62 protein-coding genes, 6 tRNA genes, 1 pseudogene and 1 riboswitch (1 of these 70 cut by a window edge) are annotated in these 54,298 nt (G+C 65.6%); of the genes and pseudogenes, 32 read left to right on the top strand and 37 right to left on the bottom strand.

What is annotated here, in order from left to right; genetic code table 11:
• From J7I92_RS17200 to hisI, 4 genes are all read right to left on the bottom strand, one after another.
• On the bottom strand, window positions 1-93 hold the 5' portion of the coding sequence (locus J7I92_RS17200) for an HGxxPAAW family protein (protein WP_214842482.1). It extends 195 nt beyond the left edge of the window; 93 of the gene's 288 nt are visible here — the first part of the coding sequence; the start codon lies at window positions 91-93; the stop codon falls past the left edge of the window.
• Between the two features lie 75 nt (window positions 94-168).
• Entirely contained in the window at window positions 169-807 is a 639-nt protein-coding gene (locus J7I92_RS17195; protein WP_214842481.1) for a Trp biosynthesis-associated membrane protein, read from the bottom strand.
• Window positions 807-2,393: an anthranilate synthase component I gene (locus tag J7I92_RS17190; RefSeq protein ID WP_214842480.1), complete on the bottom strand. Its 1,587-nt coding sequence runs from the start codon at window positions 2,391-2,393 to the stop codon at window positions 807-809. Before J7I92_RS17190 ends, J7I92_RS17195 begins: the two co-directional genes overlap by 1 nt.
• Window positions 2,394-2,476: 83 nt before the next feature.
• The gene (gene hisI / locus J7I92_RS17185) at window positions 2,477-2,968 is read right to left on the bottom strand and encodes a phosphoribosyl-AMP cyclohydrolase (RefSeq protein ID WP_214842479.1); all 492 of its coding nucleotides are present in this window, start codon (window positions 2,966-2,968) and stop codon (window positions 2,477-2,479) included.
• 101 nt (window positions 2,969-3,069) lie between these two features.
• On the opposite strand from hisI, the gene J7I92_RS17180 reads away from it, so the two are divergent.
• Window positions 3,070-3,714: a TIGR03085 family metal-binding protein gene (locus tag J7I92_RS17180; RefSeq protein WP_214842478.1), complete on the top strand. Its 645-nt coding sequence runs from the start codon at window positions 3,070-3,072 to the stop codon at window positions 3,712-3,714.
• Window positions 3,715-3,766: 52 nt separating this feature from the next.
• On the opposite strand, the gene hisF is transcribed toward J7I92_RS17180, so the two are convergent.
• The 14 genes from hisF to J7I92_RS17110 all read right to left on the bottom strand — a co-directional run bounded on the left by hisF (window position 3,767) and on the right by J7I92_RS17110 (window position 14,981).
• A complete protein-coding gene (hisF, locus tag J7I92_RS17175) occupies window positions 3,767-4,543 on the bottom strand; it encodes an imidazole glycerol phosphate synthase subunit HisF (protein ID WP_214842477.1) in 777 nt (258 codons plus the stop codon).
• Between the two features lie 59 nt (window positions 4,544-4,602).
• Window positions 4,603-5,463, bottom strand: coding sequence for an ATP phosphoribosyltransferase (gene hisG / locus J7I92_RS17170; protein WP_214842476.1), 861 nt, complete (start codon window positions 5,461-5,463; stop codon window positions 4,603-4,605).
• Window positions 5,464-5,522: 59 nt separating this feature from the next.
• Window positions 5,523-5,786: a phosphoribosyl-ATP diphosphatase gene (locus J7I92_RS17165; RefSeq protein WP_028270786.1), complete on the bottom strand. Its 264-nt coding sequence runs from the start codon at window positions 5,784-5,786 to the stop codon at window positions 5,523-5,525.
• 127 nt (window positions 5,787-5,913) lie between these two features.
• Window positions 5,914-6,399, bottom strand: a complete 486-nt coding sequence (ribH, locus tag J7I92_RS17160) for a 6,7-dimethyl-8-ribityllumazine synthase (protein WP_214842474.1) — start codon at window positions 6,397-6,399, stop codon at window positions 5,914-5,916.
• Window positions 6,400-6,466: 67 nt separating this feature from the next.
• Window positions 6,467-7,183, bottom strand: a complete 717-nt coding sequence (gene ribA, locus J7I92_RS17155) for a GTP cyclohydrolase II (RefSeq protein WP_214842472.1) — start codon at window positions 7,181-7,183, stop codon at window positions 6,467-6,469.
• A complete protein-coding gene (ribB, locus tag J7I92_RS17150) occupies window positions 7,180-7,896 on the bottom strand; it encodes a 3,4-dihydroxy-2-butanone-4-phosphate synthase (RefSeq protein ID WP_396020408.1) in 717 nt (238 codons plus the stop codon). The genes ribA and ribB overlap by 4 nt, the downstream gene beginning before the upstream one ends.
• Window positions 7,893-8,561: a riboflavin synthase gene (locus tag J7I92_RS17145; protein WP_214842470.1), complete on the bottom strand. Its 669-nt coding sequence runs from the start codon at window positions 8,559-8,561 to the stop codon at window positions 7,893-7,895. The genes ribB and J7I92_RS17145 overlap by 4 nt, the downstream gene beginning before the upstream one ends.
• Window positions 8,561-9,697: a bifunctional diaminohydroxyphosphoribosylaminopyrimidine deaminase/5-amino-6-(5-phosphoribosylamino)uracil reductase RibD gene (gene ribD, locus J7I92_RS17140; protein WP_214842521.1), complete on the bottom strand. Its 1,137-nt coding sequence runs from the start codon at window positions 9,695-9,697 to the stop codon at window positions 8,561-8,563. The genes J7I92_RS17145 and ribD overlap by 1 nt, the downstream gene beginning before the upstream one ends.
• Before the next feature lie 143 nt (window positions 9,698-9,840).
• A riboswitch (FMN riboswitch) is annotated at window positions 9,841-9,995 on the bottom strand.
• A gap of 59 nt (window positions 9,996-10,054) precedes the next feature.
• Complete coding sequence (gene rpe / locus J7I92_RS17135) at window positions 10,055-10,747, bottom strand: ribulose-phosphate 3-epimerase (RefSeq protein WP_214842468.1); 693 nt, start codon at window positions 10,745-10,747, stop codon at window positions 10,055-10,057.
• Window positions 10,748-10,775: 28 nt separating this feature from the next.
• Window positions 10,776-12,320, bottom strand: a complete 1,545-nt coding sequence (locus J7I92_RS17130) for an RsmB/NOP family class I SAM-dependent RNA methyltransferase (RefSeq protein ID WP_214842466.1) — start codon at window positions 12,318-12,320, stop codon at window positions 10,776-10,778.
• Complete coding sequence (gene fmt, locus J7I92_RS17125; protein ID WP_214842464.1) at window positions 12,317-13,237, bottom strand: methionyl-tRNA formyltransferase; 921 nt, start codon at window positions 13,235-13,237, stop codon at window positions 12,317-12,319. The genes J7I92_RS17130 and fmt overlap by 4 nt, the downstream gene beginning before the upstream one ends.
• Window positions 13,234-13,821, bottom strand: a complete 588-nt coding sequence (gene def / locus J7I92_RS17120; protein WP_214842462.1) for a peptide deformylase — start codon at window positions 13,819-13,821, stop codon at window positions 13,234-13,236. Before def ends, fmt begins: the two co-directional genes overlap by 4 nt.
• A gap of 98 nt (window positions 13,822-13,919) precedes the next feature.
• A complete protein-coding gene (locus J7I92_RS17115; RefSeq protein ID WP_214842460.1) occupies window positions 13,920-14,801 on the bottom strand; it encodes a PD-(D/E)XK nuclease family protein in 882 nt (293 codons plus the stop codon).
• A gap of 105 nt (window positions 14,802-14,906) precedes the next feature.
• Window positions 14,907-14,981: transfer RNA gene (locus J7I92_RS17110), tRNA-Val, on the bottom strand.
• A 349-nt stretch (window positions 14,982-15,330) separates the two neighbouring features.
• On the opposite strand from J7I92_RS17110, the gene J7I92_RS17105 reads away from it, so the two are divergent.
• From J7I92_RS17105 to J7I92_RS17080, 6 genes are all read left to right on the top strand, one after another.
• Window positions 15,331-15,403, top strand: a tRNA-Gly gene (locus J7I92_RS17105).
• A gap of 46 nt (window positions 15,404-15,449) precedes the next feature.
• Window positions 15,450-15,520, top strand: a tRNA-Cys gene (locus J7I92_RS17100).
• Window positions 15,521-15,562: 42 nt separating this feature from the next.
• A tRNA-Val gene (locus J7I92_RS17095) sits at window positions 15,563-15,637 on the top strand.
• Window positions 15,638-15,694: 57 nt separating this feature from the next.
• Window positions 15,695-15,767, top strand: a tRNA-Gly gene (locus J7I92_RS17090).
• A gap of 81 nt (window positions 15,768-15,848) precedes the next feature.
• A tRNA-Val gene (locus tag J7I92_RS17085) sits at window positions 15,849-15,923 on the top strand.
• Window positions 15,924-16,049: 126 nt separating this feature from the next.
• Window positions 16,050-16,319 (top strand): antitoxin, encoded by a 270-nt coding sequence (locus J7I92_RS17080; protein WP_214842458.1) that lies wholly within the window; start codon window positions 16,050-16,052, stop codon window positions 16,317-16,319.
• Between the two features lie 98 nt (window positions 16,320-16,417).
• Here the strand turns inward: J7I92_RS17080 and zapE are convergent, their stop codons facing one another.
• Window positions 16,418-17,455 (bottom strand): cell division protein ZapE, encoded by a 1,038-nt coding sequence (gene zapE / locus J7I92_RS17075; RefSeq protein ID WP_214842456.1) that lies wholly within the window; start codon window positions 17,453-17,455, stop codon window positions 16,418-16,420.
• A 241-nt stretch (window positions 17,456-17,696) separates the two neighbouring features.
• Here zapE and J7I92_RS17070 point away from each other — a divergent pair, with 241 nt between their 5' ends.
• The 3 genes from J7I92_RS17070 to ybaK are packed head-to-tail and all read left to right on the top strand — an operon-like array spanning window position 17,697 to window position 19,614.
• Entirely contained in the window at window positions 17,697-18,608 is a 912-nt protein-coding gene (locus J7I92_RS17070; protein WP_214842454.1) for a sulfurtransferase, read from the top strand.
• A gap of 10 nt (window positions 18,609-18,618) precedes the next feature.
• Window positions 18,619-19,080 carry a SufE family protein gene (locus J7I92_RS17065; protein ID WP_214842452.1) on the top strand — a complete coding sequence of 154 codons (462 nt, stop codon included), beginning with the start codon at window positions 18,619-18,621 and terminating at the stop codon, window positions 19,078-19,080.
• 21 nt (window positions 19,081-19,101) lie between these two features.
• A complete protein-coding gene (ybaK, locus tag J7I92_RS17060; RefSeq protein ID WP_214842450.1) occupies window positions 19,102-19,614 on the top strand; it encodes a Cys-tRNA(Pro) deacylase in 513 nt (170 codons plus the stop codon).
• Here the strand turns inward: ybaK and J7I92_RS17055 are convergent.
• Window positions 19,611-20,810 (bottom strand): S9 family peptidase, encoded by a 1,200-nt coding sequence (locus tag J7I92_RS17055; RefSeq protein WP_251040081.1) that lies wholly within the window; start codon window positions 20,808-20,810, stop codon window positions 19,611-19,613. The two genes, ybaK and J7I92_RS17055, sit on opposite strands and share 4 nt — an antisense overlap.
• Window positions 20,811-21,030: 220 nt before the next feature.
• On the opposite strand from J7I92_RS17055, the gene J7I92_RS17050 reads away from it, so the two are divergent.
• The 9 genes from J7I92_RS17050 (at window position 21,031) to J7I92_RS17010 (ending at window position 31,133) form a co-directional block, all read left to right on the top strand.
• Window positions 21,031-21,522, top strand: a complete 492-nt coding sequence (locus J7I92_RS17050) for a hypothetical protein (protein ID WP_214842446.1) — start codon at window positions 21,031-21,033, stop codon at window positions 21,520-21,522.
• Between the two features lie 14 nt (window positions 21,523-21,536).
• Window positions 21,537-22,022 carry a peptide-methionine (R)-S-oxide reductase MsrB gene (msrB, locus tag J7I92_RS17045; RefSeq protein ID WP_251040065.1) on the top strand — a complete coding sequence of 162 codons (486 nt, stop codon included), beginning with the start codon at window positions 21,537-21,539 and terminating at the stop codon, window positions 22,020-22,022.
• A 162-nt stretch (window positions 22,023-22,184) separates the two neighbouring features.
• On the top strand, window positions 22,185-23,588 hold the full coding sequence (locus J7I92_RS17040; protein WP_214842444.1) for a DUF6421 family protein: 1,404 nt from the start codon (window positions 22,185-22,187) through the stop codon (window positions 23,586-23,588).
• The gene (locus J7I92_RS17035) at window positions 23,585-24,286 is read left to right on the top strand and encodes an SDR family NAD(P)-dependent oxidoreductase (RefSeq protein ID WP_214842442.1); all 702 of its coding nucleotides are present in this window, start codon (window positions 23,585-23,587) and stop codon (window positions 24,284-24,286) included. Before J7I92_RS17040 ends, J7I92_RS17035 begins: the two co-directional genes overlap by 4 nt.
• A 37-nt stretch (window positions 24,287-24,323) precedes the next feature.
• Entirely contained in the window at window positions 24,324-25,406 is a 1,083-nt protein-coding gene (locus J7I92_RS17030) for a low specificity L-threonine aldolase (protein WP_214842517.1), read from the top strand.
• Window positions 25,407-25,467: 61 nt separating this feature from the next.
• The gene (locus J7I92_RS17025) at window positions 25,468-26,112 is read left to right on the top strand and encodes a DUF3000 domain-containing protein (RefSeq protein ID WP_214842440.1); all 645 of its coding nucleotides are present in this window, start codon (window positions 25,468-25,470) and stop codon (window positions 26,110-26,112) included.
• Window positions 26,113-26,169: 57 nt separating this feature from the next.
• On the top strand, window positions 26,170-27,510 hold the full coding sequence (locus tag J7I92_RS17020) for an HRDC domain-containing protein (RefSeq protein WP_214842438.1): 1,341 nt from the start codon (window positions 26,170-26,172) through the stop codon (window positions 27,508-27,510).
• Between the two features lie 216 nt (window positions 27,511-27,726).
• The gene (locus J7I92_RS17015; protein WP_214842515.1) at window positions 27,727-28,947 is read left to right on the top strand and encodes an acetyl-CoA C-acyltransferase; all 1,221 of its coding nucleotides are present in this window, start codon (window positions 27,727-27,729) and stop codon (window positions 28,945-28,947) included.
• Window positions 28,944-31,133, top strand: coding sequence for a 3-hydroxyacyl-CoA dehydrogenase NAD-binding domain-containing protein (locus J7I92_RS17010; protein WP_214842437.1), 2,190 nt, complete (start codon window positions 28,944-28,946; stop codon window positions 31,131-31,133). The genes J7I92_RS17015 and J7I92_RS17010 overlap by 4 nt, the downstream gene beginning before the upstream one ends.
• A gap of 22 nt (window positions 31,134-31,155) precedes the next feature.
• Here J7I92_RS17010 and J7I92_RS17005 read toward each other — a convergent pair whose 3' ends face one another.
• The 9 genes from J7I92_RS17005 to dxs all read right to left on the bottom strand — a co-directional run bounded on the left by J7I92_RS17005 (window position 31,156) and on the right by dxs (window position 39,943).
• Window positions 31,156-32,760 carry an ABC transporter ATP-binding protein gene (locus J7I92_RS17005; RefSeq protein ID WP_214842435.1) on the bottom strand — a complete coding sequence of 535 codons (1,605 nt, stop codon included), beginning with the start codon at window positions 32,758-32,760 and terminating at the stop codon, window positions 31,156-31,158.
• Window positions 32,757-33,599, bottom strand: a complete 843-nt coding sequence (locus J7I92_RS17000; RefSeq protein ID WP_214842433.1) for an energy-coupling factor transporter transmembrane component T — start codon at window positions 33,597-33,599, stop codon at window positions 32,757-32,759. Before J7I92_RS17000 ends, J7I92_RS17005 begins: the two co-directional genes overlap by 4 nt.
• Before the next feature lie 46 nt (window positions 33,600-33,645).
• The gene (locus J7I92_RS16995) at window positions 33,646-34,467 is read right to left on the bottom strand and encodes an ECF transporter S component (protein WP_214842431.1); all 822 of its coding nucleotides are present in this window, start codon (window positions 34,465-34,467) and stop codon (window positions 33,646-33,648) included.
• A 93-nt stretch (window positions 34,468-34,560) separates the two neighbouring features.
• Complete coding sequence (locus tag J7I92_RS16990; RefSeq protein ID WP_214842429.1) at window positions 34,561-35,583, bottom strand: nucleoside hydrolase; 1,023 nt, start codon at window positions 35,581-35,583, stop codon at window positions 34,561-34,563.
• Window positions 35,583-36,560 carry an aldo/keto reductase gene (locus tag J7I92_RS16985; protein WP_214842428.1) on the bottom strand — a complete coding sequence of 326 codons (978 nt, stop codon included), beginning with the start codon at window positions 36,558-36,560 and terminating at the stop codon, window positions 35,583-35,585. The genes J7I92_RS16990 and J7I92_RS16985 overlap by 1 nt, the downstream gene beginning before the upstream one ends.
• A 42-nt stretch (window positions 36,561-36,602) precedes the next feature.
• Window positions 36,603-36,821, bottom strand: a complete 219-nt coding sequence (locus tag J7I92_RS16980; RefSeq protein WP_214842426.1) for a hypothetical protein — start codon at window positions 36,819-36,821, stop codon at window positions 36,603-36,605.
• A 34-nt stretch (window positions 36,822-36,855) separates the two neighbouring features.
• Complete coding sequence (locus J7I92_RS16975) at window positions 36,856-37,416, bottom strand: hypothetical protein (protein ID WP_214842424.1); 561 nt, start codon at window positions 37,414-37,416, stop codon at window positions 36,856-36,858.
• Window positions 37,413-37,970 carry a DUF402 domain-containing protein gene (locus tag J7I92_RS16970; RefSeq protein ID WP_396020409.1) on the bottom strand — a complete coding sequence of 186 codons (558 nt, stop codon included), beginning with the start codon at window positions 37,968-37,970 and terminating at the stop codon, window positions 37,413-37,415. Before J7I92_RS16970 ends, J7I92_RS16975 begins: the two co-directional genes overlap by 4 nt.
• Entirely contained in the window at window positions 37,970-39,943 is a 1,974-nt protein-coding gene (gene dxs / locus J7I92_RS16965; protein WP_214842420.1) for a 1-deoxy-D-xylulose-5-phosphate synthase, read from the bottom strand. Before dxs ends, J7I92_RS16970 begins: the two co-directional genes overlap by 1 nt.
• 381 nt (window positions 39,944-40,324) lie before the next feature.
• Here dxs and J7I92_RS16960 point away from each other — a divergent pair, with 381 nt between their 5' ends.
• Genes J7I92_RS16960 through J7I92_RS16950 form a run of 3 tightly spaced genes read left to right on the top strand, consistent with a single transcriptional unit; the run spans window position 40,325 to window position 41,291 of the window.
• Window positions 40,325-40,702, top strand: a complete 378-nt coding sequence (locus J7I92_RS16960) for a tannase/feruloyl esterase family alpha/beta hydrolase (RefSeq protein WP_311380408.1) — start codon at window positions 40,325-40,327, stop codon at window positions 40,700-40,702.
• Window positions 40,699-41,070: a tannase/feruloyl esterase family alpha/beta hydrolase gene (locus J7I92_RS16955; protein WP_214842416.1), complete on the top strand. Its 372-nt coding sequence runs from the start codon at window positions 40,699-40,701 to the stop codon at window positions 41,068-41,070. The genes J7I92_RS16960 and J7I92_RS16955 overlap by 4 nt, the downstream gene beginning before the upstream one ends.
• Window positions 41,067-41,291: a tannase/feruloyl esterase family alpha/beta hydrolase gene (locus J7I92_RS16950; protein WP_214842414.1), complete on the top strand. Its 225-nt coding sequence runs from the start codon at window positions 41,067-41,069 to the stop codon at window positions 41,289-41,291. The genes J7I92_RS16955 and J7I92_RS16950 overlap by 4 nt, the downstream gene beginning before the upstream one ends.
• 619 nt (window positions 41,292-41,910) lie before the next feature.
• On the opposite strand, the gene J7I92_RS24245 is transcribed toward J7I92_RS16950, so the two are convergent.
• Window positions 41,911-42,039, bottom strand: coding sequence for a hypothetical protein (locus J7I92_RS24245; RefSeq protein WP_285290126.1), 129 nt, complete (start codon window positions 42,037-42,039; stop codon window positions 41,911-41,913).
• Between the two features lie 25 nt (window positions 42,040-42,064).
• Here J7I92_RS24245 and J7I92_RS16945 point away from each other — a divergent pair, with 25 nt between their 5' ends.
• The 3 genes from J7I92_RS16945 (at window position 42,065) to J7I92_RS16935 (ending at window position 44,972) form a co-directional block, all read left to right on the top strand.
• Window positions 42,065-42,604, top strand: a complete 540-nt coding sequence (locus J7I92_RS16945; protein ID WP_251040064.1) for a GGDEF domain-containing protein — start codon at window positions 42,065-42,067, stop codon at window positions 42,602-42,604.
• Between the two features lie 310 nt (window positions 42,605-42,914).
• Window positions 42,915-43,385, top strand: coding sequence for a sensor histidine kinase (locus J7I92_RS16940; protein WP_214842411.1), 471 nt, complete (start codon window positions 42,915-42,917; stop codon window positions 43,383-43,385).
• 552 nt (window positions 43,386-43,937) lie between these two features.
• The gene (locus J7I92_RS16935) at window positions 43,938-44,972 is read left to right on the top strand and encodes a nitronate monooxygenase family protein (RefSeq protein ID WP_214842410.1); all 1,035 of its coding nucleotides are present in this window, start codon (window positions 43,938-43,940) and stop codon (window positions 44,970-44,972) included.
• 195 nt (window positions 44,973-45,167) lie between these two features.
• Here the strand turns inward: J7I92_RS16935 and J7I92_RS16930 are convergent, their stop codons facing one another.
• Both J7I92_RS16930 and J7I92_RS16925 read right to left on the bottom strand, forming a co-directional pair.
• Window positions 45,168-45,635 carry a nuclear transport factor 2 family protein gene (locus tag J7I92_RS16930; protein WP_214842409.1) on the bottom strand — a complete coding sequence of 156 codons (468 nt, stop codon included), beginning with the start codon at window positions 45,633-45,635 and terminating at the stop codon, window positions 45,168-45,170.
• 279 nt (window positions 45,636-45,914) lie between these two features.
• Window positions 45,915-46,298 (bottom strand): metal-sulfur cluster assembly factor, encoded by a 384-nt coding sequence (locus J7I92_RS16925; protein ID WP_311380406.1) that lies wholly within the window; start codon window positions 46,296-46,298, stop codon window positions 45,915-45,917.
• Window positions 46,299-46,691: 393 nt separating this feature from the next.
• Between J7I92_RS16925 and J7I92_RS16920 the strand changes: the two genes are divergently transcribed.
• Complete coding sequence (locus J7I92_RS16920; protein WP_214842408.1) at window positions 46,692-47,273, top strand: flavin reductase family protein; 582 nt, start codon at window positions 46,692-46,694, stop codon at window positions 47,271-47,273.
• A 205-nt stretch (window positions 47,274-47,478) separates the two neighbouring features.
• On the opposite strand, the pseudogene J7I92_RS16915 reads toward J7I92_RS16920, so the two are convergent.
• A pseudogene (locus J7I92_RS16915) lies at window positions 47,479-47,823 on the bottom strand (ferritin-like domain-containing protein); the annotation flags it as partial.
• On the opposite strand from J7I92_RS16915, the gene J7I92_RS16910 reads away from it, so the two are divergent.
• From J7I92_RS16910 to J7I92_RS16895, 4 genes are read left to right on the top strand one after another with little or no spacing between them, the layout of a single operon-like run.
• A complete protein-coding gene (locus J7I92_RS16910; RefSeq protein WP_214842407.1) occupies window positions 47,765-48,445 on the top strand; it encodes an acyltransferase in 681 nt (226 codons plus the stop codon). The pseudogene J7I92_RS16915 and the gene J7I92_RS16910 overlap by 59 nt on opposite strands.
• Window positions 48,427-48,846 (top strand): hypothetical protein, encoded by a 420-nt coding sequence (locus J7I92_RS16905; RefSeq protein WP_214842406.1) that lies wholly within the window; start codon window positions 48,427-48,429, stop codon window positions 48,844-48,846. The genes J7I92_RS16910 and J7I92_RS16905 overlap by 19 nt, the downstream gene beginning before the upstream one ends.
• On the top strand, window positions 48,773-49,528 hold the full coding sequence (locus J7I92_RS16900; RefSeq protein ID WP_311380407.1) for an SGNH hydrolase domain-containing protein: 756 nt from the start codon (window positions 48,773-48,775) through the stop codon (window positions 49,526-49,528). Before J7I92_RS16905 ends, J7I92_RS16900 begins: the two co-directional genes overlap by 74 nt.
• A 53-nt stretch (window positions 49,529-49,581) precedes the next feature.
• Complete coding sequence (locus J7I92_RS16895; RefSeq protein ID WP_214842401.1) at window positions 49,582-49,998, top strand: hypothetical protein; 417 nt, start codon at window positions 49,582-49,584, stop codon at window positions 49,996-49,998.
• 79 nt (window positions 49,999-50,077) lie between these two features.
• On the opposite strand, the gene J7I92_RS16890 is transcribed toward J7I92_RS16895, so the two are convergent.
• Window positions 50,078-50,464 carry a MerR family transcriptional regulator gene (locus J7I92_RS16890; RefSeq protein WP_214842399.1) on the bottom strand — a complete coding sequence of 129 codons (387 nt, stop codon included), beginning with the start codon at window positions 50,462-50,464 and terminating at the stop codon, window positions 50,078-50,080.
• Window positions 50,465-50,652: 188 nt separating this feature from the next.
• Between J7I92_RS16890 and J7I92_RS16885 the strand changes: the two genes are divergently transcribed.
• A complete protein-coding gene (locus J7I92_RS16885) occupies window positions 50,653-52,176 on the top strand; it encodes a SulP family inorganic anion transporter (protein ID WP_214842397.1) in 1,524 nt (507 codons plus the stop codon).
• 122 nt (window positions 52,177-52,298) lie between these two features.
• Here the strand turns inward: J7I92_RS16885 and J7I92_RS16880 are convergent, their stop codons facing one another.
• Window positions 52,299-52,601 (bottom strand): DUF4193 domain-containing protein, encoded by a 303-nt coding sequence (locus J7I92_RS16880; protein ID WP_214842395.1) that lies wholly within the window; start codon window positions 52,599-52,601, stop codon window positions 52,299-52,301.
• A gap of 164 nt (window positions 52,602-52,765) precedes the next feature.
• On the opposite strand from J7I92_RS16880, the gene J7I92_RS16875 reads away from it, so the two are divergent.
• Entirely contained in the window at window positions 52,766-53,041 is a 276-nt protein-coding gene (locus tag J7I92_RS16875) for a hypothetical protein (RefSeq protein WP_214842393.1), read from the top strand.
• A gap of 385 nt (window positions 53,042-53,426) precedes the next feature.
• Here J7I92_RS16875 and J7I92_RS16870 read toward each other — a convergent pair whose 3' ends face one another.
• Entirely contained in the window at window positions 53,427-53,888 is a 462-nt protein-coding gene (locus tag J7I92_RS16870) for a DUF305 domain-containing protein (RefSeq protein WP_311380405.1), read from the bottom strand.
• Window positions 53,889-53,967: 79 nt separating this feature from the next.
• On the bottom strand, window positions 53,968-54,298 hold a 331-nt coding region (locus J7I92_RS16865; protein ID WP_214842391.1), incomplete at its 5' end, for a four-helix bundle copper-binding protein.

The raw sequence follows: 54,298 nt of genomic DNA, 5'->3' as shown, positions 1-54,298 counted from the left end.
GTTGCCGTGGCCGAGGTCCACGCTGTGGTCCACGCCGATGTTGAGTTTTTCGGCAGCAGCGGATTTGGATGCGGAAACAGTGGCTTTGCTCATGGAAATCTCCTCAGGATGGATACTGCTTACATTCTGCCATTTTTTGGCCGTGCCTTGGACATCGGCCAGCCCGGCCTACGTGGGATCGTCACCCCGGGACAGCCTGTCCCAGCTGTCGATCTCATCCGCGGGGCCGTCCGCCGCGCCGGCCGTTCCGGCGGCCGCGGCGTCATATTTGGTCCGGGTCTTCCAGTGGCGGCCCGCCGGGATGATCAGCAGGGCACTCAGGCCCAGCAGGATACCGGCGACGACGGCGAGGGCCGGGAACACTGAAACGCTCACCTGGACGCTGCTCCCGGTGATTCCGGTGGCGGCGGCGATGGACCCTTGGGCTGCAGCGAGCGGGTCTGCCATGACCGTGACGGCGGCGGTCACGATGCCCGCGGAAGCCAGGACAATGATCACGGCAATGACCCAGCGCGCAATCCGGCCCGCGATCGCGGCGGCGAGGCCCCCGGCCAGCGCCACAAGTGCCAGCGCGGTGACGGTCGTTGCTGCCTTGCTCCCCTGCACCTGGAGGCCATCCTGGCTGTTGACCGCCTGGCCCAGCTGGTTCGGGTCCAGGTGCACGGTCAGCCAGGTCTGGGTGGTGGTGCCGAAAGCCGCGAGGGCCGTCGCCGCGATGATCAGGACCAGCGAGGACTTCCGGGCCCACGCCGGGACGCCGGTTCGCTTGCTTCCCGGCCGGCTTGCTTTGCCTTCCACAACACCCATCAGCTGCCTGCGGGTGCGGGGCCGCCGGCCGGGCCCGGGTCCGGCACCGAGTCCGCAGTGATGTTGTGCAGCGAACCGGCCGTGTGCACGGCGCGCAACGGTGCAGCGGCCTTGTTCACGGTTTCCAGTGCCTCCGTCGGGTTGACGGAGTCAGCCACGATTCCGCCGCCGGCCTGGACGTACGCCCTGCCTTCGCGCAGCAGTGCTGAGCGGATGGCGATGGCCATGTCCATGTCGCCGGCAAAGTCCAGGTAGCCCACCACGCCGCCGTAGATGCCGCGGCGGTGGGGTTCCAGCTCGTCCAGGAGTCGCAGCGCGCGGGGCTTGGGAGCTCCCGACAGCGTCCCTGCCGGGAACGTGGCCTTGAGGACGTCGTAGGCCTTGGCGGCGGGGGCAAGCTTGCCCACCACTGTGGAGACCAGGTGCATGATGTGGCTGAAGCGCTCCACCTCCATGAACTGCGTGACGTCCACCGTGCCGGCAACGCACACCTTGGAAAGATCGTTGCGGGACAGATCCACCAGCATGAGGTGTTCGGCGCGTTCCTTCTGGTCGGCCAGGAGCTCTTCGGCGAATGCCTTGTCCGCGTCCACCGTCTTGCCGCGGGGACGCGAGCCGGCGATGGGGTGCGTGATGACTTCCTCGCCCGTGACTGTCACCAGGGCTTCCGGGGAGGAACCAACGATCGAGTACTGCCGGCCGGCGGCGTCTTCGAGGCTGAAGATGTACATGTACGGGCTGGGGTTGGTGTTCCGCAGCACGCGGTACACATCCAGCGGGTCGGCGCCGCACTCCATTTCGAAGCGGCGGGAAATGACCACCTGGAAAACTTCGCCGTCCACGATCGCTTCCTTGCCGCGGTCCAGCGCAGCAAGGTACTCGGGCTCGTTCCAGCGCTCCTGGACACTGGAGGCAAAGTCCAGCGCAGCGGGTTCCAGCACCGAAATTGGCTGTTCAACCGGTGTGCTGACCTTGGCGAGGAGCGCCTTCACGCGTGCGACGGCGTCGTGCCATGCTTCATCCACGCGCTCCGAGCTGTTGTCGAAGTTGATGGCGTTCGCGATCAACAGGACGGTGCCGTCCACGTTGTCGTGCACGGCCATGTCGGTGACCAGGTTAAGTGCTAGCTCCGGCAGTTCCAGGTCATCCTCGGGCGGGCTGGTGAGTTTCTCCCAGTGCCGCACGGTTTCCCAGCCGAGGAACCCGACCAGGCCTGACGTAAAGGGCGGCAGGCCGTCGAAGCGGTCCGTGCGCAGGGCCTCCACGGTGTCCCTGATGGCATCGACCGGGTTACCGTCGACCGGCACGCCGGCGGGAGGCTGGCCCAGCCAGTGAGCCTGCCCGTCCTTGGTGGTCAGCGTGGCGCGGGACCGGGCTCCGATGAAGGAGTAGCGGGACCAGGAACCGCCCACGGCGGCCGATTCCATCAGGAAGGTGCCGGGCTGGCCGTTTGCCAGCTTCCGGTACAGCCCGATGGGCGTCTCCGCGTCTGCCAGTACCTTGAGCCGGACGGGGATGACACGGCTGTGGCTGGCTAGCTCCCGGAATTCTTCGAGGCCCGGGCTGATGATTCCAAGGTCCTGCATGGCTATGGTGATCCGCCTGTTCTTGAGTCGTGCCTGAATCGTGTGGGTGGGTGTCCGGCTGCGCCGCACGGGCCGGGCAAGTGCTAGCTGGCGCTTCCGCTGACGCTGGCTTCACCGGAAACCACGGATAGCCCGCGCCCGTCGAAGCAGGTCCTGGTACCCGTGTGGCAGGCCGCGCCGACCTGGTCAACCTGGACGAGAAGGGCGTCACCGTCGCAGTCCAGCGCAACGGATTTGACCCATTGCACGTGGCCGGAGGTGTCGCCCTTGCGCCAGTATTCCCGGCGGGAGCGGGAGTAGAACGTCACCCTCCCGGTGGTCATGGTGCGCCGCAGCGCTTCGTCGTCCATCCAGCCGAGCATCAGCACCTCGTTGGTGTCGAACTGCTGGACGATCGCGGCTACCAGGCCGGCGCCGTCGCGCTTGAGGGCGTCAGCCACTTCGGCCGGCAGAACGCCGGCTTCTCCTGCCGCTGCGGGTGCGGAAGCGGCATCGGACGCAGCGCTCGGCGCCGAAGCGCGCACTGCCGATGGCACGGCGTCGGGTACTGGGGCGGGGGCGGGCTGCTCAGACATCAGACCAAGTCTAGTGCCTCGCCGCAGTGTGACGATCAGCGCGAAATCCGGCGGTGCTTCCACTGCGCAACTCGCGGCCTCTCGTGCTAGTTTCACAAGTGATGCATTTCGTCGATCCGTCCCGAGAAGTACTGGCCGAAACCCTGCTGGCGGCCGGTCCGGACTCTCCCACGCTCTGCAGGGGCTGGCGCACGCGCGACCTCGCCGCGCATCTTTACCTGCGCGAACGCAAGGCCGGCGTCGGGCTAGGTTTGATCATCAAGCGCCTGGCAAAAGCTTCCGATGTGGCGACTGCCAAGCTGGCCACGAAGCTGGAGAGCGCCGATGACTACAACCGGCTGGTCAACACGTTCCGTGAAGGTCCCCCGGCGCTGTCGCCGCTGCGAATCAGGGCCCTCGCCGAGAGCTCCAACCTCATCGAATACTTCGTGCACACCGAAGACGTCCGCCGTGCCGTGGAGCGCTGGGCACCGCGGGCACTGGACGAGGAATACTCGGACGCCCTCTGGGACGAACTCGTCAAGCGGGCAGCGATCCTTTACCGCGGAGTAGACCTGGGCATCGTGCTGGTGCGTCCCTCCGGCCCCCGCCATGTCGCCAAGCGCGCGCCGGTATCGGTGGCCATCGTCGGCGAACCGGGCGAGCTGCTGATGCACGCGCACGGGCGGACCCGCCATGCGCTGGTGACCTTCGAAGGCCAGCCCGACGCCGTCGCGCTCCTCCAGTCAGCCGAAGTCGGGCTCTAGCGGCAAAAACCCCCGTTGGAATTCCAGCGGGGGTTTGCCATGGCCGGCTGCCTCAGCGGACTTCGAAGCCTGCGTCACGGATGGCGGTCTTGACCTGCGAAATCATGTCAATCGGCCCGAAGTGGAAGACCGACGCCGCCAGGACGGCGTCCGCCCCGGCCGCGACGGCGGGCGGAAAGTGTTCGGGCTTACCCGCTCCGCCGGAGGCGATGATCGGCACCTTGACGGCGGCACGGACCAGGCGGATCAGTTCGAGGTCGAAGCCGTCCTTGGTGCCGTCCGCGTCGATGGAGTTGAGCAGGATTTCGCCGACGCCGCGCTCCGCTGCCTCACGTGCCCATGCGATGGCGTCAATCCCGGTCCCCTGCCGGCCGCCGTGCGTGGTCACCTCAAAGCCCGAGGGTGTGGGTTCGGATCCGGGACGGGTGCGCCGGGCGTCCACCGAAAGCACCAGGACCTGGGAGCCGAAGTGGCGGGTGATTTCGTCGATGACGTCCGGCCGGGCCACGGCCGCGGTGTTGATCGAGGCTTTGTCCGCCCCGTACCGCAGGAGCTTGTCCACCTCGGCCACGCCCCGGACGCCGCCGCCTACGGTGAGCGGAATGAAGACTTCCTCTGCGGCACGGCGCACCACATCGAAGGTGGTCTCACGGTTGCCTGAGGACGCTGTCACGTCCAGGAAGGTCAGTTCGTCGGCCCCGCCGTTGTCGTAGCGGTGCGCCAGCTCAACGGGGTCGCCGGCGTCCCGTAGGCCTTCGAAGTTGATGCCCTTGACCACGCGGCCGGCGTCAACGTCCAGGCACGGAATAACGCGCACTGCTACAGCCATGATGTCTCCTGAGGATTCGCTGGAAGGAAGTCGGTGGAGGCCCGGTGTGCGGGCCTGGCTCAGATGCGGCAGGCGTGGATGCTGCTGACCAGGATGGCACGGGCACCCAGGTCATAGAGCTCATCCATGATCCGGTTGGTTTCCTTCTTGGGCACCATGGAGCGGACGGCAACCCACTCCGAATCGCGCAGCGGCGAGACGGTGGGCGATTCGAGGCCGGGTGTCAGCGCTGCAGCCTGTTCCACCAGTTCCTTGCGGATGTCGTAGTCCATCAGGACATATTGCCGGGCGACCAGTACGCCCTGCAGGCGGCGGATCAGGACGTCGATCTCCCTGGCCGTGCCGTTTGCGGCGCCGCCCTGTCCGGTGCGCCGGATCAGGACTGCCTCGGACTTGAGGATCGGTTCGCCGAAGATCTCCATCCCGGCCGCCTTGAGAGTGTTGCCGGTTTCGACGACGTCGGCAATCGCGTCCGCCACGCCGAGGCGCACCGATGATTCAACAGCACCGTCCAGGCGGACCACCTTGGCGTTGATGCCCCGCTCGGCGAGGTAGCCGCGCAGGAGGCCGTCATAGCTTGTGGCCAGGCGCTTGCCTTCCAGCTGTTCGGCTCCGGAGAAATCGCCCACCGGGCCGGCGAAGCGGAACGTCGAGGCGGCGAAGCCCAGCGGAAGCAGTTCCTCCGCCTCCACCTCGGCGTCGAGGAGCAGGTCACGGCCGGTGATGCCGACGTCGAGCGTTCCCTGCCCGACGTAGACGGCGATGTCGCGCGGGCGGAGGAAGAAGAATTCAATGTCGTTGTCAGGGTCCACCATGACCAGCTCGCGGGTATCGCGGCGCTGGCGGTAGCCGGCTTCGGACAGCATGGCCGAAGCCGCTTCGGACAGGGATCCCTTGTTGGGGACGGCAACTCGCAGCATGAGGGGTCTTTCTGGGTTAGGAAGTCTTGGTTACAGGCAATCGGCCACGCGAAGCATGGCTACAGATGCTTGTAGACGTCTTCCAGAGTCAGGCCTTTGGCCAGCATCAGAACCTGCAGGTGGTACAGGAGCTGGGAGATTTCCTCGGCTGCGGCCTCATCGGATTCGTATTCGGCAGCCATCCACACTTCGGCGGCTTCCTCCACGACCTTCTTGCCGATGCCGTGGACTCCGGACTCCAATTCTGCAACGGTGCGGGAGCCTGCCGGACGGGTGGCTGCCTTCTCACTCAGTTCTGCGAACAGCGTCTCGAAATTCTTCACGCCCTCCAGCCTACTTGCTCCGGGCCTGACCCCGCCTGTCGGGCACTTCCATGACGGCGGGGATGTGAGGTAATACACACCAACGCACAACACAGCACCGGAGCAAGCAGGACAGGCAGGGGCGCGGCTACCGGTATTGCTTGAGCGTCACGGCCGTGGCCAGCGCAGCGGTGACTGCCTCGTGCCCTTTGTCCTCCTTGGAGCCGGGCAGGCCGGCACGGTCCAGGCCCTGCTGTTCGGTGTCGCAGGTCAGCACGCCAAAGCCCACGGGAACCCCGGTGCTGACGCTGACGTCCGTCAGTCCCATAGTGGCCGCCTCGCAGACGTAATCGAAGTGCGGTGTACCGCCGCGGATCACCACACCGAGTGCCACCACAGCGTCGAAGTGCTTGGCCAGCCGCGCTGCGGCCACGGGGAGCTCGAAGCTGCCCGGCACCCGCAGGACGGTCGGCTTGCTAATCCCGGCGTCCTTCGCGGCGCGCAGGGCGCCGTCCAGCAGGCCGTCCATGATCTGGGTGTGCCAGCTGGCTGCCACGATGGCCAGCTTCAACTGCGACGTCTCCGCCGGGTCGAGGGTGGTGAGGTCAATCTCCGGTGCGCCGTGTCCACTCATCTAAAGTCTCCTGGTTTTTCTGTGTTGATCAGGTTCGATCTGTGCTGATCAGTTCGTTCTGTGTTGACTAGTCTTGTTCGTGCTGGAAGGCGGCGGCCGGACCGGCGGACGGCAGGGCCGTCACCGGTTCGCTGCCCCGGGTGTCCAGGACAAGGCGGTGGTCCATCCGGTCTTTTTTGGTCTGCAGGTAGCGGATGTTCTGTTCGCGTGAGGGAACCTCGGTGGGAACCATTTCGACGACGGTGACGCCGGCGTCGGCGAGGCGGTTCAGCTTGTCCGGGTTGTTGCTCAGCAGCCGCACTTCGTGGAGGCCCAGTTCGGCCAGGATCTGCGCGGCCGCGTTGTAGCGCCTCGCGTCAACGGGCAGGCCGAGCTGCTCGTTGGCTTCCACGGTGTCGAAGCCGGCTTCCTGCAGGGCGTAGGCCTTGATCTTGTTGGCCAGGCCGATGCCACGCCCTTCATGGCCGCGCAGGTAGAGCAGCGTGCCGCCCTCCTCGTTGATTTTCTCCAGGGCGTACGCCAGCTGTTCGCCGCAATCGCAGCGGTAGGAGCCGAAGACATCCCCGGTCAGGCACTCCGAATGGAGCCGGACCAAGGGCGCTTTGCCGTCCACGGGGGGAAGGGGCGAACTGACGGCGAGGTGCTCGGCACCCGTTACCAGGTCTGTCCAGGCCTGGGCCACGAACTCACCGAATTCGCTGGGCAGCTGGACAATGGGCCCGCCGCTTACGGGATGCGGCATGCTGCTGCCCTCAAAGTCATTTCGTGCCTCAGGCGCCGTCATCGTTTCTCCTCGCTCCCCATCGGGGTTGTTGCCTGTCCGCCGGGCCGGGCTGCCTCCAGGTATGCCACCAGGTCCTCAATCGAGACCAAGGGGCAACCATGCTCTGCAGCGAAGCGGCGAAGTCCGTCCAGGCGCATCATCTCTCCGTTGTCGTACACTACCTCTGCGATCACGCCCACGGGTTCCAGACCCGCAAGCAGACACAGGTCCACGGCGGCTTCGGTGTGTCCCGGGCGTTCACGCACTCCACCGTTAACGGCGCGAAGCGGGAAAACATGCCCGGGACGGGTAATTGAGTTTGGGGTGCTGGCCGGATCGGCCAGCACCCGGGCGGTGACTGCACGGTCGGTCGCGGAAATGCCTGTGCTGACGCCAACCGCCGCATCACAGGAAACCGTGTAGGCGGTGCCCTTGGAGTCTTCGTTGACCTCCGCCATCGGCGGGAGGTGGAGGGCGTCTGCCCGGGCCCCGTCGAGCGGCACGCAGATCACGCCGGAGCTGTAGCGGATGGTCCAGCCCATCAGTTCAGGGGTGGCGTGCTGGGCGGCAAAAATGATGTCGCCCTCATTTTCACGGTCCTCGTTATCCACCACCACGACCGGAAGGCCGGCGGCCATGGCCCTGACGGCGTCTTCAATCGGGTCCAGGACGGTACCGGCATCCACGGTCAGTTGGTCCGCACTGAGTTCAGGGGTGTGCTTGAGCTGGTTCACTTCACGTCTCCGGTTCCTGTGGCATTTCCGGTGGCGGCGCTTCGGGTGGCTGGGCCGCCGGCAAAGGCGAGCAGGCGTTCGGTGTACTTGGCCAGCACATCCACTTCGAGGTTGACCTTGCTGCCAATGCTCTTCGCCCCCAGGCCGGTTTCGGCCAGGGTGGTCGGAATCAGCCCTACCTCGAACCACGGGGCGGATTCCGCTGCGTCGCTGACTCCGGTCACCGTGAGGGACACGCCGTCAACGGCGATGGAACCCTTTTCGGCGATGTACCGGGCAAGCCGCACCGGTACGCCGAACCGCAAGCGGTCCCAGTTGCCCAGGGCTTCGCGCTCCAGGAGTTCGCCGACGCCGTCCACGTGCCCCTGGACAACATGGCCGTCGAGGCGCCCGCCGGCAGGGACGCAGCGCTCCAGGTTGACGGTGTCGCCCGCACCCAGCTCGCCGATGGTGCTGCGGACCAGGGTTTCGCCCATGACGTCGACGCTGAAGTCCTTGCCGTCAATGGCCGTTGCGGTCAGGCACACGCCGTTCACGGCGACCGAGCCGCCCAGGGCAAGCCCTTCAGTGCTTCCGGGAGCATGCAAACGTACAGTGGCGCTGACGTCGCCGTTCCGTTCCACGGACAGGACCCTGCCCTGTTCGGCGATAATTCCGGTAAACATCAGTAGCCTCCTGTGGCAGTACCCGCGCCGCTGCGGTGCGGTAGGGGTAGGGGTTTGGTTGAGCGTGTAAGGGATGAAAGGAGTTCGGAGCCGGCTTCGGCCGGCAGGGCAGCCTCAGCCGCCGGTTCAGGGTTGCGCGGGAAGAGGTGCAGCCTGAGGTCCCGGCCGAGGGTCTGGACTGCGCCCCCGGAGGCGTGGTCCCAGTCCCAGCCCTGGGCGTCGGCCAGGGTGGTGATGCCGAGGTCGCCCAGAGCCGCCGTGCCGGATCCGAGCAGGGTGGGCGCCAGATAGATGATCAGCTCGTCCACCACTCCGGCGGCGAGGAAGGCACTCAGGATGCTGGAACCGCCTTCAACCATGAGGTGGCGTACGCCGGCGGAGAAGAGCTGCTTCAAGGCCTCATGCGGATCGCGGGTGGGCAGGTGCAGCACCCGGCCGTCATCACCGTGAATGGCGGCGTCGTCGGGGATTCCGCGAAGACCCATCACCGCCCGCAGGGGCTGGTGGCCCGAAGGCTCGCCCGATGCGTCCCGGGCGGTGAGCCGCGGATTATCCACCAGGAGCGTTTGGGTGCCCACCAGGATGGCATCAACCCGCCCGCGCAGAGCGTGGTTGTCAGCAAGTGATTCCGGGCTGGAGATCCACTGGCTCGTACCGTCCGCCGCTGCGATGCGGCTGTCCAGGGTCTGGGCGATGTGGAGGGTAACAAAGGGACGCTGCGCGAGAACCGCTTCAAACCAGCGTCGGTTCAGCTCGAAGGCGGCGCGGGCTGACAATCCGGACCGCACGCTGACGCCTGCGGCCCGCAGGGTTGCGGCTCCGCCGGCGGCGGGGTCATGGGGATCATCCACGGCGTAGACCACCGACGAGATGCCTGCATCGATGATGGCCTGGGCGCACGGCCCGGTCCGTCCGCAGTGGTTGCACGGTTCGAGGGTGACCACCATGGTGGAGCCGGCAAGGCCGATGCCCTTCATGCGTGCTTGGGCAATTGCGTCAGCCTCCGCGTGCGCCGTACCGGCGCCGCGGTGGTAGCCGGTCACCAGCGGCTGGCCGTCGGATCCGACCACAACTGCGCCCACCAGCGGATTGGCCCCTCGGGGACCCTGGAGCGCCGCCTCGAGGGCTGCCTCCATGGCATCGGTCTCGGCAGCACTGAAGATGGCTGTAGTCTGCGGCGTCAAAGCGTTCGTCGTTCCTTCCCTCGAAAACCGCGTGGGCTCCGGGGGTATACGACAGCGCAGTACCGCACCGCCTGAAAGGCAGAGCAGTAACAGCTGTACGTGCTTCTCTCATCCAGACTTTAACTGTCGGTACCGGAATTTCACCGGTTCAACCGTCCGCCGGAACAGCTCCCTTTCAGGATCTGTGCCGGCTCGCGGGTCGCGGACTGTCACCGCCGGTTCGGACTTACACCGACCCCGGAGCACGTAGTGTGTGTTGTTATTCAATCACAACTGAGTGACTGCTCCGGGTATTCCCGTCAGACTCCGTCATGATTCCGAAACAGAGCGCCCCGCTGCGGAAACCGGGCGCGAGCCGGCTGCCCGGAGCCGTTCAACCGCCGTGGCCGGGTCCTCCGCGCCGTAAACTGCTGAACCCGCGACGAAGACATTGGCCCCGGCCTCGGCTGCCCGGACAATGGTCTCCTCGGTGATCCCGCCATCCACCTGCAGCGCCACTCCGGTGCCGGAGCCGTCAATGGCGGCCCGGGCCCGCTGGATCTTCGGGAGCGTCAGGTCCAGGAAGGACTGGCCGCCAAAACCCGGCTCCACGGTCATGATCAGCAGGAGGTCCAGTTCCGGCAGCATGTCCAGGTAAGGCTCCACCGGCGTACCGGGACGCAGCGCCATGCCCGCCTTGGCCCCGCGGGCACGCAGTTCCCGGGCCAGCTTAATGGGTGCAATGGAAGCTTCCACGTGGAAGGTCACCGAGGCCAGGCCGGCGTCGGCGTACGCCGGGGCCCAGCGGTCGGCGTCGGCGATCATCAGGTGTGCATCCAGCGGCACGGGGCTGACGGCCTGGATGCGCTGGACAACGGGCAGGCCGATGGTGAGGTTCGGGACGAAGTGGTTGTCCATAACGTCAACGTGGACCGCATCCGCGTTGCTGATTCTCTTGAGCTCCGCCTCCAGGTTGACGAAGTCGGCGGAGAGGATGCTGGGGTTGATGCAGCACTGAGCCATGACGGCTCCTTTCACGTGATGGGAGGAATCAGGGTTTTTTGTGGATGATGGCCAGGAACATGGCATCGGTCCGGTGCACATGCGGCCACAGCTGGGCCGTCAGTTCATGCCCCGCATCGAGGTGGCCGGGCAGGCTCACCGTGTCCAGCGCGGCGCCGGCATCGAGCAGCTCGAGATCATCGCGCTTGCGCAGCGCATCGGTGACCACTGCGGTGGTCTCGGCTGGATGCGGCGAGCAGGTCACGTACGCCACGATGCCCCCGGGGCGGACGGCGTCGAGCGCTGATTTCAGCAGTTCTCGCTGAAGCGGGCCAAGGTCCGCGAGGTCCTTGGGCGTGCGCCGCCACCTCGATTCAGGCCGGCGCCGGAGGGCACCGAGACCGCTGCAGGGAACGTCCACCAGGACCCGGTCGAAGGTCCCCGCCATCTCCGTGCCCACTTCGCGGCCGTCACCGGTCCGGACATGCCAGACTTCGTGTGGCACCGCTGCGAGTGCCTGCCGCACCAGCTTGGCGCGGTGCGGCGCAGGTTCGTTGGCCAGCAGGGTGGCGCCATGCTGCCTGGCCAGCGCGCCCAGCAGCGCCGCCTTGCCGCCCGGTCCGGCGCAAAGGTCCAGCCATTTTTCGGCGCCTTCGCCGGCGGCCCCGGCATTCGCGCCTTCCAGATCCACGGCTGCCATGGCGCGGGCCACCAGCTGCGAGCCCACGTCCTGCACCCTAGTGCTGCCTTCACGCACCGACGCCAGCCGGCCGAGGTCCCCGCCGCTGGAGAGCGCCGAACCTTCCACGAGCTCGCCCGCGGTTGCACCGCCTTCCAGCGCCTCATCCAGGCTGCCCAGCCCGGGCAGCGCCACGAGGTTCACCACCGGGGCAGCGTTGTCCGCTTCGAGGAGGTCGTTGATTTCGCTGACGGGGCGCCCGTGAGCCACGAGTGACTGCCTCAGGGCGCGAACAATCCACTCCGGGTGGGCATGGCGGATGGCCGCAATCCGGGTTTCGTCCTGCTCATCGCTGAGGAGCAGCTCCAGCCATTCCTCGAGGGTGCGGGCGGAGACTTTCCGGAGCACCGCGTTGATCAGGGCGGAGGGCCCCGCGCCGATGACGGCACGGGCCAGCCCAACGGTCTGATCCAGGGCGGCGTGGGCGGGCACCCGCATGGCCAGCAGCTGGTGGGCGCCGATCCGCAGGGCATCCAGGATGGCAGGGTCCAGCTGGTCCAGCGGCCGGTCGACGCAGCGGGCCAGGACCGCGTCATAGGTTCCCTGGCCTCGCAGCGCCCCGTAGCTCAGCTCGGTGGCGAACCCGGCATCCCGCTTGTCCAGCCCGTGGTGGCGGATCCGGGCAGGTAGCACCAGGTTGGCATAGGCGTCTTCCGAGGCGACGGCGCGCAGGACTTCGAAGGCCACGAGGCGCGCCGGATCGGCCCGCCGTGTGCGCTGGGATGGCGCGCTCTCGGTGAAGTTCCGCTTCGGGCCGCGGTTGCGCTCCCTTCCCTGGGCGTTCCGCTGGCTGCCGTCCCGGCCACGGCCGGATGTCCTGCCGCGGCCGCTGCCGCCTGCTCCGGACTCACTCATTCGAATACCACGCCTTCCAGTGCTGCCTGTCCGCGCGCCCAGTCGGCGGCGGCCATCATCTTTTTGCCCGAAGGCTGGATCCTCGTCAGCTCAACAGGGTGCGAACCGGTGCCCACCAGCACGCTTTTCCCGTGGAGCAGCACCCGGCCCGGCTGCAGTGCCGGGCCGTCGTTCCGGAGCACCACCGGCTCGAGTTTTACGCGTTGACCATCGAGGGTGGTCCATGCGCCGGGTTCGGGTGTGACGCCCCGGGCCCTTCGCCCGACCGCCAGGGCAGGTTCGCGCCAGTCAATCCGGCCGTCGTCGATCCCCAGTTTGGGTGCCAGGGACACCTCGCCCGACTGCGGAACGGCAGCAGCCCGTCCTGACTCAATGGCGGAGAGTGTCTGCGAGAGCAGGACGGCACCGCTGTGGGAAAGCCGTTCCAGGAGCGCCCCGGAGGTGTCATCCGGGCGGACCGATTCGGTGAGGGTGCCGAACACGGGACCGGTGTCCAGGCCCTCTTCCAGCAGGAACGTTACGGCGCCGGTGATGTCATCGCCGGCGATGACGGCGCGCTGCACGGGCGCGGCGCCCCGCCAGGCGGGCAGCAGGGAGAAGTGCAGGTTGATCCAGCCGTGCCTGGGTACGTCCAGGGCAGCGCGCGGGATCAGGCCGCCGTAGGCCACGATGGCTGCGATGTCCGGTGCGAGGGCGGCGATCGTTGCGGTGACGTCCGCATCCACCTTGGCCGCATGGATCACGTCAATTCCAAGGTCGGTGGCGCGGGCGGCAACGGGCGACGGCGTCAGCACGCGTTTGCGTCCGATCGGCGCATCCGGACGGGTCAGGACAGCAACGACGTCAAAGCCCGCCTGCACCAGTGCATCGAGGGACGGGACCGCAACGGCCGGCGTGCCGGCGAAGAGAACCCTCACCCGCCCGCACCGAAGCTGCCGCCGCCGAAGCTTCCGCCTCCAAAGCTGGAACCGACAGTCTTCGCCCGCTTGGACGTCGTCTTCTCGGTGATGGCGTCGTAGTTGGCGTTGCGGATCGCGCGCAGGGCGGCCCTGCGGTCTTCGCCTTCGAGCCTGTCCGTAAACAGGATCCCGTCAAGGTGGTCTGTTTCATGTTGGAAGCAGCGGGCAAGCATGCCCTCTCCGTCCACCGAGACGGGGTTGCCGTGCAGGTCGACGCCGGTGACGCGGGTGGTCTGGCGCCGGCGGACAGGGAAGCCAAGACCCGGGATGGAGAGGCAGCCTTCCACTTCATCAGGCTGGAAGTCGTCGCTGTTTTCCAGCACGGGGTTGATGATGTGGCCCTCCACTCCGCCGATGCGGTAGGTGAACACCCTTTTGCTGACGCCGACCTGTGGCGCGGCGAGGCCTGCGCCGTCGACGTCTTCCATGGTCTCGGTCATGTCGGCAACAAGTTTCGCGAGTTCCGGCCCGAATTCCGTCACGGGATCGGCGACTGTGCGGAGCACAGGGTCGCCGATGATGCGGATATTCAAAATGGCCATATGCGATCTGTCCTAACGGTGGGATACTGAACGGGCGGTACGGGGGATCCAAACCAGTTTAGTTGGCCGCCGGCGCGTTGGTTGGCTGGTGAGAGCCCTTACCTGCCTGGCAAGGCCTGCAGCACGGGCTGCGGCACGGGAAGCGGCGGCGGTGCCACCGGAAGCAGGGCTGTTCCGGCACTGGCGGTGTCGGCGTGCATCTCCCAGACCCGGCGGAGGGAGCAGAACTTCCACCAATGGTGCTTGAGCACATCCGGATTGGCACGCATCGGCCGGACTTCGGTTTCACCCAGCGCGACGGCCAGCAGCACGGGAGACTCAACGTGTTTCCAGGGCTCCCACTCCCCCACAACGGGATCCACCAGGCTTTCCTCGGCCTTCATCCCCGCGACCAGCTGCATCACTACCTTGTCGTCCAGCGGCTTGACCGTTCCGTCCCGGCTGGTGCCCTTCGTCTTGTAGTCGATAATGCAGGTCCGGCCGTTGATCCTGGCCACCAGGTCCAGGGTGCCGGCATAACCGACTGTCTTGTTCCAGACAGTGACTTCCGGTGCGATGGGCTCGACGCCGAAGAGTTCCCACCACTCATCAAAGCGCGCCGCGAAGGCTTCCTCGCCGTTTGCGGCCAGGGCCTCCCGCATTTCCTTCATCCGGTGCGGCCTGCCGAGGGCCCTGAGCGCAACCTGTTCGCAGTAATTATGGACCCGGTCGCCGCGCTTCGCGGCGTCGTCGCGGTACGTTTCGGCGGCCTTGGCTGCACGGCTGACCGCCTGGCGCACCTTGGCGGGGCTCCCCAGGATGCCGGGGAGCAGCGGATCGCTGGCGAGGCTGTTCGCTCCCATGTACCCGAACCAGCCATCCAGGCCGTGCGGCTGCTGGCTGATGACCGTCGTAATGGACGGTACGGAAAACGAGTCCGAGGTTGAACGCGCGTACATCCGCCCGTATTCCGTGGCGTGGGCAAGGAGTGGATCAGTCATGCAAACACTCTTTCATGAAGGGCTGACAGGATTGCGGGCCGGGACGGTCGCAGCCGGAAAAGCGAAATGGCCCGTTCCGCTGATTCAGCGGAACGGGCCATTCAATGGTGGGCGATACTGGGTTCGAACCAGTGACCTCTTCGGTGTGAACGAAGCGCGCTACCACTGCGCCAATCGCCCCAATGCCATTGAATGCTAGCCCACCCTGGCGGCTTTTGGAAATCGGGCGACCCGGCGCGCTTAGGGCACCTCACAGCACGTTGGTGCGGGACCGGGGAAGCTCGGGCGGCCGGCCGTCGTCGGGAGCCTTTCAGCATGCGCCATTTCGGGGAATCACGACAGAGAGCGCCAAGGCAGGCCCACAAATTACACCCCTGTAATTAGGAAAATCCCCTAGATTCCAAGGAAGCGGGCCCCTTTGAAGCTGCCGCCACTGCCCGATTTGTAACTTCCCGGAACCTCCTATAGAGTTCTTACTCGTTGGAACGCGAGGAAATGCCGAATAAGGCAAGGAAATGCTGACAACAATGCGGACGTAGCTCAGCTGGTAGAGCACCACCTTGCCAAGGTGGATGTCGCGAGTTCGAATCTCGTCGTCCGCTCGCAGGACACTGTCACAGCAAGGTTCTTAGGAATCCTGGCTTACACGGTGGGTTGGCCGAGAGGCGAGGCAGCGGCCTGCAAAGCCGTATACACGGGTTCGAATCCCGTACCCACCTCGGTGAAAACCTTGGTTTCCGGTTCACCCCGGAGAAACATTTGGGCGATTGGCGCAGCGGTAGCGCGCTTCCCTGACACGGAAGAGGTCACTGGTTCGATCCCAGTATCGCCCACCAGAGCAAGGCAACTTGCTTGTTGTTGAACTGCCGGTCCAACCGGCACGTGCTTCATGTGCGGACGTAGCTCAGCTGGTAGAGCACCACCTTGCCAAGGTGGATGTCGCGAGTTCGAATCTCGTCGTCCGCTCTCTTTTCTTTAATGACGCAGAACCCCCGGCTATGCCGGATGTCCCGCGGGTTCTTCCCCCGCCGGATCCATCCGGAACGCGGGCGATTGGCGCAGCGGTAGCGCGCTTCCCTGACACGGAAGAGGTCACTGGTTCGATCCCAGTATCGCCCACCACAGCAGCTCTCCGCAGCTGCTTTTTTATTGCCCGGACTCCCGCGCGTGACCTTGGCACACCCAAAACCACGGGCTAGGATCGAATGCGGAGGAGCGATCTGGCTCCGCGACAGAAGGGAGGTGCCCGTGGGAATTCTTGACGATCTGAAGGGCAAGGCTCAGCGACTGGTTGGTGGCAATGAACAGGCCATCAAGGACGGCATCGGCAAAGCCGGTGATTTCATCGACTCAAAGACCGGCGGAAAGTACGCCGGGAAGATCGATTCCGTCCAGAAGGGCGCAGCCGGCCTCGTGGACAAGGTCGACCCCAAGCCGAACACGGCTCCGGTGGTCGACCAGCCTCCCGTCGCCGGAGAGCCGCCTGCAACCGGGGAACCCCGGCAGCAGGGCCTTTAAGCTAGAACGTCAGCGAGGTGCCGGTCCCGCCGTGAGGCGGCGCCGGCACCTTTGGCGTTTAAGCGTTTGGCGTTTAAGCGCCAGCACAGCTCCAGACTCTAGGACGGTTCGTGGTTCTGGCCTTCGCGGGCAAGCGCCGTCAGACGGGACACTGCCCGGTAGTACTTCTTGGTGTACCCGCCGGTCATCATTTCCTCAGTGAAGAGCTGGTCGAACGGGACTCCGCTGGCCAGGATAGGCACATCCTTGTCATAGAGCCGGTCTGCCAGCACCACAAAGCGGAGCGCCACGGCCTGTTCGGTGATGGTCTCCACGTCACGCCAGACAACGCCCTCAATGCCGGCCAGGAGCTGCCGGTAGCGGCTCGGATGAACGCCGGCAAGATGGTTGATGAGGGTCCTGAAGTCATCCCGCGCCACTGTTTTGCCCTGGAACTCCGCCTGCATGTGGTGGGTCAGGTCTTCGTTCTTCAGCGGAGCCGGAGCTGCCGGGAGTCCACGGTGGCGGAAGTCCTCGCCGTCGATCCTGACGACATCGAACTGGTCCGCCAGGACCTGGATCTCGCGCTGGAAGTCGACCGCTGCGAACCGGCCGTCGCCCAGCGATCCGGGCAGCGTGTTCGAGGTGGCGGCGAGCTTAACGCCGGCATCGGCCAGTTCCCGCATCAACCGCGACATCAGGACCGTATCGCCCGGATCGTCGAGTTCGAACTCATCGATGCACACGAGCTTGTAGTGGCTCAGCGCCTCGACCGTCTTGCGGAAGGAGAGCGCGCCCACCAGGTTGGTGTATTCGACGAAAGTGCCGAAGGCCTTGGGTCCCGGGGACGCATGCCACAGCGACGCAAGCAGGTGGGTCTTGCCTACACCGAAGCCGCCGTCCAGGTAGATGCCGGCCCTGGAATTGTCCTTCTTCGCAAACAGCTTTTTGAAAAGGCCGGAACTTCCGTTGGCGCCGACGCCGGTCGCGAAGGACTGCAGCGCCGTCACGGCCCCGGCCTGGCTCGCCTGCGAGGGGTCGGGACGGTAACTCGCGAAGGAAACCTCGCCGAACCGCGGGGAGGGATAGAAACCCTTGAGGAGTTCATCCACGGAAACCGCCGGTGTCCGCGCGGAGAGCTGTTCGATCTGTACCAAGGTGGTCCGTTCTGCTGGTCTCGTGTCCCCAGAAAGGATACCGGCAATGCGGCATCCGCCTGATAACGCGGCCAGCCCGCGTGACCAAGGCCATATTTCCCTCTGTGAACGCAGGGGCGCATTAGGGCATGGCCGTGGCTAGTGTTGGAACTGGCCCGGCCGCAGCGACGCCTCACGGTGGCATGGGTCCCGTCCCCTGCCCGTTTCAGACCACTGACCGTTTCAATGAAAGGCAATCCCCATGCCCTACCCCGTTGAACAGAACGAAAAGTTTTCCGAGTACGCGCACCCCGAGCGCCTTGTGTCCACCGAGTGGCTCGCAGAGGCCCTCGAAAGCGGCGCCGTCGGCGACGGCAAGCTCGTGGTGGTCGAATCCGATGAGGATGTCCTGCTGTACGAAACCGGCCACATCCCGGGCGCCGTCAAGATCGACTGGCACACCGACCTTAACGACGAGGTCACCCGCGACTACGTGGACGGCGAGGCGTTCGCCGCCCTGGCCGCGGTCAAGGGCATTTCCCGGGATTCCACCGTGGTCATCTACGGCGACAAGTCCAACTGGTGGGCCGCCTACGCCCTGTGGGTCTTCACCCTCTTCGGCCATGAAGACGTCCGGCTGCTCGACGGCGGCCGCGACAAGTGGATCGCCGAGGGCCACAAGCTGACCACCGAGGTGCCCCGGCCCGCCCCCGGTGAATACCCCGTCGTCGAACGCAAGGATGCCCCCATCCGTGCGTTCAAGGACGACGTGCTGGCCCACTTCGGCAAGCCGCTGATTGACGTCCGCTCCCCCGAGGAATACTCCGGGCAGCGCACCCACATGCCGGCCTACCCTGAGGAAGGTGCCCTGCGCGGCGGCCACATTCCGACGGCCGCGTCCATCCCCTGGGCCCGCGCGGCGGACGGGGACGGCACCTACCGCAAGCGCGCCGAACTCGAGGCCCTGTACCTTGGCGAAGCCGGCCTCAGGGAAGGCGACGACGTGGTGGCATACTGCCGCATCGGCGAGCGTTCCAGCCACACCTGGTTTGCCCTGAAGTACCTGCTGGGCTTCGAGACGGTGCGTAATTACGACGGCTCCTGGACCGAGTGGGGCAACGCCGTCCGCGTGCCCATCACCAAGGGAACCGAGCGCGGCACGGTACCGGCGTAAACTGGACTTGATGAATAACCAGACCCTTCCCGCCTCGCTGGCGGAAATAGTTGACGACTTCCAGGCCCTCACCGAACCCGAGCGGCTGCAATTGCTGCTGGAATTCTCCCAGGGGCTGCCGGAACTGCCGGACCGGCTGAAGGACCACCCGGAGCTGCTGGAACAGGTTGTCGAGTGCCAGTCGCCTCTGTTCCTGACGGTTGAGACGGAAAAGCACGACGCCGGAAATCCGGACAGCGTGCGGCTCTACTTCAAGGCGCCGCCGGAAGCACCTACAACCAGGGGTTTCGCCGGTGTCCTGCATGAGGGCCTCGACGGCCTCACGGCGCCGGAGATCCTGGCGGTTCCGGATGATATGCCCGAGCTCCTGGGCCTCACCCGGGCCATTACTCCCCTGCGCATGCGCGGAATGACAGCGATGCTTGGCCGGATCAAGCGCAAGGTCGCCGCCTCCGCCGCGGTCAAGGCCTGAGCCGAAAGGCACCGGCACCGCTTGGCGCGCAAACAGGCTTCACAGGGAACGCCGGCCACAGCAGCACTCGCTGCGGCCGGCGTTCCTTTCGTGCTGCATCCCTACAGCCACGATCCTTCGGCCGCGAGCTACGGCATGGAGGCCGCGGACGCCTTGGGACTGGATCCCGCCAAGGTCTTCAAAACGCTCGTAGTGGACGTCGACGGCAGGCTGGCGGCGGGAATCGTTCCCGTCAGCGGCAGCCTGGACCTGAAGGCGATAGCGGCTGTCCTGGGCGGCAAGAAGGCCGCCATGGCTGATCCGGCGATGGCCCGGCGCAGGACCGGTTATGTGCTGGGCGGCATATCGCCGCTGGGGCAACGCCAGCCCTGTCCCGCCGTCCTCGACGAAAGTGCTGTGGGCCAGGCGACCATCCTGGTGTCCGGGGGCCGGCGCGGGCTGGACATTGAACTGGACCCGGCGGAGCTGATCCGCCTTATCGGCGCCGTTACCGCCCGCATCGGCACCGGGCCGAAAGCTGCTCCCGCTCCTTAGCGTGACCCGGGATTCTTCCTCGGTGCCAGCTGCCGCCGCAGCCAGGCGGTGACAAGCCGTTCCCAGCGCTCGGGATCAACGTTCCACTCCTTGGTGTGACGGGCGTTCTGGAACGGCTCGAACGTGACCATCTCGGGGTTTTTCTCGGCGATGCTAGCCGAAGGCCCGTAGGGTACATATTCGTCATCCACGCTGTGCAGGATCAGCGTGGGAGTCCTGAGTTCCACGGCCCGTGCGACCCAGTCCATCGACTTCAGGTCCACCGGCGCCGCCAGTCCCGTAAGGCGCCTGCCCAGCGGGTGGCCCATCATCAGCTGTCCGTAGCGTCCCACTGCCGAGGGGATGCGGTGCAGCTCGGCATGGTGCGCCAAAACATTGACCCAGTCCACCACGGGCGCATCGAGCACCATGGCCCGGATGAGGTTGTGGTGCCGTGACAGGTCCGCTGTCTGCAGACTGATCGCGCCGCCCATGGACCACCCGAACAACACGACTTCGTTGGCGCCGTTAGCGACGGCGAAACTGATGGCTGCCTCGACGTCGCGCCATTCGGTGGAGCCGAGTCCGTAGCGCCCGTCAGGGGCCGACGGCGCCAGTCCATCGTTGCGGTAGGAGATGATCAGGCTGGTCATGCCGAGTTCGTGTGCGGGCCGCAGGGCCCGCAGGCACTCGAGCCGGCTGGCGCCGCGCCCGTGGACCATGATGGCCCAGATGTCCGACGGCCCGGGTCCCGGCACCAGCCATGCCGGCGCAGTTCCGCCGTCGACGTCGATCTGCACATCCTCGGCCGAGAGCCCGAATGAGGCTGCATCCGGATAGGCGGATCCGCTCCAGTAACCGCGGCGGGCAGTGGTGAGGTCGCCGGAATAGACGGCCTGGACCTCGCGGAGAACGGTGCGTTCCGCGGGTGAGTAGGAAACGATCCTGCCGATCCGCGCGTGGCCGCGGCCGCCGTCGAAGAACAGCCCGTAGACGCCTTCCACGGTGGTGTCCTCGTTGGCCGCAAGGATGACCTGGAGACCCTCGGAGGCACGGATGACCGCCAGTATCTCCTGGTTTTCGTCCCTGGTACGCACCGGCGTTATGACCCGCCGGGCGAAATAGAGGGCGAGCGCCGAGGACCCCGCGCCAAGCAGGCCCGCGGCGGCACCTCCTGCGATGGCGCCGCCCACGGCCCATTTGGCGCTTGATGACATTCCGGTGTCGGGGGCGCGGCGGGCTCCCGCCGCACGGGGCGGATTCGTGGGGGTGGCCGGGCGCAGCCCCGGGATGGATGCCATGGATCCATTCTTACTGCTAGGTGCCCTTCGGACATATTCGGGCAGGCCAACAACGGGCTCGCCAGGCTTCAATAACGACAGAAGGCCCCGATCGAAATCCGTGCGGGAAAGGTCCGCCCGGGACTAGGCTGGGGGCATGAGCGATCCAATCGTCATTCTGACAGAAGAGCCGCTGGGTGCGGATGACCGCGTCAACATTGAACGCCTGGTGGACGGGGGTGACGCGCCCCTCGTCGTGCTGGTCCCGGCCAACACGGAACGGCACCTGCTGGTGGACTTCCTCGAAAACCTCTCCCTGCTGGACATCGCCAAGGCTTTCCGCGAACTGACCTCCCATGCCCCGGACCCGGCCTTCGAGCGGGCAGCGGCTGCCGAAACGCTGACAGTATCGCTCAACGCCCTCGCCGGACTCGGTGGCGGAGTCACGGGCGAAGTGGTTGACGGCGGCGCCGTGCAGGGCCTGGTGGCGAAAGTAAAGGACCTCGGCGCCGGCCAGGCGGTGGTCATCACCCGGCCGCATGCCATTGCCGACACGTTCCATACGGACTGGGCCAACAAGGCACAGGACGAGTTGGGACTCCCCGTCCTGCACCTGTACGCGGGTTCGGGATTTATCGGGGACTCCTGAGCGTTGATCAACCTATGAGCATCTTTAGCAACAAGCCGAAAGTTTCACCTGTCCAAACCCCGGGCCAGGGATCCGCCGCGGATAATGTCACGCCTCAGGTGGAAAAGACGGACGAGCAATGGCGCCGGGAGCTGACACCTGAGGAATACCGCGTGCTCCGGCAGGCCGGGACCGAAAGGCCCTACACCGGCGAATACTGGGATACCCACACTGCGGGCGTGTACCAGTGCCGTGCGTGCGGTGCGGAACTTTTCACGAGCAACGAAAAATTCGATTCCCACTGCGGCTGGCCGTCGTTCTGGGCTCCGCTTGCAGACGGAACTGTCCGCTACCTGCACGACCGCACCATGGGCATGGACCGCGTGGAGGTCCGCTGCGCGAACTGCGACTCCCATCTGGGACACGTGTTCGAAGGCGAAGGCTACGGCACCCCCACAGATCAGCGCTTCTGCATCAACTCCGTCTCACTCAAGCTGGTCTCAGCGGACGAGGGCAAGTAGGCCATCCGGCCAGCAGGGCCGCCCCGGCTAGGGCTGGGGCGGCTTCTCTGCTCCACTTGCACAAGTCCTTCTTATGCTTAGATTGAATTTGCATTAGCGCATCTGTTTGCTTGCTACGCTCGCCGTAGAAGTTCAAAGCAACCAGAAAGGCGATCGCCGACGATGACAACGACCGCTCTCACCGCAGCCGCACCCCGCACCGAACACCACCCCGAGTGGCTGATGCTCAGGGCTGCTGCCACTGGGCTGCAGGCCCTCCAGGCACAGGACGGCTCCGTGCCCGAACCCGCCGACCATGCGGCCGCGGCAACACATGCGAACGCCATCTGCGCGGCCGTCGAAGCGCTGACGCCGGCCTTTCCGCACGACGCCCGGTACCTGGAACTCCTGGTCAGCGACTTCGGGCGGTGGGTCGACGGCGGTTTCGGCGTGCCGGACTTCCTGGATTCGCTGCTTGCCTTCCAGCCCCAGAAGCACCGCATCGACGGACTGCAGCACCTCGTGGTGTTTCCGATGTACACCCAGAACGGCAGCCGGAGCCGGCTGGTGGAAGCCGTCCTCATCGAGGTCATCTGGCCGGAGTTCATTGCGGGCCTTGAGCAGGGCGAGTACTCCAACAAACTCTTCGTCCCTATCCGTTTCCTGGACTTCACATCCGGCTACGACACCAACTCGGCCGTGCTGTTCCCGGAAACCGTCGCAGTCCGGGAGACCCCCACGTTCACGTGGGGTGCCATCTTTGCAGACCGTGAAGCAGCCCGCTTCCGCCGGGTCCTGCGGGCCGCGGCCGACATCACCCGCCTGGAACTCCCTGCCGAAGCCGAAGAACTGCTGGCGAACCAGGACCTCACACAGGAGACGTTCGTGATGTGGGACCTGATCCATGACCGCACCCACATGCGCGGGGACCTGCCCTTTGACCCGTTCATGATCAAGCAGCGCATGCCGTTCTTCCTGTACTCGCTGGAAGAGCTGCGCTGCGACCTGACGGCCTTCCGCGAATCAGTGAAGATCGAGAAGGACGAGGACGCCGATCCCGAGGCACGCCGGCACGCCAAACTCGTGCAGTACGCGGTCATCTTCGACCGGATCTTCCGCTTCGCCATCACTGGCAGCCGCGTCCGGAACTACGACGGCCTTGGCGGCCAGCTGCTTTTCGCCTGGATGCACCAGCACCGCGTACTGCACTGGACCGACAGCAAACTCAGCATCGACTGGGACGAAGCTGCCGACGTCGTGGTTGACCTTGGTGCCCGGATCGAGGAACTGTACTGGCGCTCAATTGACCGTCCGAAGACGGCCCACTGGCTGGCTGCGTACGAACTCATTTCCGGCACCGTCACACCCAACCCGGCATCCGTCTGGGCCAACGGACCCGCGGCGCTTCCGCTGGACGGACCGCCGCGCGGCCTGACCGACCAGGTGCTGGACGACGAGTTCCCGCTGTCCATGTTCTACGAGGCACTCGAGAAGAAGATGCGTCCCGTCATTGAGTCAACGGCCGGCATCACCGGTTCGTCGGACACCGGTTCGTCAGGCACCGTCGCAGCCATGAACGCCGGATGAGTGCTGAACAGTTGACCGTGGTGGTCACCGGCGGCAGCGGGCCGTCCGGGATCGCGGCGGCCCGCGCCCTCCGCCGTGCCGGCCACCGGGTCTTCACGGTCGGCTCGGACGGCCCCCGGATCGAGGCCGCCGCCGCGGAAGCGGGCGACGGCGTCACTCCCCTTGTCTGCGACCTCGCCGTCCTGGCGGACGTCAGGGCCCTGCATGCCGGAATTTCCGCCGCGGCCGGCAGGGTGGACGGCGTCATCCACCTGGTGGGCGGCTGGCGCGGCGCCAAGGGCATCACGGACCAGAGCGACGAGGACTGGGACTTCCTGGAGCGCAGCGCCATCACCACCGTGCGGAACGTGACCCGGGTTTTTTATGACGATCTTGCGTCCTCCAGCGCTGGCCGCTTTGCCATGGTGACCTCCACGGCGGCCGCCACTCCGACGGCGTCCGGTGCGAGCTATGTCGCCGCCAAGGCAGCGGCGGAAGCGTGGACGCTCGCGGTGGCCGAGGGCTTCACGGAGGCACCGGCGAGCGCCGCCGTCATTTTCGTGGTGAAGGGCCTCGTCGACGCCGGGATGCGGGCAAAGTCCCCCGGACGCAGCTTCGCCGGCTTTACCGACGTCGATGAACTCGCGGCAGCCGCCGTCGGACTTTTCACCGCCCCCGCGGCGGAACTCAACGGCCGGCGGCTGCTCCTTAGCCCTTGACCGCGCACATCCCTAGACTGAAAGCGTGACCAAAGCGATGACAACCACAGTTGAATCCGCCGCCACCGCGGCACGACTCCATGACCCCGCCGTCCGGGGCTTCGCCTCCGACAACTACTCGGGCGTCCACCCGGAAGTCCTGGCCGCTCTGGCAGCCGCGAACGAAGGGCACCAGGTGTCCTATGGCGAAGACGATTACACCGCGCGGCTGCATGTGCTGATGGAGGAGCATTTCGGCGCCGGCATCGAATGCTTCCCGGTCTTCAACGGAACGGGGGCAAACGTTCTGTCGCTCCAGTCCCTTCTCCCGCGCTGGGGCGCGGTGATCTGCGCGTCCACGGCGCACATCAACATGGATGAGAACGGCGCCCCGGAGCGGATCGGCGGCATCAAGCTCCTCCAGGTGCCCACCCCGGACGGCAAGCTGACGCCGGAACTGATTGACCGCGAGGCCTGGGGCTGGGGGGACGAGCACCGGGCACAGCCGCTGGCCGTGTCCATCACCCAGACCACCGAGCTGGGCACGTGCTACACGCCGGACGAGGTCCGTGCGATCGCGGAGCACGTCCATGCAAAGGGCATGAAGCTGCACATGGACGGCGCCCGGCTGGCCAACGCGGCGGCCCACCTCGACGTGCCGCTGCGGGAATTCACGCGCGACGCCGGAGTGGACATCCTCTCCTTCGGCGGAACCAAAAACGGGCTGCTGTTCGGCGAGGTGGTGGTGGCACTTAACCCCGAGGCCGCGCAGGGCCTTCTCTATCTGCGCAAGATGAACATGCAGCTGGCTTCCAAAATGAGGTTCATGTCCGCCCAGTTCATCGCGCTGCTTGAGGGCGACCTGTGGCTGCGGTCAGCCCGGCACGCCAACGCGATGGCTGCCCGGCTGCGCGCCGCGGTGGACGGGATCGACGGCGTGGAGCCCACCCAGAAGACGGAATCCAACGGCGTTTTCGCCATCCTGCCCGAAGGCATTGCCGACAGGCTCCGGGAATCCTTCCGCTTCTATGACTGGAACGAAGCCGCCAGGGAGGTCCGGTGGATGTGTTCTTTTGACACCAGCGAGGAGGACGTGGATGTGTTTGTCGCCGCCATCAAGCGGGAGCTGGCAGCCGGTTGAGCGGGAGCCCGGGGCGGCGAGCCTGCAGGGATCGGTGCCGGATCTTGCGTAACCTGCGAATGTGAACGCACTCGACCAGGTTCCCGCGGAGTTCCTTACCGCGTTGGGATCCCTTCGAAAAGCACGGTGCCGCAGTGAGCTGCACCTGGACGAGATTCCCGCGCCCTCGCGGCTTGCGCCCTTCGCCGTGGCCCTCGGTGCCGAGGTCATCGGACCTGTCCCCGGCCCGGCCCCGGCCGCGGTGCACGGCCCCGTTTCCGCCGCCCTGGTCCGGGCCGCCGGAACCGTGGAAGACGAAGAACTCGCCACCGGACGCTTCATTTTGCTCTACGACCCCGACGGCTCGGCGGTGTGGGACGGGGAGTTCCGGATCGTGACCTATATCCGCGCCCAGCTGGAGGCGGAAATGGGCAACGACGAAATGCTCGGCTCGGTGGCCTGGACGTGGCTCGTTGAAGCACTGGAGAACCACAAGGCGCCGTACCGTGCAGCCGGCGGAACGGCCACCCGGATCCTGTCCGAGAGCTTCGGAACCCTCTCTGACCGGCCCGCGTCAATCGACATCGAACTGCGTGCCTCCTGGACGCCGGAGGGCCCGGACATCCGCTCGCACCTGGAGGCGTGGTCGGACATGGTGTGCACGTTCGCGGGCCTTCCGCCGCTCCCAGAGGGCGTGTCCGCCCTGCCCCGACGGCGGCGCAACTAAGCATGGCTGGCGACGGCGGGACGCCCTGCAGCGCGATGTCGGTAAACTGAAGGCATCATGACCCCTCAAAATCCGGAACACACCACAGCCGGCGTCCCGGCTGCTGACATCACTCCCCACATCACGGTGGAAGGCTTCGACAGCCTGGTCCCCGAGGTCATCGACCTTGACTCCCCCCGCGACGGCGTGCCGCTCGTCATTGAAACCCCCGCCGGACTGGAACGGTGCGCCGCCGCCATCGCCGCCGGAACAGGGCCGGCCGGGGTGGACGCCGAACGCGCGTCGGGCTTCCGCTATGGTCAACGGGCCTTCCTGGTCCAGATCCGCCGCGAAGGTTCAGGCACGTGGCTCATCGATCCCGAACCCTTCGGTGACCTGCAGATCATCAACGACGCTTTGGACGGCGTCGAATGGATCCTGCACGCCGCGAGCCAGGACCTTCCGTGCCTCTCCGAGCTGGGTATGTGGCCGCACAAACTGTTCGACACTGAACTGGCCGCCCGGCTGGCAGGCCTGCCGCGGGTGGGCCTGGCGGCCGTCATCGAGCAACTGCTCGGTTTCGGCCTGGCCAAGGAACATTCCGCTGCGGACTGGTCCACCCGACCGCTCCCCGAGCCCTGGCTGCGGTACGCGGCGCTGGACGTCGAGGTCCTCACGGAGCTGCGCGAAGAACTCATTGAGCTGCTCCAGGCCGACGGGAAGCTTGAATACGCCGAGCAGGAGTTCGCTGCCATCCTGGAAGCCGGGCTGGCCCCGCCGCGGGTGGATCCGTGGCGGAAGACCTCCGGGCTGCACCAGATCCGGGACCGCCGCCAGCTGGCTGCCGTCCGCGAACTATGGCTGGAGCGGGATTCGCTGGCCCGCAAACGCGACGTCGCCCCCGGCCGGCTCATCCCGGACTCTTCGCTGGTCGCGGCCGCCAAGGCCATGCCGTCCACCGTGCCGCAGTTGCTGGGCACCAAGGGCTTCCACGGCCGGGCCGCGCAGCGGGAGGCTCCGCGCTGGCTGCGCTGCATTTCCACTGCCAGGAACATGGAGGAACTGCCGCCGCTGCACCTCCCGACCAACGCTCCCCCGCCCCCGCGCGTCTGGGCCGACCGTGACCCGGCAGCGGCGGAACGGCTGGCCACTGCCAGGCCGCTGCTGCAGGCCAAGGCGGACGAACTGAACCTTCCCGTGGAAAACCTGCTGACGCCGGACTTCCTGCGGCGCGTGGCATGGCGTCCGCCTGCTGAGCTGAGTGAACTGGCGATCGGTGAAGAGCTCAGTGAACTCGGCGCGCGTCCTTGGCAGATCGAACTGACGGCGCCCCTCATCACCGCCGCATTCCTCAATCCGCAGCCGCTGCCCCCCAAGGAACCGAAGGAATCCAGGGCTGCTTCCGGCGCCGGAAACTAGGCCACCCGCAATCCTTGCCAGCTAAGTTACTCTCGAGTAACATTGAGACCACTGACGCCCGGTCGCCGTCGCTATTGGCGCGCGCCCCGGCCCCAATGTCTCAATGAGGAGTACCACGTGAGCCAAGCCCCCATCAGCGGAGAACCCCACAGCGAAGAGCCCCGCAGCGAAGAGCCCCGCAGCGGAAGGTCCGGCACCGGCCGGGACGTCGTTTTTGTGGACGGTGTCCGCACCCCATTCGGCCGTGCAGGCGAAAAGGGCATCTACGCCGGAACCCGCGCCGACGATCTCGTGGTCAAATGCATCCGCGAGTTGATGCGCCGCAACCCCTCGCTTCCCGCGGACCGCATCGACGAGGTGGCTGTTGCCGCCACCACTCAGACCGGCGACCAGGGGCTCACCATCGGCCGCACCGCGGCGCTGTTGGCCGGGCTCCCCCGCACCGTCCCGGGCTTCGCCGTGGACCGCATGTGTGCCGGCGCCATGACCGCCGTGACAACCACCGCCAGCGGCATCGCCTTCGGGGCCTACGACGTCGTGATCGCCGGCGGAGTCGAGCACATGGGCAACCACCCGATGGGCGAAGGCGCCGATCCCAATCCCCGGTTCATGTCCGAGCGCCTGGTGGATCCTGCCGCGCTCAACATGGGAAACACCGCCGAGAACCTGCACGACCGTTTTCCGGCCATCACCAAGGACCGTGCTGACGCGTACGCCGTCGCCTCCCAGGACAAGCTGGCCGCGGCCTATGACAACGGCCGGATCCAGCCGGACCTGGTACCCGTGGCCACCATCAAGCCGGGCCAGGGCTGGACGCTCAACACCATGGATGAACCCCCGCGGCCGGGAACTTCCCTCGAGGACCTCGCCGCGCTGCGCACGCCGTTCCGGCCCCATGGCCGCGTGACGGCCGGCAACGCCGCCGGGCTGAATGACGGCGCGACGGCGGCCCTGCTCGCCTCGGCGGATGCCGCCGCCGAGCTTGGCTTGCCGGTTAAGATGCGCCTGGTCAGCTACGCCTTCGCCGGCGTGGAGCCCGAGGTGATGGGCATCGGGCCGGTCCCGGCCACGGAGAAGGCACTGAAAAACGCCGGCCTCGGCATCGGCGACATCGGGTTGTTTGAAATCAACGAGGCATTCGCGGTCCAGGTGCTGAGCTTCCTGGATCATTTCGGCATCGCCGACGACGATCCGCGGGTCAACCGTTACGGCGGCGCGATTGCCGTCGGGCATCCCCTGGCTTCCTCGGGGGTACGGCTGATGAACCAGCTGGCTCGCCAGTTCGAAGAGGATCCCTCGGTACGCTACGGCATGACCACCATGTGCGTTGGCTTGGGGATGGGCGCCACGGTCATCTGGGAGAACCCGCACCACGGCGCCTACGGCAGCGCCGAAGCAGAAACCGCCACCACCGAGACAGAAGGAGCCGCAGCATGAGCGTCGCCGCAGATTTCCGCAAGCTTGCCGATCTCTTCCCTGACGAGACAGTCACCCATTCCTACGTCCGGGACATTGAACTACCGGCCGCACGTGGAAAGACGAATGCCGGGAAGTCCAGTGCCGGAACCTTCGCGCTCATCACCCTGGACAACGGCCTGGACCACACGAAGCCCACCACCCTGGGTCCGAACACGCTGGTGGAGCTTGGCACGGTCCTCGAAGGGCTCAGGGACCGTGCCGCCCGCGGAGAGATCGTGGGTGTCGGCGTGACCGGCAAGCCCTACTTCCTGGTGGCCGGAGCGGATCTGTCAGCGGTCAAGTCCCTCAACAACCGCGACCACGGACTCTGGATGGCCCGGCTGGGGCACGAGGTCTACGCAACCCTGGCCAACCTGGGAGTACCCAGTTTCGCCTTTATCAACGGCGTGTCCCTTGGCGGCGGCCTGGAGATCGCCCTTCAGTCCACCTACCGCACGGTGTCCACCGGCGCCGGTTCACTGGCACTTCCGGAAGCGTTCATCGGGCTGGTGCCCGGCTGGGGCGGCGTCTACATCCTGCCGCGGCTGATCGGTCCCGAGAACGCCGTCAAGGTGATGATCGAGAATCCGCTCAGCAACAACCGCACGCTCACCGGTCCGCAGGCATTCGGCCTGGGCGTCGCGGACGCCATCTTTGAGCCGGCAGACTTCCTGGAACAGTCCCTTGCCTGGGCCGCGAAGGTCATCTCCGGCGAGGTGGTTCCCGAGCGTCCCAACGCCGTCGACCCTTCCGACCCGGCTGTTGCCGGGCGCTGGGCGGCAGCCGTTGCCGGCGGAAGGGCCTTTGTGGAGTCCAAGACGTCCAATGCTTCCCCCGCCCCCGCCAAAGTGTTGGACGTCATGGAGGCCAACAGGGCCATGGGCCAGGCCGACGCGGCGGCACTCGAATGCGAGACACTGGCCGGCCTCATGCAGACCGATGAGTTCCGCTCCACCGTGTACGCGTTCCTGGACCTGGTGCAGAAGCGCACCAAGCGCCCGGCCGGTGCCCCCGACCGCAAACTGGCACGGCCGGTGACCAGGATCGGCGTGATTGGCGCCGGGCTGATGGCCAGCCAGCTGGCCCTCCTCTTCGCCCGGCAGCTCAAAGTGCCCGTGGTCATGACGGACATCGACCAGGCCCGTGTGGACAAGGGTGTGGGCTATGTACACACCGAAGTGGACAAGCTGCTGGCCAAAAACCGGATCAGTGCGGACGCTGCCAACCGCACCAGGGCACTGGTCACCGGATCGGTTTCCTGGGATGCCTTTGCCGACGCCGACTTCGTGATCGAGGCCGTCTTTGAAGAGCTGAACGTCAAAAAGCAGGTCTTCGCCGAAGTCGAAGCGATTGTCTCCCCCGACTGCATCCTGGCCACCAACACGTCCTCGCTCTCCGTCACGGCAATGGCCGAAGACCTGGCGCACCCGGAGCGGCTGGTGGGTTTCCATTTCTTCAACCCGGTGGCCGTGATGCCGCTGCTGGAGATCGTGCGCGCGCCGAAGACCGACGACGCCGTGCTGGCCACCGCTTTTGAGCTTGCCAAGGGACTCAAGAAGTCGGCCGTTCTGGTCAAGGACGCCCCCGCGTTCGTGGTCAACCGCATCCTGCTGCGGCTCATGGGCGAAGTGACCGCCGCCTTCGACGAAGGCACTCCGGCCGATGTTGCGGACAATGCACTGCGGCCCATGGGCCTGCCGATGACGCCGTTCACGCTGGGCTCCATGGTGGGCCTGCCGGTGGCGCAGCACGTCCAGGAATCCCTGCACGCCGCGTTCGGCGACCGCTTCAGGGTCTCGCAGAACCTGCAGAAACTGATCGACAACGGGGTGAAGTCCCTCTGGGCGCCGGAACCCGGACCTGACGGCAAGCCGTTCATTCCGGCCGAAACCATGGCGCTGCTGTCGTTCGGCACGTCCCCGTCCACGGGTGACGAGGTCCTTCGCCGCACGCAGGACGCCCTGGCCGAGGAAATCGGCCTCATGCTAGAGGAAGGTGTTGTGGCGGGGCCCGAGGACATCGACCTGTGCATGATCCTCGGCGCCGGCTGGCCGATGTTCCTGGGCGGAATCACCCCGTACCTGGACCGCGTGGGCGCCTCGGAACGCGTCAACGGCAAACGGTTCCTGGCACCGGGCGTGGCGTCCGCTCCAGTGCCGGCCTGACACCTTCGCTGCGGGGACAGAATCAGAGTTCCCGCAGCGAGCCGTCCCTCAGCTCAAGGATGCGGTCGGCGGCTTGGCGGGCGTAGGCCAGCTCATGCGTGACCATAACGACGGCGGCGTCCCGCTCGGTGGCAGCCCGGACGGCGTCGTCGAGCCGTTCCAGGCCGTGGCGGTCCAGTCCCACCGTGGGTTCATCCAGTGCAATGACGTCCGGTTCGCGCGCCAGGACCGTGGCGAGGGCCAGGAGCCGCTGTGCCGACGCCGGAAGCTCGTGAGGATGCGTTTCCAGCTGCTCTCCAAGTCCGACGGCGGTGAGCGCTGCCCGCGCTTTCCCGGCCGCCTCCGGCCCGTACTTCCGGTCCAGGCCAAAGAGCACTTCGCGCAGGACCGTCCGTTCGAAAAGCTGGTCCCGCGGATGCTGGAAGAGCAGGCCCACCTTGTCTGCCACCCGTCCGGTTGGAACACCGCGGATGTCCGCGCCCAGTACCCTGACGGTTCCCAAGCCCGGACGAAGCAGGCCGTTGAAATGCCGCAGCAGGGTGGACTTCCCGGCACCGTTGGGCCCGGTCACGGCCACCACCTCCCCTGACCGGACCGCCAGGCTCAGCTCTTTCAGGATTCCGCGCCCCTGTCCGCCGCGTCCGGCCGGGAAGGCAAAGGAGACTCGCTCCAGCTCGAGGACGGCGGGAGTGTCCGCGGCGGGGCGCGGATCGGCGGGGCGCGGGGTGGCTGGGCGGGGATTGTCCGGGCGCGGGGTGGCTGGGCGCGAATCAGCCCCGCGCGGGGCAACGGCTCTGCACTGCCAGCCAAAACCATAGCCCGGTACGGCGGGAAGCACAACGCCGGACTGCAGCAGCTCCGCGCTGGCGGCGAGCCCGCCGGGCGCGCCGCGGGCGGTGACCGTTCCGCCGTCGAGCACGAGCCAGTGATCCGCCGCCAAGCCCAGCTCATCGACTGTCTGGGTCAGTACGATGACAGCGGTACCGGACTCCAGCAGGCTGCGGACCAGCGCCCGGACGGACTGTGCGCCGGCGTGGTCCAGCGAACCGAGCGGTTCATCGAGCACCAGCACACAGGGCCTGGTAATGGCGGAACAGGCCATGGCCAGCCGCCGCAGTTCGCCGCCGGAGAGTGTGGCGGGATCGCGATCGAGCAGCGCAGTCAGCCCGGCTGCTTCGGCGGCGCGTTCCACTTCCGACTGCATCAGTTGCCGGTTCACCCCGCGGTTCTCGAGGCCGAACGCCAGTTCCTCGGCCACCGTGGACCCGACGGTGGACAGCAGGGCGGCCGCATCCTGCGGGACGTAGCCCACATGCCGGGACCAGAGGGCGGGGTTGATCCGGGGGTCGTCCGGGGAGCCCCGGAAGACCAAGGGACTGCTGTCTCCGCCCGGCGCAGCGCCCTGAACATCCAGGTGGAGGGTGCCGCGGAACAGGCCGGAGTGGCCGCCGGACATCCAGCCTGCCAGCAGCTTCCCGAGTGTCGACTTTCCGCTGCCGGAGCCGCCCAGCACGGCAGTAAGAGTGCCCGGCGCCGCAGCGATCTCGATGTCGCGCAGGACGGGCGCCTCTTCCCCGTGGTAGCTGAATTCGGTGATTCCGGCCTGCAGCAGGGCGGCCGCCTTCATGCCGGCACTCCCCGGGCCAGCAGTGCGACAGCCAGCAGTGCGACAGGCGACGGTGCGTCAGGCCAGAGTCCGACCATCCACAGTCCCTCCGGCCAGTGCCCTGAAATCCGCAGCCCCACCGCGGCCGCGGCCGCCGCCAGCGCAACGGCCCGGAAGGTGCGCTGGGCCGCGGTATCCGGCACTTCCCGGTAGCTGGTGCGTTCCCTGGATGCGTTGAAGCCGCGGGAGTCGAGCGCTTGGGCCCGGTCGCCGGCGTCCTGGATGAGCGCGAGCACCAGCGGCACCATTTGCTGCCGCGCCGCCGCGAGCCGACGGAGCGGTCCGCCCCGGAGTACGAGTCCCCGCGATTCCTGGGCCTGCCGGATCCGCGCCAGCCGGACAGTGACGGCCGGCGCCAGCGTCAGGGTGGATGCCAGCACGTAGCCGAACTGCGGAGGCACCCGGCGCGCGGACATTACTGCCACGAGGTCCGGCAACCGGACGGTGAACGAAAAGAGCAGGAACACCATCACGTATGCTGCCGTCCGGGTGCCCATGTCCAGCGCGAAGCCAAGCCCCTCCGTGGTGACCCGCGCCGCGCCCCACTGCGCGAGAACCGTACGCCCTTCGGGAAAGAACAACCCGTGCATGATCAGCAGGGACAGCCAGAAGGGCGCCAGGATCACGGCAGCGGCCGGGGCCAGGCGGGCGCCCACCCCGGCCCGCACCGCCAGCACGGCGGCAGCAGATGCGACGGCGAGGGAAACCGCCCAGCTGGATGCCGCCGTCGTCATCACTGCAGCAGCTACGGCCGCCGCCAAGGTGGTCAGCGGGTTCAGTGCGGGGCGCCGGTTCGGCACCGCGGGACGCTTCGGTTCAGGCGGTCGGGTCGGGGCCGGCACGGAATCAGTCGCCCGGCGTTTCCTGCGTCTTGCCGGCGAGCACGTTGAAGCGCCGTACGAAGGCGAACTGCAGAGCGGTGCGGCGGGGCAGCGCGTACACCAGCATCGCAACGACTGCGAAGACAATGGCCTTGTCCATGGGGTCCGAGATGAGCGCCTGCTTGGTGATCGCGGCCAGGAGGGTGTCGCCCATCGCCCGGAACGCACTGACGATCGCACCGGTTCCGGCGCCGGCGGTGCCGCCGAAGACGAAGGCCGCGATGGGTGCGGAGACGACGCCGGCGAGGATGCCCGTCACGAAGCCCGCTACCGGAGCGAGGTAGAAGCGGCGGAACAGCCCGCAGCGGGCGGCAAGGCCGGCCAGGAAGCCGATGAGCGCCGCCCCGGCGGCGAATGGCAGGACTGTGGGGTTGATGAAGGACCAGACGATGCTGCTGAGCGCGCCGGTTGCGGCTCCTGCGGCGGGGCCTGCCAGGACGGCAATGAGCACCGTGCCGATGGCGTCAAAGTAGAACGGCAGGCCGGTGGATCCCATGATCTGCCCGAGCGCGATGTTGAGGACGAGCGCCACGGGAATCAGCACCAGGGTGGACGTGGGAAGGGTGGGCAGCACTCCGATGATCAGGAGGATGGCTCCCAGCAGGAAACCGCCCAGCGCCACCAGGGTGGAGCCGCTCGCGAGGCCGTTGGTGATGTCGGCCGGCTGCGTCAGGACGAGGAAAATGAAGGTGGCTGCAATGGATACCGCGCCGAGCAGTTCGAGCAGGCGGCGGCCGCGCACCGACGCCGGTCCAGGGGCGGGAAGGGTCTGCGATTGCTGTGACATGGTTGTTCCTTTGGCTGTGGGCTGCGTTCCGCGGGTACGCCGGTACCGGGATCGGCAAACGAGCGCCTATGTCACCTCGACGCAGCTACCATCTTAGGTCAGCCTGCGGGCCAAAGCGCCCACTGATTCGATGAGCTCATCGAAGCACTGCTTCGGGTTGTTGGAGGTCACGATCCGGGCGTTTGGGGGCAAGCCCCAGAGACCGCGGTAGTCCGCCACGGTAGTGCCCGTCAGCAGTGGGGAAGCGGTTTCGACGTCCACTGTGGCAAGTGCCGTGGCCACCTCCGTCCGGCCGATTGCCACACAGGCTGCGAAGGCGTCGTGCACGTGGGCCACGAACCCCTGGTCATGGAGCCGGTGGAAGTCCATGTAGAAGCGGATGGCATCGGTCAGGCATGCCACCAAGGGGTTGGCGGACCGGCTGCGCAGGCCCTCCGGCTGCTCCGGAAGCACGGGATCCGGGTCAGTGCCGGCGGCCTCGGCCAGGCGCTGCAGGTGCTCGGGCCGCATCTCAATGAGTTCGGTGGTCTCCAGCGCGCACACCACCGGGAGCTTGTCCTCCGGGAGGCCGCGGTACGCGGCAAACACTTCTCTCGCGGCATGGGGATCGACCGAGACATTCCATTCCGCCGTCGGGGTGGTGTTGCCCTGGTAGTAGAAGCTGCCGCCCATAATCACCAGTCCCTTGAGCAGGCGCGGCAGTTCCGGTTCGCGGCGGAGGGCAAGGGCGAAGTTGGTCAGCGGACCTGTGATCAGGCCCGTGATTTCGCCCGGGTGCCTGCGCACCTCGTCCACCCAGACGTCCACCGCGTGCCGCTGCGAGATCCGGCCGGTGGGCGGCGGAAGTTCCGCGTAGCCGATCCCCTGCGGGCCGTGGGTTTCCTCGGTGGTGACCAGCGGGATCTCCAGCGGCACCTCGGCGCCGATTGACACCTCGATTCCCGACCGGCCGCACAGTTCCAGGAGGGCAAGGTTGTTCAGCGCCACCTGCCGTGCGCCCACGTTGCCGGCGGTGCAGGTGATGGCCTGCACGCGGACGTCCGGGCGGGACACAAGGTACACCAGGGCAAGGGCGTCGTCGATGCCGGTGTCGACGTCCATCAGGACCGTGTGCATCAGAAGAGTGCGACCTTCGGCGTGCGGGGGAAGATCCCATCCAGCTCGGCCAGCTCCTCCGGACCGGGCACCCAGGCAACCGCGGCCGCGTTCTCGCGGACCTGGTCGGGCCGCGTGGCTCCCGCGATCACACTGCTGACCGACGGCTGGGCGGCCAGCCAGGAGAAAGCGACCTGGACCTCGCTGAGGTTGCGTTCGGCCGCGAACGCACTGAACTTCTCGAGCTGGTCCCAGTCGGCGTCGCGGACCAGGTTGGTGCGGGTGTGGCTGAGCCGGGAGCCTTCCGGGGCCCTGCCCGGAGCGTACTTCCCCGTCAGGAGGCCGTTGGCAAGGGGGAAGTACGGCAGCACACCCAGGCCGTAGGCTTCCGCGGCCGGCGTGACCTCGAGCTCTGCGCGCCGGTCCAGCAGGTTGTAGTGGTTCTGGGTCGAGATGAACCGGGAACTTCCGCGGCCGCGCGCCACGAATTCGGCCTCGGCGATCTGCCAGCCGGCCCGGTTGGAGTGGCCGAGGTAGCGGACCTTGCCGCTCGTGACGAGGTCTTCCAGAGCGGCGAGTGTCTCATCAACCGGGGTCAGCGGGTCCGGCGTGTGGAACTGGTAGAGGTCAATCCAGTCGGTGCCAAGCCGGCGCAGTGACGCTTCGACGGCCTTGACGATGTACCGGCGGGAGCCGCGCGCACCGAAGTCGTTGCCGTTGGCGCCGCGCATATCCATGCCGAACTTCGTGGCAACGACAGCGTCCCCGCGCCGCCCGGCAAGGGCCTTGCCCAGCATGGTTTCGCTGAGTCCGGGCTCCCGGCCGTAGGTGTCCGCGACGTCAAAGAGCGTGATGCCCGCATCCAGCGCGGCATGCACGACGGCGTCGGTCCCCTCCTGCGACTCCGTCACCGTTTTGGCCCGGCCAAGGTTGTTGCAGCCGAGGCCCACAACGGAGACGGTCAATCCGGAATTTCCTACGCGGCGGTATTCAGTCATGAATTCAGCCTATAACGGCCGCGCAGGAGGCCCGGCGATGGGTCAGACGGCGGGGAACTCGAGTCCGTGCTCGTCCATGGCGTCCTCGAGCTGGGCCATGGTCCTGACGCCCATTCCGTGCAACTTCAGCAGTTCCCGTTTGCCGAACTGGACCACCTGTTCCAAGGTTTCCAGTCCGGCATGGGCCATGGCCCGGCGGGCAGGCGCGCCAATTCCGTGGGGAATCGGGGTGTGGCCTGGTTGAACGGATTTACGCGTCATTGCGGATGCCTCCCAGAGAGTCGGTTTCCCCCTCTTAGAGAGTAAAGCCCGAAGCCGGTTTCGGCGAGTGCTTGAGCCTAAACGACTCAGGATCCTTGAAGGGGGCGGCCCCGATGCTGAGCTTGGTGAAGTCCAAGTCCTCGCCGCGGATGCAGATCTTGATGGCGTTGACGGCCTTGTTGACATCCGGGCACAGGCAAAAGATGTTGAGTTTTGAGTCGCCGAACTCTGACCGTTCCACGGTGCCGAGTCCGCGCCAGGCCAGGTGGCTGATGAGGGCGTCCTTGGCTTTTTCCTCAAGGTAGCGGTCCCGGTCGGTGCCGTCCTTGCTCTTCAGCGCATACTGGGCAACCACCCAGAACTGATCTTCGTCGGCGATCTCGGCGTAGCCTTCCTCGGCGCACTGCACGGCGAAGGCGTTCATGAGTCCTTCGGCCGCCTCTGCGTCCGGGACATCGGTTTCGTCCGTTTTGCTCTGGTGCCCGACGACGCCGTGATTCATCACGAACTGGTTGTAGTCCTCGTCGTACCAGGCTTCCCGGAACAGCAGGGCCCCTTCGTCGTCACGTTTGTAAACCCGGATGATTCCGCTCATGCCCGTCCTCTCCTAAACCACTCGGCGTCTGTGCCGTCGAACGGTGCGTGCTGTGCCTTGACGGCCTGGTAAAGCTGTTCTGTCTCCCGGAGCATCCGCTCCACGAGGTCCTGCGGGTACTCCATGGCCACCTGGTGTGCTGCGAATTCATCTTCGTCGTCGATGTACACGCCGCTTGTGACCGACCGGATCACGTCCAGGTCCATGTCGATGACGTGGAACTCGAAGGTGCCGGGCCTGATGCCGTTCCAGCCGTGCCCCACGGCGAGGTCCAGATACACGCGGAAGTCCCCGGGGTACGTGTCGTCGTAGAACGTGGCTACGTAGTCGCCTGTGCGGGGAATCAGCAGGACGGCGTCGGACCTGGCGTGGAACGCCGCACCGGGCCGTGAGATGAATGAGCCCTTGGGCTGGAAGATCCACCAGCCGTGATGGTCCTCGCCGAGGTAGTTGCCGGGCACCACCCAGTGGGCGCCGCCGTTCCATTTGCGGTTGCGTGCAACGACGAGGTCTCCCGGTTTGAGGCTCTCGGGAGGTGTGGCCTCGTGCGTGATCACAGTTTCGGCAGGCTGCCTGTGGTGGGGTGTTCCTGGCCGGGCAGCGGGCGGGCGAAAGGCACCTTCGTCCCGAGGACCTGGGCGACGACGTCGTGCGTGATCTGGCGGGCCGTCAAACCGACGCGTTCCAGCACCTGGGCGCGGGTCCCGTGGTCCAGGAACTCCACCGGCAGCCCCACCTCGTTCAGGGCGGTGTCCACGCCGGCGGCGCGCATTTCCTGGCGGATGCGGGATCCCACACCGCCGGCCCGCACGCCGTCTTCGATGCAGATGACCAACCGGTGGCGGGCAGCGAGGGCAATGATGGACTTCCGGACGGGCAGCAGCCAGCGCGGGTCCACCACCGTGGAGCTGATTCCCTGGGCACCCAGCCGGTTGGACACATCAAGCGCGAGTTCGGACATGGCACCGACGCTCACGATCAGCACGTCGTTTTCGCTGGAGCCTGACGGACGGCGGGCCAGGACGTCCACGCCGTCGCTGAGGCGTTCGAGGGCTTCCACTTCGGCGCCCACGCTCCCCTTGGAATACCGGACAACGCTGGGGGCGTCCCGGATGGCCACGGCCTCGCGGAGCTCTTCACGGAGACGGGTGGCATCGCGCGGGGCCGCCAGGTGCAGGCCGGGGATGATCTGCACCATGGCCATGTCCCACATGCCGTGATGGCTGGCGCCGTCGGGCCCGGTTACCCCGGCGCGGTCCAGCACGATGGTGACGCCCGCCCGGTGCAGGGCAACGTCCATCAGCAGCTGGTCGAAGGCACGGTTCAGGAATGTTGCGTACACGGCAACCACGGGATGGAGTCCGCCGAAGGCCATGCCGGCAGCGGAGGTCAGCGCATGCTGCTCGGCGATGCCGACGTCGAAGACGCGTTCAGGGTAGCGTGCGGCAAACTTGTGCAGTCCCACGGGAATGAGCATGGCACCGGTGATGCCCACGATGTCTTTGCGTTCATCGGCAATGGCTGCGATTTCATCGGCAAAGACGGACGTCCAGGACTGGGCCCCGCCGGCTTCCGTGGGCAGGCCGGTTTCCGGATCGATGATGCCGACGGCGTGGAACTGGTCAGCCTCGTGGGCGCGGGCCGGAGCGTACCCGTGGCCCTTTTCGGTCATCGCGTGCACGATCACCGGACCGGCATAGTTCCTGGCAGTCGAAAGTGCGTGCTCCATGGCCTGGAGGTTGTGTCCGTCCACCGGGCCGATGTACTTCATACCGAGGTCCTCGAACATGCCCTGCGGCGCCCACCAGTCCTTGATGCCCTTCTTCATGGCATGCAGGCTCCGGTATGTGAACTGGCCGACGGGTCCGCCGTTTTGGAGCTTCCGCTTCCACCAGTCCAGGGTGCCCTCGTAGGCCGGGGCCGCACGGAAGGAGTCAATGGTGGGGCGCAGCGAGGCGAGATAGTCGGCGAAGCCGCCCACGGTGGGGGCATAGGACCGGCCGTTGTCGTTGACCACGATGACCACGCGGCGGCGCTTGTCCGCGGCGATGTTGTTGATGGCTTCCCAGGCCATGCCGCCGGTCAGGGCACCGTCGCCCACCACGGCGATCACGTAGCGGTCACCGTCGCCGGTCAGCTGCCGGGCACGGGAGATGCCGTCGGCCCAGGACAGGGAGGAGGAGGCGTGGGAGCTTTCCACGATGTCATGCTCGGATTCGCCCCGGTCCGGGTAGCCGGACATGCCGCCTTCCTGGCGGAGGGTGCTGAAGTCCTGGCGCCCGGTCAGCAGCTTGTGGACGTATGACTGGTGCCCGGTATCAAAAACAATGCTGTCGCGCGGGGAATCAAAAATCCGGTGTACGGCGATGGTCAGTTCCACCACGCCCAGGTTCGGTCCGAGGTGGCCACCCGTCTGCGAAACGTTTCCGATCAGGAAACTCCTGACCTCGGCAGCCAGCTGGGACAGCTGCTCTTCGGTCAACGTGCTCAGGTCCTGCGGATTCCGGATGGTGTCCAAGATTCCCAACGGGGCCTCCTTCGGGTGGTAGACATGCCTTTTAACTCTAACGCCTCGGATGGCGGCACTGCGCCGGGACCGGGCGCACAGCGGGCCGCGGAAAGCGGCGCGCAAGGGAAAAGCCCCGGCCCGTCAGGTGACAGGCCGGAGCTTTTCCGTCGTTCAGGTGTTGCTTCTCTCCCTGGTTGGTGGAGCTTCTCCCCTAGTTGGCGGAGATCTGGCGAAGCACGTACTGAGGCATGCTTCGATAACCTCTTAAGTCGCTACTCGTCGGTCCCTCCTCGACTCCACCCCCGCCCGACAGTACAAAACACCTGGTCAGAGCCACGCCGGGACACGTTAACGGGCACTGCCTCGCAGTCGGTGAAGCACCTCCGTTGAGATGCTTCGATTGCGGTAGGGGTCGTCATCCACAAGACGCTGCTGGCCACCGTGCAGACGGGCCCAGGCTGGATTCCGCCCGCCAAGTACGGCGTCGTGGCTGCCGAGGTGATGCGGCAGTGCGATGCGCTCGATGGGCTCGACGACGGCGTCATCGGCAACTACCTGGGCTGCAACGCGCGGTTCGATGCCGTGAAGGTCGCGCAACCGTTCGCCGCCATCCGGTGCCCCGGCGGAGTCGACACCGGCAACGGGTGCGTCTCGGACGCGCAGATCTCCACCCTCAGCCAGATGCACGCGCCGACCAAGTTCGACTTCGAGCTCGCTAACGGTTGGACCGAGTTCCCGGGCTACGGTCTCGGGCGTGAGGCTTTCCGGGGTGGTTGACCGTAACGCCCCAGCCGGATGCATCGACTCAGCCGGCGCTCGGTCAGCCCGGTGCCACCTTGAGCTACGGCATCTTGAAGGATCCGTCCTTCAACCTCGTGAACTTCGCGGTCGCACCCTTCGCCGCCAAGATCCGGGCCGCATCGGCGGTCATCGACTCGACCAACCCGGACCTGAGCGCCTTTTTCGCCCATGGCGGCCGACTCATCATCAAGACGCAGAGTTCCGACTACTCGTCCAATCCGGATATCGCCATGAGGTACTACGACGAGCTCGTCGGCCGCTTCGGTCAGAGCAAGGTGGACAGGCATGTCCGGCTCTATGTGCTGCCGAACGGGAACCACGGCGGGCAGGGTCAAAGCACGTGACCGGCGAACCAATTCCGCAGTACGTCGACCTGTTCCGAATGTCCACTAACTGGGTCGAGAAGGACATCACGCCGCCCGACGCACCTGTGCTGAGCTCCAAGCTTCGGCTGCCTCCGTACACGACGCTGGCGACCAAGCCGGTGTGCCGCTATCCGGATTATCCGCGCTATGTCGGTGGCGACATAAGGAGCGCAGACGCCTATCGCTGTGTGGCGGACTGAAAGGCTCCGCAGCCAGCGGCATCCAAGACCGCGGTGGGGCACCCGACATCATGCGCGGGTTTTCAACGATCCCAGCACTTGGTGCCCCGCCGCGGTTAGCGTTAGATTCCGTTCGGTCGGCGGCGGGCCGCCAGCAGGCGATAGTTGACGACTGTAAGCCCGACCGGTCTACACGGTCGCGTGGCTTCGCAGGCCACAATTTCTCAAGAAACCACTCGGGTAGCGAAAGATCCGTCGCGGTTTTGGGTTGTCACGGACAACCGGCGATGAGAATTAAGCCCTTCGCAGTTGGGGCTGCGATCGATTCACAACGACCGGTTTCGCCGGCTCCTCAGGTCCAGGGCCGGTCTTCATGGTTCTGAACGCGCTGGTCATGATCCCCCTTTAGCGATGGACATCCGCTGTGCCCATCGCGCGTGCTGGAGAAGGCTGATGGGGCTGCGGGTCTCAAGAACATTGCAGCTCCCGTGTTGTTAGACAACACTCTCATGGCCACACGATAAGGCGCGCCCGGGCAAGGCTCGACTGACAGGCGCTTTACTTGGAGAGGGACTCATGGGTCCCATTCGCCACCCTGGTGCGACTGCCAGCTATCCGTTTGCTGTGAGCGTGAGCGAGCTCAGTCTTCGTCACCGCGTGAGTCGACTTCTTCGCGTGAGGCCCATTGGGTGCTGACCTGGTTGAGGTGGCCGGCGAGGGCCATTTCGGTCGATGCGATCAGCAGTGACGACCACGCGGGCGTCCGCATGTCAGTTCAGCTTGTATCTTTCAGCATGGCGGCACTCAGTTATGAACAACTAACACGAGACCTCAACGACCGCGCCACACGCGACGGCCTGACAGGCGTCCTGAACCGCACGACGTTCCTGACCCTCGCCGCCGCTGACCTGCGCCGCCTCCGCCTCACGCGCGCCCCGGCGTTTGTTGTTCTCGCTGACCTTGACCACTTCAAAGCCATCAATGACAGATACGGGCATCCCGCAGGAGATCTGGTTCTTCAAGCCTTCGCCGCAGCCTGCACGGCCACGGTGCGCTCCACAGACCTCGTGGGAAGATACGGCGGAGAGGAATTCATCCTCTTTCTTCCAGGCGCCGACCCGGACCGCGCCGAATCCCTCGCCCGGGACATAAGCCACCGCTTTGCCGCCTGGAACCCGCCGGAGAACGTCCGATATCCGACCGTCAGCTACGGCATCGCGTCCAACAACTCCGGCACCGTTGACCTGCGAACGATGATCGCATCAGCCGATTCCGCCCTGTACCGGGCAAAAGCAACGGGACGAAACCGCACAGCCCGGGACGACCTGAACTGACGCGCCGGAAAGTGGCTCGCCGCTCCTTTGCTCTCTTCGGCTGGAACCCGGCGAACCAACCGATCCAGGCCCGGAAAAGACCACATCTCGCTCACACGGCGTAGTCGACGACTGACAGGCCGCTACCCACGAGCCCTGGGGCCGGTCGCGGCCAGATTTACCTAAACCCTGCCGGAAACCTTCCCCCAAGCTGCGGATAACCGCCGGAATCCTTGATGCCGGCAAGCCACTATTGATCCAAGGGCACACCGATCCAACGGGACCTGGTGGGCGAATACAAAGTATGGGATGCAAGGAAGCAGGGAAAGTCATGAGCCAAACAGCAGCTCTGGACGAACGTACCGCCGGTGTAGTCATCAAAGACGATCTCACGGCTGACTTTCACGCCCTGGGCCTCGCCGGCTGCATCGACAAACTCACTGTTCCGCTGCGCCAGAAACGTGTCTGCGTACGCTGGGAGACCCCGCACCACGGCGTCGAGATACCGGCCATCTGCGCAACCCTTCTTTATCACGCCGCACAGGAAACACTCTCCAACGCATTCAGGCACTCCCACGCCACCGAGTTGACCGTCCGTCTGGCGGCCGTCTACCACGGTGTCCGCCTGACCATCACGGACAACGGCGTGGGCTTCAACTGCAACGGCCAATCCACGGGGAGGCAGCACGGATACGGCATATGCCTGATGACCATGGCCGTGCACGAAGCCGCCGGCACCATCTCCGTCGACTCCGCGCCCGACAAAGGCACCCAGGTGACCATCACCATCCCCCTTGACTGACGACAGAATTCGGACAGGGTGCTCACGCCCGGCTCCTCTGTCCCCTTGAAGCCCAGGATCATGCAGGTGCTTTACGTCCCGGCTGAGCGTGCCGTCACCCCGGGACCGTCCCCCGGGGCCGGGAAGCGGGCCGTGTCACGGTAGGTCCAGATGGGCTTCGGGGATGGCTAGTCGGGGAGTCTCTGACTACGGATGGCTTCAGAGACTCAAAAGCGCCCCTGTAGCAGGGCTGCGTTACTTCGCATGTCGGGCTTGGCCGCTGGCGTGTACAGTCCGGTTCATGTTTCTTGTGGTGCCCGGCGCGGTCCTGCTGACCTCGGCTGGGTTGCAGCGTTGGCCGGGGCGCTGCGGTTCCAGAATCAGACCGCGCTGGCCGCCCTTGTCGGGCCCGATTCGGCTGTTCGTCGCCGCCATGACCGCGGTCACGGGATTGTGCAGCGAAGCTGGCGTCTTTCGGTGGGGGGCCCGGAGGCTGCGTCTTCGGGGCGGGGACAGGTCGGGTTCCTCTGGCTGCTGGTTCCGGTTGGTTGTTCGCGGCGGCAGCCGAACAAAATGACCGCGTCGGGGCGTAAAATCGGCCTGATCAACCGCTTCTCCGGGAGGAACGAAATGCTTCGGACAGCCTTTTGCGAAGCGGTCGGAGTCGAACACCCTATTATTCAGGCAGGCATGGGACCGTTCGGCAGCGGCTCCGAACTGGCGGCCGCGGTGTCCAATGCCGGCGCGCTGGGCAGCCTGGGCGGCGCGGCCCGGTCACCTGAAGACCTGCGGCAACAACTGGCCGTTCTGCGCACTCTGACCGACCGTCCGTTTGCGGTCAACTTCACGCAGCCCTGGCTTCAACAGCATCCCGAGTCCTTCGACATCGCCCTTGAGGTGCACGCGCCGGTCGTGTCCCTTGCCCTGGGTGATCCGGGCGATTTACCCTCCCGTGCACATGAGGCGGGTGCCCTGTTTATCCAGCAGGTGCATACGGTAGAACAGGCGCTTCTGGTCGCTGAGCGGGGAGTTGATGTGATCATCGCCCAGGGAACCGAGGCAGGGGGCTTCGGCGGCAAGGTCTCGACGATGGCCCTCGTCCCCCAGGTGGTGGATGCTGTGAGTCCGGTGCCGGTCCTGGCAGCCGGAGGAATCGCCGATGGCAGGGGCTTGGCTGCTGCCCTTGTGCTCGGCGCGCAGGGCGTGAACCTTGGTACCCGGTTCCTCGCTTCGGAAGAGGCGGCGATCAGCGACGAATGGAAACGGGCCATTTTGGCGGCCGGTTCCCAGAACGCTGTGAAAGTGGACGTGTGGGATGACATCTTCGGCAAACCGGGCGGCGGTGCCTTCGATGTTGTTCCCCGGGCCCTCGAAACACCATTCATCGATCAATGGCAAGGCCGGCGCGCGGATGCGGCCGCTGATGCCTCGCGTCTCCAAGGAGAGATCATGAGCGCCATACAGCAGCAAAACATGGAGCGGTTCGTGCCGTTCACGGGACAGTCGGCCGGCCTGATCGGAGAGATCCTGCCGGCCCGGGACATAGTCCGACGACTTATCGTGCAGGCCACCGAAGCGCTGGAGAGCACCTCCCGCCTTTATAGCTGAGGTACGCGGAAGCCGAACCTTCGGGTTGGAGCTGCCGGCGATCGGGGCTGCGGCATTGACCGGGAGGCTGGGGAAAGGACGATATCGGCCGGTTCCCCAGGAAATTCTGGCACCTGTCCCGTCGTCCGGGCACCTTGGTCAGCAATGTTGGCTGCCCTGCCGGATCCTGCGGCGATCGGCCCACAGCATGGGCTCTTACGGAGTCCCCTTGGCCATACGGTCAATCTGCGCCTGAATACCGCCGGCATCGCGCACAATTTCCGTATAGATCCGGCCGGAACTGAACCTGCCGTCTAGGACCTTAAAGATGTTGACCCCCACGAACTCCATGACCGTACCATCCCGGCGGGTTCCGCGCATGCCCCACTCCATCCACACCTCGTCCCCGTCTGATACTGTCCGGAAAATTTTCGCCGTGAGGTCAGGCAGGTCACTGAGCAGTGTCTGGAAATTTTTCCGGACAGCGTCCTGCCCTTGGACGGATTCGCCGCGGCGTGCCGGAGCTTCGTCACGGTAGGCCCTGTCGAAGCAATCCACCGCTGTTTCCAGGTCATGTAACGACAAGGCCCTGACCCACCGTTGCGCCACTGCCTCCGGATCGTTGCCCATGCACTCAATGCTGAAGGTCAGGCCGCTGGTTGGCAACAGCAACTGCCTGGTCATCAAGGATGATGGAACTGACCAACAACAGATTCCAGGCCATCATCGGACCACCTAGGCCCGAGGCTGCAGTCATCACTCTTCCACTGCGAGGACGGCTATCGCTGGTCGACGAGAGCCGGCGACTCATGGTCAGCACGGGTTCTCACCCGTTCAAGAACCCGCTGCGAAACCCCAACGCTCTCAAGTCATAGGAGGCTAGCGGCGGAGGGCGACGTGACCAAATCAAAAAGACGTGTCTGGTACTTGAATGCCTGGTGTGGATTCCCGGCCGACCTCATCTCAGGCCATCGGGCGCTGGTCACCCGAACATTCCGGGCAGAATCCCACGGCCCGCATCTGTTCCCGGCCGTTGTCAGTGATCCGGTCCGGACCCCAGGGCGGCATCCAGACCCAGTTCACACGCCACTGGTCGACGACGCCGTTCAGTGCGTTGCCGACCTGCTCCTCGATCACCTCCGTCAAGAGGCAGGCCGCTGAGGTCAGCGTCATTTTGATCAACAGTGTGTTGTCCTGCCCATACTCGAGAGCGTAGAGAAGCCCAAGGTCGATGACATTGACGCCCAGTTCGGGGTCGATAACGTCCTTGAGGGCCTCTTCGACATCCTCAAGGCGGGCCGAGGCGGGGTTTATTGCCGTTGAAGGGCTGATCTCTGTCTCAGACACTGGTCCTTATCCCTTTGCGCACGCCGCCACCTTGCGGCCGGTCGTAACCCTTCCTTTACGACGGCCAGCAAAGCTGCCGGCCGTCCTCGTCTGCGGTCTGGCCCGTCGCCGAAGAAGTTAGGTGCTACCCATAAGCGACACGGTCGGCGCGGAGTGTCTTCACAGGTCCTTCTATGACGTCATGCGGTTGTTATGTATTTCAAAATTCTTGATACAGTCCTCAGCGGAAACAAGGTAAGCCTTACCTAAGTAACCGTCATCCTGTGATCATAGATGGAAAGCGACGCCGTGAATACACCCAGTCTCAAGCAGTGTGTTGCGCCAGGGGCGGCCCTTCACTGCGGACGAGCAGTGGAGGCCCACCCGTCCCCCCTCAAACCCCAAGGACCTTGAATGGCACCCCCCCAGCACGTCCTCGCAACCCGCCAGCTGCCTCATGCGGCCAAAAGCCACTATGCCGAAATGCTCAGCGTCGAGGACTTCAAAGCAGCCTTCCGCAACCATCCGGCCGGCGTCTCCATCATCACCGCCCAAGGCGCCGGCGGTCCGGTAGGTCTGACGGCAAGCTCGGTCATCTCCGTCTCGGTCAATCCGCCGCTGCTGGTCTTCTCCCTCTCCGCGCACTCAGCCTCCGCGCCCGCAATCCGCGGGGCAGGGACCGTTGTCGTCCATCTGCTGGGCGCAGACCAGATTGACCTTGCGAAAACATTCGCCACCGGCGGCATTGACCGCTTTGAAGACACCTCCACCTGGTCCCGCCTGGTCACCGGGGAGCCCGTTCTGCCCAGGGCCAATGCCTGGCTGCGAGGGAGAATTGTCAACGAGATGGATGCCGGTGACTCCACCGTGGTCGCCGTGCATGTGCTGCAGGTCAATATCGCATCCGCGGCGGTCCGTGATGCCGATCAGGCCGGTCCGCTCGTGTATCACAACCGTTCCTGGCATTCGCTCAGTGCTGATTCAACGGTCGGTTAGAGGACTGCAGCCCATCAGACGGTCCCGAGGTCCGCTCCGCCTGCCCGGAACCGCCCGTCATTGGCGGCGGGCGTGGGGCGGGCCGCGGATCATCGAACGGCTTGCCGGACTGAGTCCGTCCAGCGCCGCTAAGGCAGACGAGTCCGGTATTCCAGGTGTCCTGGACCCGTGTGATGGACCGCCCTGATGCCGCGGGGGATGGGTGTCAGAGTGAGCCTCCGGCGGCTTCCGGTGTGCCGGAGTCGTGAGCCCCTCCACCGTGATGACCGGCGTGGTGCCCGCCATGTCCGGGATGCCCGCCATGTCCGTGGCCGCCGACACGTTCGCGGGCGAGGAAGTTTTCGACGTCGAAGAGGTTGTCCGCGCGCCGGGCGATGTTCAGCAGCGTGGTCATCGAGGCGACCTCTTCGACCTGTTCCTTGAGGAACCAAAGCATAAACTGCTCGCCCAGGGCATCGCTTTCCGCCCTGGCCGCGGCGAAGAGATCCTTGATGTTCTCGGTGACTTCCTGTTCCTGCGCGAGGGCAAGGGCCAGCGGTTCCTCCGCGTTGGTCGAACACGCATGGGCGTCACTGTTCTATCTGCAGAACTGGGCCATGGCCTTCGGCGCGGCGAACTACCAGGCCGCCGAGGCATCCACCGCAAGCCCCTTCCAGCACTTCTGGTCACTCTCGGTCCAGGGCCAGGTGTTCATCCTCTGGCCCATCCTGCTGCTGGGTACTGCTGCAGCGGCGCGTCTCACCGGAATCCCGTTCCGCGCCCTCGCCACCGTCATGTTCGGCACAATATTCGCCGCCTCACTGGCCTTCTCGATCCGCGAAACAGCCGCCCACCAGTCCTTTGCCTACTTCGACACCCGGACCCGCCTGTGGGAATTCGCCCTGGGATCATTGCTGGCCCTGGCACTGCCCTACCTCCGGCCGGGAATGCTGCCGCGGATCGTGCTGGGATGGGTCGGGCTCGCCGCGATCCTGCTCTGCGGGGCAGTGATCCAGGTCGTCAACCAGTTTCCGGGATGGGCCGCGCTCATCCCCACCCTCGGCGCAGCCATGGTCATCACCGCAGGACGGACCGGCCACCGCCTGGGAGCAGACCGCGTCCTGACAGCCGGGCCGGTCCGCAAACTCGGGAGGATCTCCTACGCCCTGTATCTGTGGCACTGGCGGATCTGATCAGCTACCTGGTCCTCACTAGGGCAGGCGAAGTCACGGCAATGGCAGGTGCCTTCATCATCGGGGTCTCGGCGGTCCTCGCCTGGCTGACCACCCGGCTCGTGGAAAGCCCCTTGCGGTCATGGGGCTGGATGCACCGGCGCAAGCGTCGCAGCGCCGGGATCACCATCGCATTGGGGGTCGCCGTCGCCATCCCTCTGGGCGGGTGGGAAACCCGCATAGGACTTACGGAACGACAACTACGCGTGCAGGCAACCCACCTCAACCCCGGCGCCGCCGCACTGGAACACGGATACGCCCAGCAGGACCTTCCCGACGCGCCCCCTCATCCCCGCCGAAACCGCACTGGACGAGGAATGGGGCAACGCCGGACCCGCCTGCACCACGGACTACGCTCCTGAGAACTCCGCACTGGAGTCCTGCCAGCAGATCGAACCCGGCACTGCCGCCACCAAGACAATCGTTGTGATCGGCGACTCGCACGCACAGCAGCTCATGCCGGCACTGGCACCTATTGCCCGGGAGCATAACTGGAGGGTGATCTCCCTGCTCAGGAACGCCTGCCGCTACGGCGCCGAGTCACCCTCACGTGACCGGAAGTGCAACGAGCGGAACAAGGCTGCCCGGGACTATGTGCTTGCACTCTCCCCGGACGCTGTCCTCACCCACGGCACACTGAGCTACCAGGAGGAGCCGCGGGAAGGACGTGTTCCCGCGTACGAGGACGGCATCCGGCCATTCCTTGACGCCGGCATCGAAGTACTCGCCGTCCGCGACAACCCACGGTTTCCCTACAACATGTTCGCCTGCGTCGGACTCCACGGCCAGGACTCCCCCACGTGCAACCCCGCCAGAGACGACGTCCTGCTCAAAGTAAACCCCCTGGAAGAACTGTCCGTGCGCGAACCGCTGTTGCACTCCGTCGACGTCACCGACAGCATCTGCACCGACACTGCACGCCCGGGAGTCGTGGGCAATGTATACGTCTACCGCGACCACGACCACCTCAACAAAACCTACGTCGAAACCATGACCCCCGCACTGAAGCGCAAACTCTTGACCGCCACAGGCTGGAAGGGATAACCAGAGCGACGACGTCCGGCATCACCTCCACCACAGATACATCAGGAGCCAGAGTGAAATCCTTTGAGACCGCATCCGACAACAACCCGCTGGATCTTGGCGGGGCCGCCGCAGCAGCGGGCATCCCCCCTGAGTCGATCGACCACCTCGTCGCTCTCAGAATCATCAGACTCCTCGAAAACGATCCCGAGCACGGCCCGCTGTTCGGCACGGAACAAATCCCGCTGCTGGAAATCCTCAATGCGATGACCGTACTGAATTTCCGGCTCGAGGAGATGCGCGACATGGTCCGGGTGATGGACACCCTGAGCCGCTTCCCCGCATCCGAAATTGCCGGCCGCTACCGCGTGCGGCTCGGGATATTCGCCGAGGCACTGCAGAGCCGTCCGGTGGTCACCACGGAGCAACAGGCCTCAAAACAAGAGCTGATCCGCGCACTCACAAACCGCTACACCTGGCTCATCGCCTGAACAGGCGCTGGATACCCGGCGTGGAATCCTTAGTGCGGGCCGGGCAGAGGAGTCAGTTCTTTCCGGCACGCACAGCTTCTCAGGTGTTCTTGCCCATACGTTGAATAAAGTCATCGGCCTGGGCAAGATTCCGCGCCATCTTGGCACGCTGGTTTTTGGCCCGCTCCATAAACTCCGCGAGCTTCTCATGACCCGGCCCGCCGGTGTGGGCGCCGGATTCCAGGGCGGACAATATGTCCAGGATCTCTGCCATCTCCTCGAGCGAGAATCCCAGGGGCTTCATCTGCTTGATGATTGTCAGCCGCTCGACGTCGTTCTCGGCATAGACCCGGAAGCCGCCCTCAGTGCGTCCGGTGGCCGGCAGGAGCCCCACCTCGTCGTAATGGCGGATGGTCCTCAGGGACAGCCCGGTCCTTTCAGCAAGTTCGCCGATGTGCATGGTGCGGCTGCTGATCCGTTCCGTCATCAAAAGACCTCCGTCGTTGTCCGACCTAAACTCTACCACCACGTTAGGGTAGACTTGGGGAAATGGGTGTAGACGTCCCAGCCTAGTTCCTGACGATCTCTTTCCCGGCGCGGTGATGCGCCCCCTTTTTCTCCTTGAACATTCGAAGCCGCTGCCGCGTGTCTTCTTGACCATGAACGGAGCCAGTAATGGCCGTCAAAACCGCCGAACACCCCCCGGCGTTCACCCCTGAACAGCTGCAGTCTGTTCGTGAAACCTTGAAGTCCCCGCGTCGGCTTAAGACCGAAGTCCTCGCCGGCCTCGTGGTCGCATTGGCGCTGATCCCGGAAGCGATTGCCTTCTCGATCATCGCCGGCGTGGATCCAAGGCTTGGACTGTTCGCGTCCTTCACGATGGCGGTGACGATTGCCTTTGTCGGTGGCCGCCCGGCCATGATTTCCGCGGCCACCGGCGCGATCGCCCTGGTCATCGCGCCGCTGGTGAAGTCCCACGGTGTGGATTACTTCATCGCCGCCGTGATCCTCGCCGGGATCTTCCAGATCATCCTCGGGCTATCCGGGGTGGCGAAGCTGATGCGCTTCATTCCCCGCTCCGTCATGGTGGGCTTCGTCAACGCCCTGGCCATCCTGATCTTCATGTCCCAGGTCCCCGAACTGATCAACGTTCCGTGGCTCGTCTACCCGCTGGTGGCCCTGGCACTGGTGATCGTGTTCGGCCTGCCCAAACTCACCAAGGCAGTGCCTGCTCCACTCGTGGCGATCGTTGTTCTGACACTCATCACGGTCCTCGCATCCATCGCCGTCCCCACTGTCGGTGACAAGGGCGAACTGCCGGACTCCCTGCCCGGCCTGTTCATCCCGAACGTCCCGTTCACCCTCGAAACCCTGCAGGTCCTCTTCCCGTTCGCCCTCGCCATGGCCTTCGTCGGGCTCCTCGAATCACTGATGACCGCCAAACTGGTTGACGACGTCACGGACACCCGGTCCTACAAGACCCGTGAGGCTTGGGGCCAGGGCGTCGCGAACATCGTCACCGGGTTCACCGGCGGCATGGGCGGCTGCGCGATGATCGGCCAGACCATGATCAACGTCAAGGCCTCCGGCGCGCGAACCCGGATCTCGACCTTCCTTGCCGGCGTGTTCCTGCTCATCCTCGTCGTCGCCCTCGGCGGCGTCGTCTCTGTGATCCCCATGGCGGCGCTGGTGGCGGTGATGATCTTCGTTTCCTGGGCCACGTTCGACTGGCACAGCATCCACCCACGCACCCTGAAGATGATGCCCAAGAGCGAAACCATGGTCATGCTCGCCACCGTGATCGTCACCGTCGCCACCCACAACCTCGCCATTGGCGTCGGTGTCGGCGTGCTCGTCGCCATGGTGCTCTTCGCCCGCAGGGTAGCGCACTTCGTGACTGTCGAACGCACCGTTAAAACCATCGATGGGCAGGAAACAGCCACTTACGTTGTGAACGGCGAACTGTTCTTCGCCTCCTCCAACGATCTCTACACCCAGTTCGAATACGCCCTGGACCCGGACCACGTGATCATCGACATGCACGCCTCCCATCTCTGGGACGCCTCCACGATCGCGGCCCTCGATGCCATCACGGAGAAGTACCACCGCCACGGCACAGACGTGAAGGTCATTGGCCTCAATGACGCCAGCATCGTCATGCGCGAACGCCTCGGCGGCAAACTCGGCGCAGGCCACTAAGAATAGCCATGCAGCACATGGAAGGCCTCCGCTCGAGAGGCGGAGGCCTTCCCTGTGTTGGCGATCCCAACCGAAGTAAACGGACGTTTCAGGTCGAGGATGCTCAAAAGCCGGCGTGAGGTTCAGCCTTCACATTCGATGCAATACGCCAGGCCGTCTCTTACTTCGGCTATCTGGGATCTGTGCCGCACGAGGAAACAGGACTGGCAGATGAACTCATCCTCCATGCGGGGGACGACGACCACGGTCAGTTCTTCGCCGGACAGGTCCGCGCCAGGCAGTTCGATGCCTTCGGCGGTGTCCGTTTCTTCCAGCTCGCTGACAACACTGCGGGCGTCCGGTGCGTTGGCCGACTTCAGCGCCTCCAGCGAGGCATTTCGTGTGTCGGCCACCTCGGGGCGGACGTCGTCATAGTCGGTAGCCACAGTCGGGCTCCTTCCTCGAATGGAAATTTATTGGACTGGACGCTACCGCATGGGAAGCCTGGAATGGTTGGAGTCTGGTCCTGTCCAGGGTCTCGGACTAGATTGCTGGGGGGATGCCATTGCCGTGGATCCCGGAGCCAACAATGCGTGTTCAGGAGAAGACCATGACCCCTACACCGAAGCAGCCGCTGACCGATGACAGCATTAAGGTCCGCCAGGTCAGCCACTACCAGTTCAGTTGGGTAGCAGGCGAGCCTGGCAGGCCCGGGACCTGGACGCTACAACTGATCCTTGACCAGGGGGCATGGGAGGAAGTGCCCACACTGGACGCTCAGGACGCCGACAACCTTCAGCATCTGCTGTCGACCTCAGAAACCGTGTTTTACGACGTTCCCCGGCGAACCCTGATGTTCGGCACCACCGGATCAGGTCATCACTGATCAGCGCAAGACACCCATTCCAGGACCGGGTGCTTCCGGCCGCTGGTCAAAGGTGAAACCGCACGCACACCGATATGTCACAGTGCCGGCGGCTGCACGTGAGTCTGATTCGCCGTCCGGGAGTTGTCGCGAAACAGCAGAGTGGCCGGCGAGCCTTTGCATGGGCTCACCACAATGGACGTGTGTGGACAGCATGCGCCGCAGGCCCGGATCTTCCCGACCGCCACCTGCCGCGCCCCTTATCCGAACCACAAAGCCACCGACGTATAAACGGGGCGCCTCGATGCCGCCCTGATAGTTGCGTGAATTTCATGCTTACCTCTCCGGTGTGAGTGCTTCGTTGCCGGCACTGTGAAGCTGCTGCCCGGCGACCGTGAGCCGAGTGCTAGTAGCGTTCAAGGATGGATTTCATCTGGTCGATTTCCTTCTGCTGCGAAGAGACGATCTGTGCACAGAGGTCTTTGATTTCCGGATCCGTGATGTCTGCTTCCTGACACATCAGGATGGCCCGTGAATGGTGGGGAATCATGGATTTGAGGAACTGCGCATCCCCGATGAACGTCTCAGCCCTGCCGAACGCGAAGATCACGGCGAACAGGACCGCCATCGCGGCCGTGAGGATGATGTTGAGCCTTTTGTTCTTGAACATGCTCCACATGACAAAGATCATCAGGATGGCCATGGGTGCCACCATCATCAGGGCCATGTAGGTGTTGGCCAGGTTCAGGTAGAAGTGGTCCCAGCTGCGGATCATCGAGTAAGTGAGCAGCAGCATGATGACGAAGCTGATGCCCAGGGTGAGTGCGAGTTTGGCGTAGCTGTTTTTCAGGGTGGTCCTCCCTTTCACGCCCGCCGCGGGGTTTTAGTGGCGGCGGCTGGCATCCAGCTGCTGTTGGCAGCTGCATGCCAGGAAGCCGCCGGATCCACTAGCCGAGGGAGGCGAGGAGATCGGCACAGGCCTGTTCGCAGCGTCGGCACGCTTCCGCGCAGACCCGGCAGTGCTCTTGCATGGAGGCGTGCTGTTCGCATTCATCCCCGCAGGCCTTGCACACGGTGCGGCAGGCTTCCAGTGCCGCACGGGTGATGTTGGCGTCGTAGCCTGTGTGGCGTGAGAGGACGTTCCCGGTGGCGGCGCAGATGTCTGCGCAGTCCAGGTTGGTGCGGATGCATTTGGTCAGTTCTGCGACCATGTCCTCGCTCAGGCAGGCGTCGGCGCAGGCCGTGCAGGTCTGGGCGTGGTTGGGCCCCCGAGTAGGA

Origin of the sequence: Arthrobacter sp. ISL-72, assembly GCF_018613755.1 — a bacterium.
GTDB lineage: Bacteria > Actinomycetota > Actinomycetes > Actinomycetales > Micrococcaceae > Arthrobacter.
Note: the sequence above shows the minus strand (reverse complement) of the source record. Positions and strands in the feature narration are given on the sequence as shown.

Bases quoted from the DNA above. Each gene is read 5' to 3' on its own strand.
- J7I92_RS16890 (WP_214842399.1), bottom strand. From the start codon at position 50,464: ATGACGGAACGGATCAGCAGCCGCACCATGCACATCGGCGAACTTGCT.
- msrB (WP_251040065.1), top strand. From the start codon at position 21,537: ATGAGCATCTTTAGCAACAAGCCGAAAGTTTCACCTGTCCAAACCCCG.
- J7I92_RS17040 (WP_214842444.1), top strand. From the start codon at position 22,185: ATGACAACGACCGCTCTCACCGCAGCCGCACCCCGCACCGAACACCAC.
- J7I92_RS16980 (WP_214842426.1), bottom strand. From the start codon at position 36,821: ATGACGCGTAAATCCGTTCAACCAGGCCACACCCCGATTCCCCACGGA.
- J7I92_RS16930 (WP_214842409.1), bottom strand. From the start codon at position 45,635: ATGACCAGGCAGTTGCTGTTGCCAACCAGCGGCCTGACCTTCAGCATT.
- J7I92_RS17005 (WP_214842435.1), bottom strand. From the start codon at position 32,760: ATGAAGGCGGCCGCCCTGCTGCAGGCCGGAATCACCGAATTCAGCTAC.
- J7I92_RS17030 (WP_214842517.1), top strand. From the start codon at position 24,324: ATGACAACCACAGTTGAATCCGCCGCCACCGCGGCACGACTCCATGAC.
- ribA (WP_214842472.1), bottom strand. From the start codon at position 7,183: ATGACGGCGCCTGAGGCACGAAATGACTTTGAGGGCAGCAGCATGCCG.
- J7I92_RS17020 (WP_214842438.1), top strand. From the start codon at position 26,170: ATGACCCCTCAAAATCCGGAACACACCACAGCCGGCGTCCCGGCTGCT.
- J7I92_RS16945 (WP_251040064.1), top strand. From the start codon at position 42,065: ATGGCGGCACTCAGTTATGAACAACTAACACGAGACCTCAACGACCGC.
- J7I92_RS17180 (WP_214842478.1), top strand. From the start codon at position 3,070: ATGCATTTCGTCGATCCGTCCCGAGAAGTACTGGCCGAAACCCTGCTG.
- J7I92_RS17065 (WP_214842452.1), top strand. From the start codon at position 18,619: ATGAATAACCAGACCCTTCCCGCCTCGCTGGCGGAAATAGTTGACGAC.
- J7I92_RS16875 (WP_214842393.1), top strand. From the start codon at position 52,766: ATGACCCCTACACCGAAGCAGCCGCTGACCGATGACAGCATTAAGGTC.
- ribH (WP_214842474.1), bottom strand. From the start codon at position 6,399: ATGAGTGGACACGGCGCACCGGAGATTGACCTCACCACCCTCGACCCG.
- J7I92_RS16985 (WP_214842428.1), bottom strand. From the start codon at position 36,560: ATGACTGAATACCGCCGCGTAGGAAATTCCGGATTGACCGTCTCCGTT.
- J7I92_RS16920 (WP_214842408.1), top strand. From the start codon at position 46,692: ATGGCACCCCCCCAGCACGTCCTCGCAACCCGCCAGCTGCCTCATGCG.
- J7I92_RS16990 (WP_214842429.1), bottom strand. From the start codon at position 35,583: ATGCACACGGTCCTGATGGACGTCGACACCGGCATCGACGACGCCCTT.
- J7I92_RS17145 (WP_214842470.1), bottom strand. From the start codon at position 8,561: ATGTTTACCGGAATTATCGCCGAACAGGGCAGGGTCCTGTCCGTGGAA.
- J7I92_RS17070 (WP_214842454.1), top strand. From the start codon at position 17,697: ATGCCCTACCCCGTTGAACAGAACGAAAAGTTTTCCGAGTACGCGCAC.
- J7I92_RS17195 (WP_214842481.1), bottom strand. From the start codon at position 807: ATGGGTGTTGTGGAAGGCAAAGCAAGCCGGCCGGGAAGCAAGCGAACC.
- J7I92_RS17050 (WP_214842446.1), top strand. From the start codon at position 21,031: ATGAGCGATCCAATCGTCATTCTGACAGAAGAGCCGCTGGGTGCGGAT.
- J7I92_RS16940 (WP_214842411.1), top strand. From the start codon at position 42,915: ATGAGCCAAACAGCAGCTCTGGACGAACGTACCGCCGGTGTAGTCATC.
- J7I92_RS16910 (WP_214842407.1), top strand. From the start codon at position 47,765: ATGTTCTCGGTGACTTCCTGTTCCTGCGCGAGGGCAAGGGCCAGCGGT.
- J7I92_RS16975 (WP_214842424.1), bottom strand. From the start codon at position 37,416: ATGAGCGGAATCATCCGGGTTTACAAACGTGACGACGAAGGGGCCCTG.
- hisF (WP_214842477.1), bottom strand. From the start codon at position 4,543: ATGGCTGTAGCAGTGCGCGTTATTCCGTGCCTGGACGTTGACGCCGGC.
- rpe (WP_214842468.1), bottom strand. From the start codon at position 10,747: ATGGCTCAGTGCTGCATCAACCCCAGCATCCTCTCCGCCGACTTCGTC.
- def (WP_214842462.1), bottom strand. From the start codon at position 13,821: ATGGCCATTTTGAATATCCGCATCATCGGCGACCCTGTGCTCCGCACA.
- hisI (WP_214842479.1), bottom strand. From the start codon at position 2,968: ATGTCTGAGCAGCCCGCCCCCGCCCCAGTACCCGACGCCGTGCCATCG.
- J7I92_RS17130 (WP_214842466.1), bottom strand. From the start codon at position 12,320: ATGAGTGAGTCCGGAGCAGGCGGCAGCGGCCGCGGCAGGACATCCGGC.
- J7I92_RS16935 (WP_214842410.1), top strand. From the start codon at position 43,938: ATGACCGCGTCGGGGCGTAAAATCGGCCTGATCAACCGCTTCTCCGGG.
- J7I92_RS16885 (WP_214842397.1), top strand. From the start codon at position 50,653: ATGGCCGTCAAAACCGCCGAACACCCCCCGGCGTTCACCCCTGAACAG.
- J7I92_RS17035 (WP_214842442.1), top strand. From the start codon at position 23,585: ATGAGTGCTGAACAGTTGACCGTGGTGGTCACCGGCGGCAGCGGGCCG.
- hisG (WP_214842476.1), bottom strand. From the start codon at position 5,463: ATGCTGCGAGTTGCCGTCCCCAACAAGGGATCCCTGTCCGAAGCGGCT.
- J7I92_RS17010 (WP_214842437.1), top strand. From the start codon at position 28,944: ATGAGCGTCGCCGCAGATTTCCGCAAGCTTGCCGATCTCTTCCCTGAC.
- J7I92_RS17115 (WP_214842460.1), bottom strand. From the start codon at position 14,801: ATGACTGATCCACTCCTTGCCCACGCCACGGAATACGGGCGGATGTAC.
- J7I92_RS24245 (WP_285290126.1), bottom strand. From the start codon at position 42,039: ATGCGGACGCCCGCGTGGTCGTCACTGCTGATCGCATCGACCGAAATG.
- J7I92_RS16995 (WP_214842431.1), bottom strand. From the start codon at position 34,467: ATGTCACAGCAATCGCAGACCCTTCCCGCCCCTGGACCGGCGTCGGTG.
- J7I92_RS17055 (WP_251040081.1), bottom strand. From the start codon at position 20,810: ATGTCATCAAGCGCCAAATGGGCCGTGGGCGGCGCCATCGCAGGAGGT.
- J7I92_RS17190 (WP_214842480.1), bottom strand. From the start codon at position 2,393: ATGCAGGACCTTGGAATCATCAGCCCGGGCCTCGAAGAATTCCGGGAG.
- ribD (WP_214842521.1), bottom strand. From the start codon at position 9,697: ATGGAGGCAGCCCTCGAGGCGGCGCTCCAGGGTCCCCGAGGGGCCAAT.